This window comes from Ensifer sp. 4252, assembly GCF_050434565.1.
Classification (GTDB): domain Bacteria; phylum Pseudomonadota; class Alphaproteobacteria; order Rhizobiales; family Rhizobiaceae; genus Ensifer.
The window spans coordinates 1-44,202 of sequence record NZ_JBNDIU010000037.1; the positions used below are offsets into that span (position 1 = coordinate 1).

At 59.6% G+C, this 44,202-nt stretch carries 41 protein-coding genes and 2 pseudogenes; 27 read left to right on the top strand and 16 right to left on the bottom strand.

Annotation, left to right across the window (positions count from 1 at the left end; all coding sequences use genetic code 11):
• Together ABIE33_RS33605 and ABIE33_RS33610 are read right to left on the bottom strand one after the other, a co-directional pair.
• On the bottom strand, positions 1 to 494 hold a 494-nt coding region (locus ABIE33_RS33605), incomplete at its 3' end, for an aldehyde dehydrogenase family protein (protein WP_429133115.1).
• Positions 495 to 613: 119 nt separating this feature from the next.
• Complete coding sequence (locus ABIE33_RS33610; protein WP_429133117.1) at positions 614 to 1,096, bottom strand: Lrp/AsnC family transcriptional regulator; 483 nt, start codon at positions 1,094 to 1,096, stop codon at positions 614 to 616.
• 67 nt (positions 1,097 to 1,163) lie between these two features.
• Between ABIE33_RS33610 and ABIE33_RS33615 the strand changes: the two are divergent.
• From ABIE33_RS33615 to doeB, 10 genes and pseudogenes are all read left to right on the top strand, one after another.
• Positions 1,164 to 2,584: pseudogene (locus ABIE33_RS33615) on the top strand (PLP-dependent aminotransferase family protein).
• A gap of 123 nt (positions 2,585 to 2,707) precedes the next feature.
• On the top strand, positions 2,708 to 3,493 hold the full coding sequence (gene ehuA / locus ABIE33_RS33620) for an ectoine/hydroxyectoine ABC transporter ATP-binding protein EhuA (RefSeq protein WP_429133119.1): 786 nt from the start codon (positions 2,708 to 2,710) through the stop codon (positions 3,491 to 3,493).
• A gap of 62 nt (positions 3,494 to 3,555) precedes the next feature.
• Positions 3,556 to 4,407: an ectoine/hydroxyectoine ABC transporter substrate-binding protein EhuB gene (gene ehuB / locus ABIE33_RS33625; RefSeq protein WP_429133121.1), complete on the top strand. Its 852-nt coding sequence runs from the start codon at positions 3,556 to 3,558 to the stop codon at positions 4,405 to 4,407.
• Between the two features lie 78 nt (positions 4,408 to 4,485).
• On the top strand, positions 4,486 to 5,145 hold the full coding sequence (gene ehuC / locus ABIE33_RS33630; RefSeq protein WP_429133123.1) for an ectoine/hydroxyectoine ABC transporter permease subunit EhuC: 660 nt from the start codon (positions 4,486 to 4,488) through the stop codon (positions 5,143 to 5,145).
• Between the two features lie 3 nt (positions 5,146 to 5,148).
• Complete coding sequence (ehuD, locus tag ABIE33_RS33635) at positions 5,149 to 5,811, top strand: ectoine/hydroxyectoine ABC transporter permease subunit EhuD (protein ID WP_429133125.1); 663 nt, start codon at positions 5,149 to 5,151, stop codon at positions 5,809 to 5,811.
• Positions 5,811 to 6,596: an ectoine utilization protein EutA gene (eutA, locus tag ABIE33_RS33640; RefSeq protein ID WP_429133127.1), complete on the top strand. Its 786-nt coding sequence runs from the start codon at positions 5,811 to 5,813 to the stop codon at positions 6,594 to 6,596. The genes ehuD and eutA overlap by 1 nt, the downstream gene beginning before the upstream one ends.
• Positions 6,593 to 7,600: a hydroxyectoine utilization dehydratase EutB gene (eutB, locus tag ABIE33_RS33645; RefSeq protein WP_429133130.1), complete on the top strand. Its 1,008-nt coding sequence runs from the start codon at positions 6,593 to 6,595 to the stop codon at positions 7,598 to 7,600. Before eutA ends, eutB begins: the two co-directional genes overlap by 4 nt.
• Positions 7,597 to 8,589: an ectoine utilization protein EutC gene (gene eutC, locus ABIE33_RS33650; RefSeq protein WP_429133132.1), complete on the top strand. Its 993-nt coding sequence runs from the start codon at positions 7,597 to 7,599 to the stop codon at positions 8,587 to 8,589. Before eutB ends, eutC begins: the two co-directional genes overlap by 4 nt.
• A 32-nt stretch (positions 8,590 to 8,621) precedes the next feature.
• Entirely contained in the window at positions 8,622 to 9,803 is a 1,182-nt protein-coding gene (gene doeA / locus ABIE33_RS33655; RefSeq protein WP_429133134.1) for an ectoine hydrolase DoeA, read from the top strand.
• Between the two features lie 2 nt (positions 9,804 to 9,805).
• Positions 9,806 to 10,816, top strand: a complete 1,011-nt coding sequence (doeB, locus tag ABIE33_RS33660; RefSeq protein ID WP_429133136.1) for a N(2)-acetyl-L-2,4-diaminobutanoate deacetylase DoeB — start codon at positions 9,806 to 9,808, stop codon at positions 10,814 to 10,816.
• A gap of 259 nt (positions 10,817 to 11,075) precedes the next feature.
• Here doeB and ABIE33_RS33665 read toward each other — a convergent pair whose 3' ends face one another.
• From ABIE33_RS33665 to ABIE33_RS33675, 3 genes are read right to left on the bottom strand one after another with little or no spacing between them, the layout of a single operon-like run.
• Entirely contained in the window at positions 11,076 to 14,342 is a 3,267-nt protein-coding gene (locus ABIE33_RS33665; RefSeq protein WP_429133138.1) for an error-prone DNA polymerase, read from the bottom strand.
• Complete coding sequence (locus tag ABIE33_RS33670) at positions 14,339 to 15,856, bottom strand: Y-family DNA polymerase (RefSeq protein WP_429133140.1); 1,518 nt, start codon at positions 15,854 to 15,856, stop codon at positions 14,339 to 14,341. The genes ABIE33_RS33665 and ABIE33_RS33670 overlap by 4 nt, the downstream gene beginning before the upstream one ends.
• The gene (locus ABIE33_RS33675; RefSeq protein WP_429133142.1) at positions 15,771 to 16,529 is read right to left on the bottom strand and encodes an ImuA family protein; all 759 of its coding nucleotides are present in this window, start codon (positions 16,527 to 16,529) and stop codon (positions 15,771 to 15,773) included. The genes ABIE33_RS33670 and ABIE33_RS33675 overlap by 86 nt, the downstream gene beginning before the upstream one ends.
• Before the next feature lie 291 nt (positions 16,530 to 16,820).
• Here ABIE33_RS33675 and ABIE33_RS33680 point away from each other — a divergent pair, with 291 nt between their 5' ends.
• Positions 16,821 to 17,594 carry an SOS response-associated peptidase gene (locus ABIE33_RS33680; RefSeq protein ID WP_429133145.1) on the top strand — a complete coding sequence of 258 codons (774 nt, stop codon included), beginning with the start codon at positions 16,821 to 16,823 and terminating at the stop codon, positions 17,592 to 17,594.
• Between the two features lie 14 nt (positions 17,595 to 17,608).
• Here ABIE33_RS33680 and xth read toward each other — a convergent pair whose 3' ends face one another.
• Complete coding sequence (xth, locus tag ABIE33_RS33685) at positions 17,609 to 18,379, bottom strand: exodeoxyribonuclease III (protein ID WP_429133148.1); 771 nt, start codon at positions 18,377 to 18,379, stop codon at positions 17,609 to 17,611.
• 245 nt (positions 18,380 to 18,624) lie between these two features.
• On the opposite strand from xth, the gene ABIE33_RS33690 reads away from it, so the two are divergent.
• Positions 18,625 to 19,524 (top strand): Ku protein, encoded by a 900-nt coding sequence (locus ABIE33_RS33690; RefSeq protein WP_429133150.1) that lies wholly within the window; start codon positions 18,625 to 18,627, stop codon positions 19,522 to 19,524.
• Positions 19,525 to 19,539: 15 nt separating this feature from the next.
• Complete coding sequence (locus ABIE33_RS33695; protein ID WP_429133152.1) at positions 19,540 to 20,346, top strand: Ku protein; 807 nt, start codon at positions 19,540 to 19,542, stop codon at positions 20,344 to 20,346.
• A 55-nt stretch (positions 20,347 to 20,401) separates the two neighbouring features.
• Here the strand turns inward: ABIE33_RS33695 and ligD are convergent, their stop codons facing one another.
• From ligD to ABIE33_RS33715, 4 genes and pseudogenes are all read right to left on the bottom strand, one after another.
• Complete coding sequence (gene ligD / locus ABIE33_RS33700) at positions 20,402 to 23,059, bottom strand: DNA ligase D (RefSeq protein WP_429133154.1); 2,658 nt, start codon at positions 23,057 to 23,059, stop codon at positions 20,402 to 20,404.
• A gap of 442 nt (positions 23,060 to 23,501) precedes the next feature.
• Positions 23,502 to 23,885: a hypothetical protein gene (locus ABIE33_RS33705; RefSeq protein ID WP_429133203.1), complete on the bottom strand. Its 384-nt coding sequence runs from the start codon at positions 23,883 to 23,885 to the stop codon at positions 23,502 to 23,504.
• 194 nt (positions 23,886 to 24,079) lie between these two features.
• Positions 24,080 to 24,484 (bottom strand): annotated as a pseudogene (locus ABIE33_RS33710) (adenylate/guanylate cyclase domain-containing protein); the annotation flags it as partial.
• Entirely contained in the window at positions 24,484 to 24,678 is a 195-nt protein-coding gene (locus ABIE33_RS33715; protein ID WP_429133156.1) for a hypothetical protein, read from the bottom strand. The gene ABIE33_RS33715 and the pseudogene ABIE33_RS33710, both read right to left, overlap by 1 nt.
• Positions 24,679 to 24,952: 274 nt before the next feature.
• On the opposite strand from ABIE33_RS33715, the gene ABIE33_RS33720 reads away from it, so the two are divergent.
• The 4 genes from ABIE33_RS33720 (at position 24,953) to ABIE33_RS33735 (ending at position 28,741) form a co-directional block, all read left to right on the top strand.
• Entirely contained in the window at positions 24,953 to 26,329 is a 1,377-nt protein-coding gene (locus ABIE33_RS33720) for a PQQ-dependent sugar dehydrogenase (protein ID WP_429133157.1), read from the top strand.
• Between the two features lie 389 nt (positions 26,330 to 26,718).
• Positions 26,719 to 26,997 carry a sigma factor gene (locus ABIE33_RS33725; protein ID WP_429133198.1) on the top strand — a complete coding sequence of 93 codons (279 nt, stop codon included), beginning with the start codon at positions 26,719 to 26,721 and terminating at the stop codon, positions 26,995 to 26,997.
• Between the two features lie 601 nt (positions 26,998 to 27,598).
• Entirely contained in the window at positions 27,599 to 28,123 is a 525-nt protein-coding gene (locus ABIE33_RS33730; protein WP_429133159.1) for a sigma-70 family RNA polymerase sigma factor, read from the top strand.
• A 402-nt stretch (positions 28,124 to 28,525) separates the two neighbouring features.
• Complete coding sequence (locus ABIE33_RS33735; RefSeq protein ID WP_429133161.1) at positions 28,526 to 28,741, top strand: hypothetical protein; 216 nt, start codon at positions 28,526 to 28,528, stop codon at positions 28,739 to 28,741.
• A gap of 565 nt (positions 28,742 to 29,306) precedes the next feature.
• On the opposite strand, the gene ABIE33_RS33740 is transcribed toward ABIE33_RS33735, so the two are convergent.
• Positions 29,307 to 29,570 (bottom strand): hypothetical protein, encoded by a 264-nt coding sequence (locus ABIE33_RS33740; protein WP_429133163.1) that lies wholly within the window; start codon positions 29,568 to 29,570, stop codon positions 29,307 to 29,309.
• Between the two features lie 698 nt (positions 29,571 to 30,268).
• Here ABIE33_RS33740 and ABIE33_RS33745 point away from each other — a divergent pair.
• The 5 genes from ABIE33_RS33745 (at position 30,269) to ABIE33_RS33765 (ending at position 32,866) form a co-directional block, all read left to right on the top strand.
• On the top strand, positions 30,269 to 30,655 hold the full coding sequence (locus ABIE33_RS33745) for a hypothetical protein (RefSeq protein WP_429133165.1): 387 nt from the start codon (positions 30,269 to 30,271) through the stop codon (positions 30,653 to 30,655).
• Between the two features lie 611 nt (positions 30,656 to 31,266).
• Positions 31,267 to 31,566: a hypothetical protein gene (locus tag ABIE33_RS33750; protein WP_429133167.1), complete on the top strand. Its 300-nt coding sequence runs from the start codon at positions 31,267 to 31,269 to the stop codon at positions 31,564 to 31,566.
• A complete protein-coding gene (locus ABIE33_RS33755) occupies positions 31,563 to 31,967 on the top strand; it encodes a GFA family protein (RefSeq protein ID WP_429133169.1) in 405 nt (134 codons plus the stop codon). The genes ABIE33_RS33750 and ABIE33_RS33755 overlap by 4 nt, the downstream gene beginning before the upstream one ends.
• A 361-nt stretch (positions 31,968 to 32,328) precedes the next feature.
• Positions 32,329 to 32,598 carry a DUF1236 domain-containing protein gene (locus ABIE33_RS33760; RefSeq protein ID WP_429133171.1) on the top strand — a complete coding sequence of 90 codons (270 nt, stop codon included), beginning with the start codon at positions 32,329 to 32,331 and terminating at the stop codon, positions 32,596 to 32,598.
• 4 nt (positions 32,599 to 32,602) lie between these two features.
• Complete coding sequence (locus ABIE33_RS33765; RefSeq protein WP_429133172.1) at positions 32,603 to 32,866, top strand: hypothetical protein; 264 nt, start codon at positions 32,603 to 32,605, stop codon at positions 32,864 to 32,866.
• Between the two features lie 506 nt (positions 32,867 to 33,372).
• Here the strand turns inward: ABIE33_RS33765 and ABIE33_RS33770 are convergent.
• Positions 33,373 to 33,600, bottom strand: a complete 228-nt coding sequence (locus tag ABIE33_RS33770; protein WP_429133174.1) for a hypothetical protein — start codon at positions 33,598 to 33,600, stop codon at positions 33,373 to 33,375.
• 401 nt (positions 33,601 to 34,001) lie between these two features.
• Between ABIE33_RS33770 and ABIE33_RS33775 the strand changes: the two genes are divergently transcribed.
• The 3 genes from ABIE33_RS33775 to fabF all read left to right on the top strand — a co-directional run bounded on the left by ABIE33_RS33775 (position 34,002) and on the right by fabF (position 37,201).
• The gene (locus ABIE33_RS33775) at positions 34,002 to 34,607 is read left to right on the top strand and encodes a TetR/AcrR family transcriptional regulator (protein ID WP_429133176.1); all 606 of its coding nucleotides are present in this window, start codon (positions 34,002 to 34,004) and stop codon (positions 34,605 to 34,607) included.
• A gap of 59 nt (positions 34,608 to 34,666) precedes the next feature.
• The gene (locus tag ABIE33_RS33780; protein ID WP_429133178.1) at positions 34,667 to 35,860 is read left to right on the top strand and encodes an acetyl-CoA C-acyltransferase; all 1,194 of its coding nucleotides are present in this window, start codon (positions 34,667 to 34,669) and stop codon (positions 35,858 to 35,860) included.
• 72 nt (positions 35,861 to 35,932) lie between these two features.
• On the top strand, positions 35,933 to 37,201 hold the full coding sequence (gene fabF, locus ABIE33_RS33785) for a beta-ketoacyl-ACP synthase II (protein WP_429133181.1): 1,269 nt from the start codon (positions 35,933 to 35,935) through the stop codon (positions 37,199 to 37,201).
• Positions 37,202 to 39,070: 1,869 nt separating this feature from the next.
• On the opposite strand, the gene ABIE33_RS33790 is transcribed toward fabF, so the two are convergent.
• Positions 39,071 to 39,250 carry a hypothetical protein gene (locus tag ABIE33_RS33790; RefSeq protein WP_429133183.1) on the bottom strand — a complete coding sequence of 60 codons (180 nt, stop codon included), beginning with the start codon at positions 39,248 to 39,250 and terminating at the stop codon, positions 39,071 to 39,073.
• Positions 39,251 to 40,706: 1,456 nt separating this feature from the next.
• On the opposite strand from ABIE33_RS33790, the gene ABIE33_RS33795 reads away from it, so the two are divergent.
• The gene (locus tag ABIE33_RS33795) at positions 40,707 to 40,907 is read left to right on the top strand and encodes a KTSC domain-containing protein (protein WP_429133201.1); all 201 of its coding nucleotides are present in this window, start codon (positions 40,707 to 40,709) and stop codon (positions 40,905 to 40,907) included.
• A 29-nt stretch (positions 40,908 to 40,936) separates the two neighbouring features.
• Here the strand turns inward: ABIE33_RS33795 and ABIE33_RS33800 are convergent, their stop codons facing one another.
• The 3 genes from ABIE33_RS33800 to ABIE33_RS33810 all read right to left on the bottom strand — a co-directional run bounded on the left by ABIE33_RS33800 (position 40,937) and on the right by ABIE33_RS33810 (position 43,229).
• Positions 40,937 to 41,371 (bottom strand): DUF982 domain-containing protein, encoded by a 435-nt coding sequence (locus ABIE33_RS33800; RefSeq protein ID WP_429133186.1) that lies wholly within the window; start codon positions 41,369 to 41,371, stop codon positions 40,937 to 40,939.
• Positions 41,372 to 41,996: 625 nt separating this feature from the next.
• On the bottom strand, positions 41,997 to 42,491 hold the full coding sequence (locus ABIE33_RS33805) for a ferritin-like domain-containing protein (RefSeq protein WP_429133189.1): 495 nt from the start codon (positions 42,489 to 42,491) through the stop codon (positions 41,997 to 41,999).
• Between the two features lie 117 nt (positions 42,492 to 42,608).
• Positions 42,609 to 43,229, bottom strand: a complete 621-nt coding sequence (locus ABIE33_RS33810) for a transposase (protein ID WP_429133192.1) — start codon at positions 43,227 to 43,229, stop codon at positions 42,609 to 42,611.
• A 772-nt stretch (positions 43,230 to 44,001) separates the two neighbouring features.
• On the opposite strand from ABIE33_RS33810, the gene ABIE33_RS33815 reads away from it, so the two are divergent.
• On the top strand, positions 44,002 to 44,202 hold a 201-nt coding region (locus ABIE33_RS33815; RefSeq protein WP_429133195.1), incomplete at its 3' end, for a hypothetical protein.

The following is a 44,202-nucleotide window of genomic DNA, read 5'->3' on the forward strand; positions in this document are numbered from 1 at the left end:
CCGACGACGCCGAGCGCCTCTCGGCGCACGATCATCTCAGCGCCGGCAAGGTGGCTGGTGACGCTTTCGGCATTCAGCCGTTTGCCTTCTTCGGCATACCAGTCGAAGAAGGACGCAGCGTAGTCGATCTCTCCGCGTGCCTCGGCGATCGGCTTGCCCTGCTCCAGCGTCATGATCAAGGCCAGATCGTCTCTGGCGGCAAGCATCAGTTCGCCCCATTTCCGGAGCAAAGCAGCGCGCTCTTGCGGCAGCAGGTCGCGCCAACCGGCAAAAGCCCGGGTAGCCGCGTCGATCGCTGAGGTCGTCTCATCGCCGTCGAGCGACGCGACCCAGACAAGTGTCGCGCCTGTTGCCGGATCGGTCACCACATAGTTGTTACCCTGGCTCGAAGAGGTCCAACGACCGCCGACATAGGCAAGCTGGCGCAATAGATGGCGATCCGTAAGCTGGTTCAGCGTGCCGTGAAACGGTGTGCGGGCGAAAACGGCGGTCATCGGCAACTCCTCGGCATGTGTTGAGGAGATAGTGACAGCAGGCGAGAGAGAGATTGTCCGTTCAGCTAGCGCTCACAAGATATTTTGTCTGAATTCACGCTGCAAGGCAGAGAAATGGTCTAGGAGGAAGTCGGAAGCAACACGGCGAGTGGGAGAACCGTTTCTTCCTTGACGGTCTTCGTCACGATGTATGTGAAGTAGCGGTCGATTCCGACTTCGCGATCGAGCAGGCCGTCCACCAGCCGCTGGTAGGCGTCGATGTCGGCTGCGACGATCTTCAGGATATAGTCGACGCCACCGCCCACCGACCAACAGGCGGTTATTTCGGGTATGGTCGAGACGGCGCGCTCGAAGCGTTCAAAATCAACCTGTCGGTGATTGCCGAGCGTCACTTCCATCATCACGCTCGCCACCGGGGCCAGGCGGCGCACAGCCACGCGGGCATGGTAGCCGACAATGATGCCGGCCTTCTCCAGTTTGCGAAGCCGCATCCAGCACGGCGTTGGCGACAGGCCCGCCTTTTCAGCAAGCGCCAGCTTGGTGATGCGGCCGTCCTCCTGGACAGCCTCAAGGATGCGCAGGTCGATGGCGTCGAGTTTCATTTCGGGGCTTTCGCGCGTGCTGTTTCATATCAAATCTGGAAAAAGAGATTGGGTGCTGATTTTGGCGTTGTCAATTGACCTGATTTTCAGCAGTGTGAAATCATGACAAATTGGCGCCCCGACCCTGCCCAGCTCCGCCGTCCGGCCTACCTCTCGTTGGCGGAGCAATTCGCGCGCGCCATCCAGGAAGGCAAGCTGACCAACGGGCAGCGCCTTCCGACCCATCGCAATCTCGCCGATGACCTGTCACTATCCGTGCAGACGGTCAGCCGCGCCTACGATGAACTCATCCGCCGGGGGCTCGTGTCCGGTGAGATCGGGCGGGGCAGCTTCGTACAAACTCAGGCGAAGGAACCCGAGCCTCCCTATCTGCCGGAGCGCCTCGGGGAACTGATCGACCTGTCGATCCTCAAGCCCGTTTGCGAACAGCTGCATCTCCAGAAGATGCGCGGCGCGTTTGCCTGGCTTGCGGAGAACCTCCCCTCGAGTTCGGCGCTTTCCTTCCGCCCCAACATGGTCTTCCCGCGCCACCGCAGCGTGGCGGCCGAATGGCTTGGGCGCTGCGGTCTGGAGGTATCGCCGCTCAACATCAGTCTCACCAACGGTGCGACATCGGCGATGACAGTGGCGCTGATGAGCGTTTCGCCTCCCGGATCGACGATTGCGACCGAGGCGGTCAGCCACCATACGCTGGTGCCGCTGTCTACCTATCTTGGCATCCATCTCGAGGGCTTGCCCATCGATCATGACGGCATGATCCCGGAAGCGCTGGAAGTGGCCTGCCGGAAGGGCGTCATTCGGGCAATTTTCCTGCAGCCGTCGGTCATCAATCCGACAGCAACGCTGATGAGCGAGGCGCGTCGCTCGGCACTTGCCGAAGTCGCACGCCGTCATGACATCGCGATCATCGAGAACGATATTCTCGGCCCACTGGTCGATGCGGGTTTGAAGCCGGTTGCAGCCTTTGCGCCGGAAAGGACGCTCTACATCACCAGTTTCACCAAGATCACAGTGCCGGGCCTGCGTATCGGTTATCTGGTCGCGCCAGACCGCTACGTTGCGGCCGTCGCCAACCGGCATCTCGTCTCGAACTGGATGGCAACACCGGCAATCGCCGAGATCGCGACGCATTGGGTGGGTGACGGAACGGCGATCGAGCTTGTGGACTGGCAGCGGCGGGCACTGGCCGTCCGCCACGCGATTGCCGCCGAAGCGTTCGGCAATCTCGAGTATCGCTCGCACCCACAAAGCCTGCATATCTGGCTGCCACTGCCGGAAGGCCATACTGAGGAAGGGTTCGTTTCCCAGGCGCGGCTGCGTGGCGTCGCCATCGCACCCGGCTCTTCGTTCCGCACCGCCGACCTCGGTTGGCGGCCCGCCGTGCGCATATCTCTCGGCTCGACAACCGAGCAGGAACTGCGACAGGGCCTCGGCATCGTCGCGTCGCTTGCGATGGGCAATCCCGAAGCGCTGCTGCTTGCGATTTGAGGCGATCGCCTACTTCACGAGCAGAATCGGAATAATTGTCATGATATTATTATTCCAATTGACATGATTTCGATGGACGATCATCGTTAAGGCATCACCGGTCCCCACCAGGGAAAGACGTGAATGCCCGAACCCATCATCCGCATCGAAAACATCATCAAGCGCTACGGTCCGCTGACCGTGCTCGACGGCTTGTCGATGCAGGTCATGCCGGGCGAAAAGCTCGCGCTCATCGGTCCGTCAGGCTCCGGCAAGACGACGATCCTGCGCATCTTGATGACCCTGGAGACGATCAGCGGCGGGCATATTCAGGTTGATGGCGAGCAGCTCTATCACATGCCCCGGAGCGGCGGCCTTGTCGCCGCCGACGAGCGCTATCTCCAGCGGATGCGCGAGAAGATCGGAATGGTCTTCCAGCACTTCAACCTGTTTCCGCACAAATGTGTTCTCGACAACGTGACGCTCGCGCCGATGCTGACGAAGGGCACGGCAAGACCGGCTGCGGAAAAGCGGGCAATGGAGCTTCTCGACATGGTCGGCATGGCCGACAAGGCCAAGAGCATGCCGGCGCAGCTGTCGGGTGGACAGAAACAGCGGGTCGCGATCGCTCGCGCACTCGCACTGTCGCCAAAGATCATGCTGTTTGACGAAGTCACGTCGGCGCTTGATCCTGAGCTGGTCGAGGAAGTCCTCAACGTCATGCGCAAACTCGCGGCCGAGACCGACATGACGATGCTGCTCGTGACCCATGAGATGGGGTTCGCCCACGATTTTGCCGACCGGATCCTTTTTTTCGACCGCGGCAGGATCGTCGAGGAGGGCAAACCCGACGAGATCTTTCGTCATCCCAAGCAGGAGCGCACGCAAACGTTCCTGCGCAAGATAATCGCGGCAGGGCACCGCGTCTGAGCGCTCGCGCCGGGATGTGCCCCAACCAAAAAGATGAAGAACAGCCAGAGGAGCCGATACCGATGAAAATCACGCATTTCATGACAATGGCCGCAAGCGTTTCGACGTTGATGGTTCTTTTTGCAGCGGCACCGGCACTGGCCGATGACGACAAGCTGCAGCAGCTGAAGGAACAAGGCTTTGCCCGCATCGCGATTGCCAACGAGCCTCCGTTCACAGCGGTAGGCGCCGACGGCAAGGTATCGGGTGCTGCACCGGATGTCGCCCGCGAAATCTTCAAGCGCCTCGGTGTCGCCGATGTCGCCGCGTCGATCTCCGAATATGGCGCGATGATCCCGGGCCTTCAGGCCGGGCGGCATGATGCGATCACCGCAGGTCTCTTCATGAAGCCGGAGCGCTGTGCGGCGGTTGCCTATTCGGAGCCGGTGCTCTGCGACGCGGAAGCCTTCGCGTTGAAGAAGGGTAATCCGCTGAAGCTGATGAGCTACAAGGACATCGCCGACAATCCGGACGTCAAGATCGGTGCGCCTGGCGGCGGCACGGAGGAGAAACTGGCGCTCGAAGCCGGCGTGCCGCGTGATCGCGTCATCGTCGTGCCGGACGGCCAGAGCGGATTGAAGATGCTGCAGGACGGCCGCATCGACGTCTATTCCTTGCCGGTCCTGTCGATCAACGACCTGATGTCGAAGGCCAACGATCCGAACCTGGAAGTTGTCGCTCCCGTCGAGGGCGCACCAGTCTATTGCGACGGAGCCGCCTTCAAGAAGGGGGACGAGGCCCTGCGCGATGCATTCGACGTCGAATTGGCCAAGCTGAAGGAATCCGGCGAATTCGCCAAGATCATCGAGCCTTATGGCTTTTCCGCCAAGGCGGCGATGTCGACGACGCGCGAGAAGCTCTGCGCCGCCAAGTAAAACGTCAGGCTCCCCTTTCCGCGCCTGTGGCCGGGGAGCCGGTCCCAACGGCTCACGATGACTGGAATGTGAACAACGATGATCGACTGGTCCGGCTATATAGGGCTCATATTGCAGGGCGCCCTGGTGACGCTGCAACTGACGGTGCTGGGCTCTGCGCTTGCCGTCGTGATGGCCTTTACTGCAGGTCTTGCCCGCGTCAGCCGGTTCTTCGCGGTGCGGGCGCTGGCGACGACCTATATCGAGTTCTTTCGCGGCACCTCGATTTTCGTGCAGCTCTTCTGGGTGTATTTCGTCCTGCCTTTCGCGGGCATAACGCTGACGCCGCTGCAGGCGGGCGTCCTCGCGCTCGGCCTGAACGTCGGGGCCTATGGCGCCGAGGTGGTGCGCGGTGCGGTCAAGGCGATCGGCCGGGAGCAGCGCGAAGCCTGCATCGCGCTCAACCTGACGCGTCACCAGGCAATGCGGCACATCATCCTGCCCCAGGCCTTGCCGCTGATGTTGCCAACCTTCTGCAACAACGCCATCGAACTCCTCAAGGGAACGGCCGTCGTTTCCTTGATCTCGCTGACGGACATGACGTTTCAGGCACAGGTCGTGCGTGCGCAGACCGGCAATACGCTGATCCCGTTCACCGTGATCCTCGTTCTCTACTTCCTGATGTCCTGGGTCATATCGCGTAGCATGCGGTGGCTCGAACGACGCATGACGCGCGGCCTTGACGGCGTGAGGGCCTGATCGATGGAATGGGACTGGAATTTCGTCTGGCAGATCATGCCGACCCTCATCGAGGGGCTTAAGATCACCATCCTGGCCACTGTTCTGGGAGCAGCCGTCGCCGCCGTCGTCGGCCTCCTCTTCGCGATCCTGAGGCTTTCGGCCCCCAAGCCGATCGCCCGCGTTGTCGGCTTCCTCGTCGAATTCATTCGCGGCACGCCGCTGCTCGTGCAGCTCTATTTCATCTTCTACGTGCTCCCCGATATCGGCATCAGCCTGCCGGCACTCGTCGCCGGCGTAATCGGGCTTGGCATCCACTACGGCACCTATACGGCCGAGGTCTACCGTGCCGGCATCGAGAACGTTCCGCGCGGCCAATGGGAAGCAGCGCGGGCGACCAACCTGACAATGCGTCAGACCTGGTTGCACGTCATCCTACCGCAGGCGATACCGCCGATGATCCCGGCGCTCGCGAACTACCTGATTGCGATGTTCAAGGAGACGCCTCTGTTGTCGGCAATTACCGTTCTCGAATTGATGAATCAGGCGAAAAGCATCGCCAACAGCAATTATCGTTACATCGAGCCAATGACACTCGTCGGCGTGTTCTTCCTGGTCATGAGCCTGATCTCGGTCGTGTTCCTGAGATGGCTGGAAGAACGTTACAGCCGGGGGGAGGAACGTTGATGGAAAAGACCCTCTCTCTGTCACTCGCCTCACGTGCACCGAAGCTTGACGGGCGCCCGCTTGAAAAACGCGTCGGGCTGATCATCCTTGCCACCGATCACACGACCGAGCCGGACTTTCGCCGCATGGTCGCAAGCGAGCGGATCGGCGTCTATGTCGCGCGCATTCATTATGCCAACCCTGTCACGCCGGAGAACCTGCGCGCAATGCAGCCATCGCTGACGACAGCCGCCGGTCTTATCTTGCCCGACGAGCAGCTGGACGTCGTCATGTATTCCTGCACCTCGGCCTCGGTCGTCATCGGCGACGATGAGGTGACGGCGGCAATCCATGCAGCAAAGCCCGGAGTGCCGGTCGTCACACCGACTGCTGCGGCCGTCGAAGGACTACGCACGCTAGGAGCCAGCCGAATTTCGGTTCTGACGCCCTATACTCTCGAGACCAGCCGACCCATGGCGGATTATTTCGCCGAAAGTGGTTTCGCGATCGATCGGTTTACCTGCCTTGGCCTGACGGACGACCGGGAAATGGCGCGCATCGGCCTCGACGAACTCGTCACCTTCGCGCGTGAGGCGATGGCGCCCCAATCCGAGGCCTTGTTCATCTCCTGTACGGCGGTGCGCGCGGCCGCCGTCGCCGCACGGATCGAGGATGCGATCGGCAAGCCCGTCGTCACCAGCAATCTTGCGACCGCCTGGGCTTGCCTGCGGCTGTGCGGCGACCACGATCACCGTCCTCAGCTCGGCCGGTTGATGACCCTGCCGATGGCCGGAGCTTGCGCATGACCGGATGTCCCCTGCCCGTTGACTACGACGACATCGAAAGGGCGGCCCGCCGAATTTCGGCGCATGTGCTGAGAACCCCCTTCGCTCTTTCGCCATCTCTGTCCGAATTGCTGGATGTGCCCGTCGGCCTCAAGCTCGAACATCATCAGACCACCGGCAGCTTCAAATTGCGCGGCGCCTGCAATGCGCTCCTGTCCCTGTCGCCCGACGAGCGCAAGCGCGGCATTGTGGCTGCCTCGACCGGCAACCATGGCCGGGCTCTCGCCCACGCAGCAAAAGCCGAAGGCACGCTGGCGACGATCTGCATGTCGCACCTCGTTCCCGATAACAAGGTTTCCGAAATTCGCTGCCTTGGCGCCAGGGTCCATATCACGGGCACCTCGCAGGATGACGCACAGCGCGAAGTAGAGAGGCTCGTCGAACAAGATGGGCTTGTGATGGTGCCGCCATTCGACAATCCGGCCGTTGTTGCCGGCCAGGGCACGCTTGGTCTGGAAATTGCCGACAGCATGCCGGAGGTCGGAACGGTGCTTGTCCCGCTTTCAGGCGGTGGACTCGCCTCGGGCGTAGCGCTGGCGGTCAAGACGCGCCATTCGAGCGTACGTGTCATCGGCATCACCATGGAGCGTGGCGCGGCGATGAAAGCGAGCCTCGACGCGGGCCGCCCTGTTGAGGTTTCTGAAGTGCCAAGCCTTGCGGATTCGCTCGGCGGCGGCATCGGCCTTGGCAATCGTGTGACCTTTGCCATGTGTCACGCGCTGCTCGATGATGTCGTCTTGCTCTCCGAAAAGGAGATCGCAGCCGGCATGCGACACGCCTACGCACAAGAGCGCGAGATCGTCGAAGGGGCTGGTGCAGTCGGCATCGCCGCCTTGCTTGCCGGCAAGGTCGACCCGCTTGGCCGCCCGGTTGCGCTTATCCTATCAGGCCGCAACGTCGACATGGGACTACATCGACGCATCATGAATGGTGAGAGTGATCTGTTGCAGGAGGACGCGGCATGACGCGCATGGCCGTTCTTACCGAGGCTGATTTGCGGGCGATCGTGCCGTTGGATCTTGCCGCTATCGATTGCGTCGAAAATGCGTTTCGCGCGCTTGCCACGAAAGCCGTGGTGATGCCACCGATCCTGCGTCTCGACATTCCCGAACATCGTGGCGAAGTCGACGTCAAAACCGCCTATGTGCCAGGTCTCGACGGTTTTGCGATCAAGATCAGCCCCGGCTTCTTCGACAATCCCAATCTCGGCCTGCCGAGCACCAACGGCATGATGGTGCTTTTGTCGGCAACGACAGGTGTCGTCCAAGCGCTGTTGCTCGACAACGGCTATCTGACCGACATCCGCACGGCAGCAGCGGGCGCCGTTGCCGCAAAGCATGTCTCGCGCCCGGATGCCTCTGTCGCAGCCGTTTTCGGCGCAGGCATGCAGGCGATGCTGCAGCTTGAGGCGCTCTGCCTGGTGCGGCCGATCCGGGAAGCGCGGATCTGGGCTCGCGACGGCGAAAAGGCGAAGCTCGCCGCCCGTACCTTGACGCGGAAGCTGGGTTTTCCAGTACGTGCGGAAGGTGATCCGAAAAGGGCTGTCGAAGGCGCCGACGTCATCGTGACGACCACACCGGCAGAAAGCCCAATCCTCAAATCCGCGTGGCTGCAGCCCGGCCAGCATCTGACCGCCATGGGCTCCGACGCCGAACACAAGAACGAGGTCGAACCCGAGGCGATCGCCCGGGCGTCGCTCTATGTCGCCGACAGCCTGAAGCAGACGCGACGTCTCGGTGAGCTGCACCACGCCATCCAGGCAGGCTGCGTTGCCGCCGACGCCGACTTTGCCGAGCTCGGTCAAATCATCGCCGGGCAGCGGCCGGGACGCATCGGCGCCGACCAGGTTACGATCGTCGACCTGACGGGGACCGGCATTCAGGACACCGCCATCGCCACGCTCGCCTTTGCCCGCGCAAGGGAGCGCGGCAAAGGCATGACTTTTGAAAGTTGAGACCGGCAAAAACCGGAGAATGAGGGAGAAACATGACCCAACCCAACCTCAAATTTTCCCTTGGGGAGTATGATGCGCGACTGCAAAAGACGCGCAAGGCGATGGAGGAGAAGGGCGTCGATCTGCTTATCGTCAGCGATCCGACCAACATGGCCTGGCTCACCGGCTATGACGGCTGGTCGTTCTACGTGCATCAGGCCGTGGTGGTGCCGCCGACGGGCGAGCCGATCTGGTACGGACGTGGCCAGGATGCCAATGGCGCAAAGTTTACGGCCTATCTCGGCCACGAAAACATAATCGGCTATCCCGATCACTATGTGCAGTCCACGGAACGCCATCCGATGGACTATCTCGCCGCAAAGCTTGCCGAGCGGGGCCTCGACAAGCTGATCATCGGTGTCGAGATGGACAATTACTGGTTTTCGGCTGCAGCCTATGCGGCCCTGCAGAAACATCTGCCGAACGCCCGCTTCGTCGATACGACCGCGCTGGTCAACTGGCAGCGCGCAGTAAAGAGCCAAACGGAAATCACCTATATGCGCAACGCCGCGCGCATCGTCGAAGGCATGCACCAGCGTATTTTCGACAAGATCGAGGTCGGGATGCGCAAATGCGATCTCGTCGCCGAGATCTACGATGCCGGCACGCGCGGCGTCGACGGCATCGGCGGTGACTATCCAGCAATCGTGCCCTTGCTTCCGTCCGGCGTCGAGGCATCGGCACCGCATCTGACCTGGGACGATCGTCCGATGAAATCGGGGGAAGGCACGTTCTTCGAAATCGCCGGCTGCTACAATCGTTATCATCTGCCGCTGTCGCGCACGGTCTTCCTCGGCAAGCCGACCCAAGCATTTCTCGATGCGGAGAAGGCGACGCTCGAAGGCATGGAAGCGGGTCTTGCCGAGGCGCGGCCGGGCAACACCTGCGAGGATATCGCCAAGGCGTTCTTTGCGGTCCTCAAGAAATACGGCATCGTCAAGGACAACCGCACGGGCTACTCGATCGGCATGTCCTATCCGCCGGATTGGGGCGAGCGCACCATGAGCCTGCGCCCCGGTGACAGGACCGAGTTGAAGCCTGGTATGACGTTCCACTTCATGACTGGTCTATGGCTAGAGGATATGGGTTTCGAGACGACAGAAAGCATCCTGATCACCGAGACGGGGGTCGAATGCCTCGCCAACGTGCCGCGCAAGCTTTTCGTGAAGGACTGACCATGACGGTTTCTGAGCTGCGGCCGTCCGCAATTTCGCCGACGGTGGACTTCTCGATTAACGGCGTCCAGCATGGTTTCCTGCGGCTGCCCTATAGCCGCGACGACTCCGCCTGGGGCTCGGTGATGATCCCCGTCACCGTGGTGAAGAACGGCGATGGGCCAACGGCTCTTTTGACCGGCGGCAACCACGGCGACGAGTATGAGGGGCCGATCGCCCTCTTCGATCTTGCGCGGACGCTGAAGGCAGAAGACGTGGCCGGTCGCGTCATTATTCTGCCTGCCATGAACTATCCGGCCTTCGTATCGGGAACCCGTACATCGCCGATCGACAAGGGCAATATGAACCGCAGCTTCCCGGGCAGGCCCGATGGCACAGTGACGCAGAAGATCGCCGATTATTTCCAGCGCGAACTGTTGCCGCTCGCCGATATCGTCCTGGATTTTCACTCCGGCGGGAAGACGCTCGATTTCCTGCCGTTCTGCGCAGCACATATCCTGCCGGACAAGGAGCAGGAGGCGCGGTCGTTCGAACTTGTGGACGCATTTTGCGCACCCTACTCTATGAAGATGCTCGAGATCGACGCGGTCGGCATGTACGACAGCGCGGCAGAGGAAATGGGCAAGATTTTCATCACGACGGAACTTGGCGGCGGCGGAACCGCGACCGCAAAGAGCGCGGGGATCGCCAAACAAGGTGTGGCCAACGTTCTGCGCAAGGCCGGCATTCTGAAGGGCGAGGACAGGCCGACCGCTGGCCGGACGCAATGGCTGGATATGCCTGACGGCAATTGCTTTTCCTTTGCAGAAGAAGGCGGCTTGATCGAGCCGCTTGTCGATATGGGAGAGGGCGTCGTTGCAGATCAGGTCGTCGCCCGCATCCACCCGATCGGCAAGACCGGCGCCGCGCCTACCGATGTGTGCGCGAAGATGGACGGCATCCTGTGCGCCCGACATTTCCCCGGCCTCGTCAAGGCAGGAGATTGCGTCGCGGTCGTCGCGGTTGCCGTGTAGTTAGGTCAAACCGGTTGCGTGTGAGCCGGCTCCCGTTGTCGCGAGCCGGTTACACCATTGCCCGCCGCCGCCAATGCGCCAGCTTGTCTGCATGTGCCTTCACGAAGCACGGGCGGGAAATAGCGCGCGCGACATAGTTGCGCCAGGCTGGAGCACGCACTTGAACCTGGCCTGCGATCTTTTCTATCGTTAACCGCAGAGGCACATGGAGACCACGTCGTGAGCGAGTGGCGCGCCACAGGTCGTCCCGCGCTGGGCCCTAGTGGAAGTTCCGGCTCCTGACCTTCAAGGTATCGATATGCAGGTCCGGGATGAAAATGTCTCTTGGCCTCACCGACGCGGACCTTTCACGGGAGTCCGGACTACCCGGCGATCCATGCGCAAACTCGTCGCCGCGACCGGTCGGCAGCCTGAATGCTTCGTCTCGATCGGCAAGGGAAGAAAGATCGCCGGTCAGATCGAACAATTGCTGGGCGATGAGATGGACGACCTCCCCTTCACGCTGGATGCGGCCATTGATTGCCATCATGCTCGATCCGAGCACGACACGTCTGCTGCGCTCAAAGAGTTTCGGCCAGACGACCACGTTGGCCGGCCCGGTTTCATCCTCGATGGTCAGGAACATGACGCCTTTGGCAGATCCCGGCTTCTGGCGAACGAGAACAAGCCCCGCCGTCATCAGCCAGCGGCCGTCGCGGGCTGACATCGCTTCCTCGCAGGTCAGAATGCTGCGCGAGGCGAGATCCTTGCGCAGGAAGGCGATTGGATGCTGGCGCAGCGTCAGGCCTGTGTGGCTATAATCCTTGATGACGTTATGGCCGTCGCTCATCTGCCGAAGGGCGACTTCCGGTTCCAGTTGTTCGACAACCGTCCTCATCTCACGCTCGGTCGCAGCCGCAAACAGAGGGAGCGGCTCGTCGCGAAGCGCCTTGATCGCCCAGAGCGCATCACGGCGCAGCAGTTTAAGCGATGGAAGGAACGCATCGGCTTCGGCAAGCTCGACCAGCGATGCCGCAGGCACGTTTGCGCGCCGCCACATGTCGTCGACGCTGTCGAAGGGCTGGTGGGCGCGTGCAGCAACGATGCGCGCCGCGTCACCGGCGGCAAGGTTTCGAACGAGCCGCATGCCGAGACGCACCGCATGGCGTTGCTCATCTTCGTCCAGAGGCTCGAGCGTACAGTCCCATCGCGATCGATTGACGCAGACAGGCCTGATTTCGACCCCGTGCTTTTTCGCGTCGCCGACAATCTGCGCCACCGCATAAAAGCCCATCGGCTGACTGTTCATCAAGGCCGCGCAAAACGCATCGGGGAAATGGCATTTCACGTAACTGGAGGCATAGGCAATGAGCGCGAAACTGGCAGCGTGGCTTTCCGGAAAGCCGTAGGAACCGAAGCCTTCAAGCTGCGAAAAGGTCTTTTCGGCAAACTCCGGCGAGTATCCATTCTTCACCATGCCGCTGACGAGCTTGTCCTTAAATCTCGATACACCACCGGTGAACTTGAATGTGGCCATGGATTTTCGAAGCTGGTCTGCCTCGCCGCCGGTAAATCCGGCGCAGGTCATCGCCACTCGCATCGCGCTTTCCTGAAACAGCGGGACCCCGAGTGTCTTTCCGAGCACCGCCTCCAGCTCAGGGGTGGGATATTCGACCGGCTCTTTGCCTTCACGCCGGCGCAGATAGGGATGGACCATGTCGCCTTGGATCGGTCCGGGACGGACAATCGCGACCTGGATCACCAAATCGTAGAATGTCCTCGGTTTCATCCGCGGTAGCATCGCCATCTGGGCACGCGATTCGATCTGAAACGTTCCAAGCGTGTCTGCCTTGCGGATCATCGCGTAGGTGGAGGGGTCCTCCTGTCTTATGCTGGCAAGATCGAGAGCCTCTCCCTTGTGAACTTCGATGAGCGCGAAAGCCTTCGACATGCAGGTGAGCATGCCGAGCGCCAGCACATCGACCTTCATGAACTTCAGGGCTTCGACGTCGTCCTTGTCCCATTCGATGACCTGGCGATCGGCCATCGACGCCGGCTCGATGGGCACCAGATCATCCAACCGATCATGCGTCAGCACGAAACCGCCGGGGTGCTGGCCGAGATGTCGGGGTGCCCCCATCAGCTGCTGGGCCAGTTTCAAGGTCAGAGCCAGGCGCTGGTCATCGGGATTGAGGTTGAGGTCGCGAAGGTTCCGCTCGGCGACCAGTTCGGCAGACCACGACCACATGCCTGCAGAAAGGGCCTTGATCATGTCCTCCGGCAGGCTGAGCGCCTTGCCGACGTCGCGAATTGCGCCCTTAGCACGATATCTCGTCACGGTCGCGCAGAGGGCCGCCTTCTGATGCGTATAGGTTCTGTAGATCCACTGGATCACTTCCTCGCGCCGCTCATGCTCGAAGTCGACATCGATATCGGGAGGCTCGTCGCGCTCCTGCGACACGAAACGCTCGAACAGCAGATCGTTGGTTTCGGGATCGATGGACGTGATCCCCAGGATGTAGCAGACGGCCGAATTGGCAGCCGACCCCCGCCCCTGGCAGAGAATGCCCTGGCTTCGGGCATAACGCACGATCGAGAACACCGTGAGAAAATAAGGTGCGTATCTCATGGCCCGGATGAGGTTGAGCTCATGACGTACGATTTTTAGAACCTTGGGCGGCATTCCCTCCGGATAGCGCTTGGGAACACACTCGAAGACATAGTGTTCCAATGATGCCTGGGCATCCTTGCCGGGCACGATCGCCTCCTGCGGATACTGATAGGTGAGTTCATCCAGCGAGAAGCGACAGCGCTCGACGATCTCCAGCGTTCGTGCGAGCGCTTGACCGTAGCGCGGAAACAGCCGTTCCATTTCTTCCGGCGGCTTCAGATACCGGTCCGCATGGCGTTCGCGTTCGAAGCCCACATCGTCGATGGTGGTGCCCGTGCGGACACAGGTGATGACGTCCTGCAGCTGCCGGCGTGACGGCTCGTGGAAGAGAACGTCGTTGGTAACGACCGTCTTCACCTTGAAGCAGGTTGCCATATTGGACAGTTCGTGCAGCCGCAATTGGTCGTTCGGACGCCGTCGAAGACAAAGGGAAAGATAGGCCCGGTCACCGAAGATCTCGGCCATCTTTCTAAGCTGAACTGCGCAAGTGTCGTCGGCAAGATCGGGCACGAGAATGCCGATCAATCCATCGGCATAGAGCGCCACATCGTCGAAGGCGAGGATGCAGTTTGCCTTGCCACCCCGTGCCTTGCCGAGGGTCAAAAGCCGTGTCAGGCGCGAATAGGCCGCCCGGTTCGTCGGATAGACGAGGATCGAGGTGCTATCGACCAAATCGAGGCGACAGCCGACGACCAGGCGGATGCCTGTCGCCCGGGAAGCTTCCAGAGCCCGCACGATACCGGCGAGCGAGTTGCGATCAACGACGCCAATCGCCTTGATGCCGAGGACTTTGGCTGCCGCAAAAAGCTCGTCTGCCGAGGATGCTCCGCGCAGGAACGAGAAATGCGTCGTGACCTGGAGTTCGGCGTAACTCATGCGAAGATCCCGTGCATGAACCATTTGTGCGAGCCTGTTGCCGCATCGACGCCGTCGCCGGACCGGAAAATCCAGAAGCGCTCACCGCCATCGTCCTCGATGACGAAGTAGTCGCGCACCGCGTCGAATTCGGAGCTTTTCGTCCACCACTCCCCGAAGATGCGCTCCGGACCGTCGGCACGTCTCACCCGGCGTCGTTTGCCTCGCCAGGTGATCGAGACGGGCGGATGATCGGGCAAAAGGGCAATCACCTCGATCAAATCCGGACGGGCGAGCAGACGCACCGGTCTTGGCCAATGCAAGGTCCACGATCCTCCGGCCGGCGCCGTTGCCACTCCGATCTGCCTGACACTGCGCTCAGGGACGTCGCTCGCAACCGGTGCAACGCGATAGACCCGCTGGCCCCGGTTGCCGATGATGTCGATCAGCGGCGCGATATCGACCACCTCTTCTTCAATAAGCGATGACGTCTTTTGAGCCTCCGCAAGAGGTTCGCTCATGATCGCTGCAAGCGAGAGCCGCTCAATTCCAAAGCCCGGCTCGATCTTCTCGATCCGGTCCTTGAACAGCTTCGTCAGCCAGGCGACGTCACGGGCGGGCTTTGCGGTTCCGGCCCGGATCGCCTGCATCGTGTTGTCGACCTTGTGGACGATCAGGTCGGTGCGGCGGACGCCCAGTCCCTTCTTCTGAAGCGCGTCGCAAAGCTGAACCACCAGCCGCGACACATATTTTGCGATGGTTTCGGGGGCGCCTATCGGTTCTGCAAATGCGCGCGAGACTTCGATCAGTTCGGCCGGCTTTATGGGTTCGATCGGTTCTGGAAGACGAGCGTAAATCTGGTCGAGGCGGCGACCGATCTCGGGCCCGAAGCGCAACGCCAGCGGTGCCCGCGGTGTGGAAGAGAGCTCGCCGATCGTCTGAAACCCGAGCGTGCGCAGGCTTGCAACGACGTCAGGGCTGAGCCGGAGCGAAGAAATCGGCAGCCTCTCGACAAAGCGGACGGTCTCACCGGGCGTAACAAGGACGGTGTCCCGTTTGCCTACCCGCGCCAGCGCGTGGGCGGCTCCCCAGCTGTCGGCGATCGCCACTCTGGCGGTCAGTCCCCTGCCATGGAACCGATTGACGATGCCCGACAGCATCAGCTCTTCGCCGCCCTGCAGATGGTCGGCGCCTTCGGTATCCATGACGATGCCGTCGGGCGCATCCATCGCGACAACAGGGGAATATTGGGTGAGCGCCCAAAGCGCGATGCGTTCGAGTGCCGCCGCATCGCCAACCGGATCGGCATCCACGAACTGCAGCTTGCCTATGATGGCCTGGGCCTGGGCGGCCGGCATACCAACATGAAGACCGGCTTGCCGGGCCTTGCGATCAAGCGCGGTAATCCAGCGCTGCGAACCGCTTTTGGCGATCATGACCAGCGGCAGGTCAGCCGAAAGCCGTCCCTCGCCGTCCGCCCGCCTGATCCTCTCGATCGCCAGATCCGGGAGATAGATGGATACGACCCGTGGCATCGCACGCTCCTACGATAAATTCTGCGCACTCCCCCGCTTTCACCCGCATCAATTCCAGGAGCCATCGCGGCCGCCCGACGCCTGGAACCGGAAGATCCTCCGACGGCATCACGCTGACCCGCCACCTTGTGGCCGATGCGGTCGGCTGGCCAAAGTCGGAGGCCTCGGTCTGACGGCGCCATCGCCTAACGACCAATCCCATCGTGCCTGTCTTTTCTGCCGCAAGCTGAAGCCGTCGCGACGTGGTCATGGGAAGCCGAACGATCTCTCCGACCACAGCTCCCAGACCGCCATAGGAAAGCCCCTCCTCCATACTGGCGAGCACATCTTCCTCCCTGTCGGCCTCGGCAAAAATGAGCCGCTCGGCAGAAAGCCCGGCTTGCGCCAATGCCGGAAAGAAGAGGTCCGGACGCGTCAGACACCACAGGATCGGCCCCTTCGTGCGAGCCGCAATTCCGGCCACGCAAAGAGCAGCCGCCGCGCCATCGACAGTTCCAGCTCCACCTCCGGCAAATTCGTGAAGGGCGCCATAGGACAGCCCCCCTCCCGGCAACGCGCCGTCGATCTCGGGCACGCCAAAGGCAAGACAAGCCGCCTTCCTGGCCGCACTGCCTTCGAGGGCGGCAATGCGGTCGCGCAGATCCGAAATCACCCTGTGGCGGGCAGCAGTCATCGTTCGCGTTCCCTCAAAGGTCGCGTTGAAGGGTCGACATCATGTCGTTCAAATGCAGATGTTCCCTATCTGTTCCCATCTCCCGACAGTGTCAAGCAACCGAAAATAGGAATATTATCCCTCAGTTTTAGGGGGTCGAAAGATTCGCGTTAGGAATCATAGACCTAGATATTTTGAGCCGGCCTGAGCTTGTTGAAAAATCTTGGGAGGAGCAGCGGCTCGACATGCGATTGGCAGCCAGCCGCGGGATCGGTTACGATTGCGCCGAAGTCACGGGGAGCAGTCGCAACAATGTGCAATCTCTACCGCATGGAAGACAAGGATTGGGTCAACAAGTGGGCTCAGGACGCCGAGAGCTTTATCAACCTGATGCCCGCCTACCAGATGAACCCGGACCAGAGGGGTCCGATCGTGCGCAAAACGACGGACGGAAGAAAACAGCTGGTGCACGCGCGCTGGGGCCTGCCTTCCCCGCTGTTCGCCCTGAAGAAGGAGGCGGAAAAAAAGGCCGACAAACTGCGGGCCAAGGGAAAGGAAGTCGATTTCGACACCTTGCTTCGCGAACAGCTGGATGGCGGAACGACGAATGTCCGTAACCTGAACTTTCCCCATTGGAAACGCTGGTACGGCGTCGAGCATCGCTGCCTCGTGCCCGTGACCAGCTTTGCCGAGCCGGACCCCGCCGCCAAGGAAGAAGGCGGAAGGACCCCGAACGCCTGGTTTGCGCGCGACGAAAGCAAGCCGCTGATGTTCTTTGCGGGGCTTCAAGTCCCTCAGTGGACAAGCGTGCGCAAGGTGAGGGATGGCCTGACCACCGACGACCTCTACGGCTTCCTGACGACGGATGCCAATGGCCTGGTAAAGCCCATCCATGAAAAGGCGATGCCTGTCTTGCTTCTGACCCAAGAGGAGACTGATTTGTGGCTGCGCGCACCATGGGAGGAGGCTAAGGCGCTTGCCCGCCCGCTACCCGACGACGCGCTAGTCGTCATTTCGCGCGAACCCTACGGCTCAACGATCGTGACGGCCGCCGGTGAGCCGATCGCCCAGTTGAACATTCTCTAGCCACGGCGAACCGCCTAAATCAACTCGATCCATACTGGCGCGTGATCGCTGGTGTGATCCCAGCTTCTGACCGACTTGTCGACCTTTGCCCGCCTCAAATCGGCAGCAAGTGCCGGGCTCAACAGAAAATGATCAATGCGCAGACCGGCATCGCGGGCAAAGGCATTTCGGAAATACTTCCAGAATGTGTAGATCCGCTCGTTGGGATGGAGGTGTCTGACCGCATCTGTCCAGCCCTGATCAAGCAGGCCGGCATAGGCTGATTTGACTTCCGGCCTGAAGAGCGCATCGTCGCGCCAGCGCTCGGGTTTGTAGACGTCGAGATCGGTCGGCATGACATTGAAATCGCCTACAAGGGCAGCCGGGACCTCGAGATCGATCAGCTCTGCTGCATAATCGTGAAGTCGCTCGAACCATCGCAGCTTGTAGTCGAACCTGGGGCCCGGGGCAGGATTGCCGTTTGGCAGATACAGGCACCCGATAACAATACCGTCGACAGCCGCTTCGATGTAGCGACTATGGCTGTCGTCGGGATCGCCGGGAAGTCCGCGCCGCGTCTCTATCGGATCCTCGCCACGGGCGAGAATCGCCACGCCATTCCAGGACTTTTGCCCGTGCCAGATCGCGCCATAACCGGCCTTCTCGATTTCACGGCGCGGAAACCTGTTATCGGGTGCTTTCAGTTCCTGCAGACATACGACGTCCGGCCCGGCCTCTTCCAGCCACCGCAGCAAAACGTCGAGGCGACTGTTGATGCCGTTGACATTGTACGTGGCAAGTTTCACCGGGTTTGATCCATGCTTTTTGCCGCCCACGACGCCACGGCTAATTGATCGTCTGATCTTCGGCATTGACGCTGGTAAAACGCGCTCAATCGACAAAAGATGCATTGAATCAGGGCGCTAGGTCGAATGTGAAGACAGGCGGGGCAAATCCGTCCAGATTCATGGAAAAAGGTTTCGCACCCACGGGGAACGAATTGCTGCCTCATCGGTTGAATCGGGTTGGTTGCGTCAGGAGAATTGGCTTTATGGCTTCCCCCAGAGCGAATTGGAAAGGCTTCATCAAATTCGGAGAGGTTGCCTGCGCCGTGGCCCTCTACACGGCAGCATCGTCATCCGAACGGATCGCCTTCAACACTCTTAATCGCAAAACGGGAAACCGGGTCAGGCGCGAGTTCGTCGATAGCGAGACAGGCGATCCGGTCGACCGCGACGACGAGGTCAAGGGCTACGAGATCGAGAATGGCCAGTACGTCGTGCTTGAACCCGAAGAAGTGGCCGAAGCGGTTCCCGACAGCGACAAGACCTTGAAGATCGAGGCCTTCATTCCCTGTTCGCAGATCGACACGACCTATTTCGACAAGCCCTATTATCTGGCTCCCGACAAGATGGGGGCCGACGCCTTCCTGCTTCTACGTGACGGCATGAGGAAGGAAAAGGTTGCCGCTCTCGCCCGGACAGTGCTTTTCAGGCGGATGCGCACCGTCCTCATTCGCGCGCACGGCCGCGGATTGATCGCATCCACCCTCAACTTCGACTACGAAGTGCGCTCGGCCGACAAGGCCTTCGAGGACCTCCCTGACCTGAAGATCGAAGGCGAGATGCTCGACCTCGCCGAGCACATCATCGAAAAAAAGGAGGGCAGTTTCGACGCCAGCAAGTTTGATGACCGATATGAGGCCGCGGTTGTGGAACTGGTCAAGGCCAAGCTCGAGGGGCGTTCGCTTCCCAAAAAGAAGGCGCCCGTCGCCTCGAAGCCGGGCGATCTTCTCAAGGCCCTGCGCGAAAGCGCGGGCTCGGGCGCGAAAGCGACCAAGACAAAACGCGCGGCAGCAAATGCCAACAAGGACGCCAACCGCCAAAAGCCTGTCAAACCCGCCGCGACCAAATCGAAATCCGCTCCAGCACAAAAGCGGCGCGCCAGCTAATCGGAGAACGCATCCATGGCAGTTCGTCCCTATTGGAAAGGCTATCTCAAGCTCTCGCTGGTCACCTGCCCGGTGCAGATGATGCCGGCCATCTCCGACAATGAAAAGGTCCGTTTTCATACGCTGAACCGCGAGACTCAGAACCGCGTCATCAGCCACTACGTGGATTCGGTGACCGGCGAGGAAGTCGAGGAGGACGACCAGGTCAAGGGTTATCAGCGTGGAGAAGACGAATACCTGGTGCTGGAGGACGACGAACTGGAAAATGTGGCATTGGACAGCACCAACACGATTGAAATCTCGACGTTCACACCGCGCGACAGCGTCGAATGGATCTGGTTCGATACGCCCTACTATCTCTCTCCCAACGACCCCGTCGGCGAGGAAGCGTTTTCCGTCATCCGCGATGCGATGGAGGCCAAGGAGATGGTCGGGATTTCCCGACTGGTCATCACCCGTCGCGAGCGCGCCGTTTTGCTGGAGCCGCGCGGGAAGGGCATCGTGCTGTGGACTTTGCGCTACGGTGACGAGGTCAGAGACGAGAAAGCCTACTTCTCCGATATAGGCAACGCAAAGGCCGACTCCGACCTGATGCCGCTCGTCCTGCAACTGATCAAAAAGAAGACCACCGACTGGAATCCGAAGCTGGTCGTGGATCCGGTCCAGGACCGGTTGCTCGACATCATCAACGCCAGAAAGAAGCAGCTGAAAAAGCCGAGGAAGGCCAAGACGACGTCAAGCGAGCCGGAGCCCAGCAACGTCATCAACATCATGGACGCATTGCGCAAATCGGTTGCTGCAGAAACCCGATCTAAGAAATAGGGGCACATAAGCGTGCTTGCGCACGACCCGGTTCGCGACCGGTCTGAGGCAATAATCAGGCAGCCGCTTTCCTTGCTCTGGCCAGGCGCTTGATCGCCTGTTCCAGCGATCGCTGGCTGTCGCAGTAGTCCTGCCAAGCCGTGCCCGAATTGATTAGCTTGGGCGCAGTTCGCATGGTAAAACGCTTCGGGTCGAGCCCCGCCTTGACCTGGCTCCAGTTGAGCGGCATCGACACCGTTGCCCCCGGCCGGGCCCGCGGTGACAGGGGGGCGACTGCGGTCGACATCCTGTCGTTGCGCAGGTAGTCGAGGAAGATGCGGCCCTCGCGCTGGTTCTTCGCCATCTTGATCAGGTAGAGATGCGGATTGTCACGAGCCATGCCCTGGCAGACATCGTGGGCGAAACGCTTGGCCTCGTCCCAACTCAGTTTCTTTCCTCGTGACATAGCAAGGGGCGTCACGACGTGAAGTCCCTTTCCACCCGTCGTCTTGCAAAAGCTGACCAACCCAAGTTCCTCAAGCCGGTCGCGGATTTCGCGAGCCGCTTCGATGACTTTCGAAAACTCGACGTCGGGACCCGGATCGAGGTCGAACACAAGGCGGCCGGGCACTTCCGGCTGGCCGGGCTCGCAGTTCCAGGGATGCAGTTCGACACCGCCCATCTGGGCGATTGCGGCGAGACCTTCCACGCGATCGATCTGTAGATAGGGCTTCCTATCGCCAAATACCGTGACGAGTTCCAGAAGGTTCGATGTTCCGGGCATGGCATGGCGCTGGAAGAATTGCTCCCCGCCGATGCCGTCTGGCGAGCGGATGATGGAACAGGGTCGCCCCTTGATGTGGTCGATCAGCCAGTAGCCGACGGCCTCGTAATAGCCGGCAAGATCGACCTTGGTGACCGGCGCTCCATCATCCCCATCAGGCCATAGCGGCTTTTGCGGGCTGGACAGCATGACGCCCATGACCTCAACCTTCCCGCCCTTGCGCAGACGATTAGCAGCGGCCTTTGCTGTTGAGGGTTCCAATACTTCGGTTTTCGAAGGGCTCGCCTGCGGCTCGACTTCCACAACGGCTGCCGGTCTGTCTTCCCGCAGCCCCTTGAAGGCAGCCTGGCGTACCTGACCGTCTGCTGTCCAACCCGCGAACTCAATCTCGGCGACAAGCTCCGGTTTCAGCCAGACGATACTCTGATCCTTCTTCGGCGCACCGATACCGGTGAAGGGCGATCTGACCGTCTCCAGCTTCTGCAGCTTGGGCAGCAGCATTTCAACTGTCCTTGCGCCATAGCCTGTCCCCACCCGGCCCACATAGACGAAATGATCACCGCGATTGACCCCCACAAGGAGAGACCGGAATTTGCCATTTGTCTTGGCGTAGGCGCCAATGACGACTTCATGGCCGCCCCGGCATTTCGATTTCGCCCAGGTGTCGGTGCGCCCGGACTGGTATCGTGCATCCGCCTTCTTCGACACGATGCCCTCGAGCGACAGCCGGCAGGCCGATCGCAACACGGCGTCACCGCCCGTTTCGAAGTGCTCGACGAAGCGCAGACGCGCATCGTCGCCGGTATCCGATAGCATCGTTTCGAGCCGGTCCTTGCGTTCTGTGAGCGCAAGGTCGCGCAAATCCTCGTCACCGGCAAAAAGGAGATCGAACGCAAAGTAGACCAGGGCACCCGTATTGCCCTCGGAAAGTGCTGCCTGCAGTGCCGCAAAATCCGGTGCGCCCCTTTCGTCGAGAGCGCAGATCTCGCCATCGATGATGGCGTCGGCAAGTGCTGCCCCAGACTTGGCGATGGCGGGAAATTTGCCCGTCCAGTCGAGTCCCTTGCGTGTTTTCAGGATTGCCTTGCCATCCTCGATACGCATCTGAATACGATAGCCGTCAAACTTGATCTCATGGATCCAGCCGCCTGCCGTCGGCGGACGCGCCAGCGTTTCGCAAAGCTGCGGCTCGATGAACGCCGGCATGTCGGATTTCTGGCGCTTGGCGGGTGCCTTTTTTTTCCTGGTCCTGGTGGTTCCCGCCTTGCGCTCTTCTGCGGCGAGGCCGTGGTCGCTGTCCCAAATGGCGTCCGCATCGAGCGCGCCATCTTTGACCATGAAAGGCTTCGGCTTCCTGCCCTTTCCCGATGCGATTGCTTCCATGGAGCGCCCCGAGGCGACCGAGGTGTCATTCTCTTCAAGGATTGCCGCGCCATTCCCTTCAACGGAAAAATCGTCGTGATGCTTGATCAGAAGCCAGTTGGTTCGCTTGCCACCATCCCGATCGTGCCGCATACGCACCAGCACGAAACTGCCCTGCAGCCGCGTGCCCTCCAACGTGAATTTGAAGTCTCCCTTGGCGAGCCCCTCTTCCGGGGCTCTGTTGCCCTCGGGCTCCCAAAATCCGCGGTCCCAAAGCATCACGGTGCCGCCGCCATACTGACCTTTCGGAATGGTGCCTTCGAAGTCGCCATAGTCGAGCGGATGGTCCTCTACCTCCACCGCAAGGCGTTTGTCATGAGGATCAAGCGACGGCCCCTTGGTCACGGCCCAGGATTTGAAGACCCCATCGAGTTCGAGACGCAGGTCGTAATGGAGCCGAGAGGCGTCATGTTTCTGGATGACGAAGCGCCGCCGATTGGAAGGATTGAGCTTGGCCGATCCGCTCGGCTCTTTGGTCAGTTTGAAGTCACGCTTTTGCTTGTAGGTCGAGAGTTTATCGCTGGGCATGGGCAGTCCCCGAAGTACGTGCGTCATCCGCACCCATTCTTCGGCGTGGGGGTGCGCGCCGAAGGCCTTCGGCCGCCAATCGGTCCGATCGACACAGCTTGAAGCCTCACGAGACAAAAGCATTTCGGGCGCGTTTGGTTCCCCTTGTGAGGATCGGCGGGTGGTCACCGAAATCAGCAAGCGCCGTTGCCACTTCGCTCGGGACTTCCTAGGCCATGCGATGCCTATTATCGACACTCCGGCCGACCATGCCAGGCGCCACTCGCGCCGGCGTTTTTAGCGAATCTCCGGACAATTCTTCCAGCTCATCGCGTTTCGACGTAAGAAGGAGCGCCGGGCACTGGACTGTCCTTTTCGCCCGGTTGGTGCTTGGGGGCGACAGCGGAACCGTCATCCGCGCTCCAACCCGAGTTCCTGCTTGCGAAGTCGTCGACAGGATTGATTACGCATTTGATTTCGCGCGAATTTCGGCCAACAGGATATTGGCGAGGTCGACGAACTGGCCCCGCGGATATTTCGACAAATACGCTTCGATCATTTCCGCGTTGCCGGTGTCTCTCACAGTTTCCCAGAAGGAAACCTCGATACCGGGATCGAGTTCACCAGATCCGCCTTGTTCGACGCGCGCGGCTGCCAGTTCGGCGAACTGGCCCTCCGGAAACCGCTGCAGATAAAGAAGATACTCGGCGGGATCGTTGCTCTCTTGCACCGATTTCCAGAAGGCGACCTCCACACGGCGCTCCTCGTCATCGGTGTTGGGCCCTTGTGACAGTGACTGTTGGACGGAAGAGCGTCCCTCAGGCGCTTCGAGGGGCGCCAGCTCCATCTCGAGTTTCGGTTCTGCCTGCGGGTCAAACAGGACACGGAAGACCCGGAGCGGGCGGGCAATGTTCTTGACCTGGTGTTCTCCCAGATCCTCGAAGGTGGCCTCGACCCGATCACGCAAATGATCGCGCACCCCCTCGTTACGCAGATACCGCCCACATCGGCGAGGCCTTGCAACCGGGCTGCTATGTTAACGCCGTCTCCAAAGATGTCGCCGTCCTTCACCAGAACATCGCCGACGTTGATCCCGATGCGGAAATTCATCCTCCGATCGTTGGCGAGCGACTGGTTTGCTTGCCAAATGGACTGTTGGATAGCCACGGCGGCATTGAATGCATGGACGATCGAGGGGAATTCGGCCAGGACGCTGTCGCCGGCAGTCCCGAAAATTTGGCCATGGGCTTTTTCGATGAGCCGATCGATGATGGAACGATGCGACGTCAACGTCGCCAGCGTCTGCTCTTCGTCAGCGTTCATTAGTCTAGAATAGCCCTCGACATCGGCTGCGAGGATGGCTGCAAGCTTTCTCTCAAGTGGTGGCGCTTCCATGCGAACGGTCCGAGCCACGCCTTCCGTGTCCCTTGTGCGGTAGATGCTCATCAACCGTTGACAATGCCCGTTTGTTCCGTCGCGGAAGACGGTTGGGAGTCTTTCAAGCCAATGACCAGTTCGGGAATGGCGGGGACTTCGATGCGAATCAGTTTCGCTGTTTTCAGCATGAAGCTCGAAATAACGCGTGGCATGATGCGCCGGTTGGATGCAAGCGTGACATACTGCGTGGCATCAAGAGGCATAAGGCTGGCAAATGACTAAAGCAGTTTCCACACGCGTCAACGCCGACTTGGTGCTGCAGGTTCTGGAACGTCTGCGGGCGCGCACGAAAAAGCAACTTCCCCCCGAAGACACAACGACGCCCGATGCCTTGAACCAATCGACTACGTCGGTATCGATATTGGGCGTTAGTTTCGCCCCTTGGCTCGCGAGGATGCAGGAGGTTCCTCGAAATGCGATGGGCTCGACAAGGATGCTTGACCAACCGACTCAAACAATAGCCCGGAGGGGCACGAAGTGAGGAGGGTCTCGATACCAGCCGCGTCTCTTCTTCTGTTCTTGGCGGGGTGCGAAACAGCGAGCTTGACGGAAGAACAGGGTTATGGCCCTACCCCGCAATTGCCGAAACCAAATCCAACGCTCTTGCCAACAGTCAACGTGGCCGAGGCCTCACGATGGGGCCAAGGAGAAAGACCGACAGCCGCATCGGGTTTTTCCGTCAGTGCATTCGCCACCGGCCTGGAACACCCCCGTTGGCTGTACGTCCTGCCCAATGGCGACGTACTGGTCGCCGAGACGAACAAACCTCCAAAGGAAAACAAGAGCTTCAGTCTTCGCGGCTGGGTAATGGGATTGTTCATGGCACGCGCAGGCGCAGAGGTGCCGAGCGCCAATCGCATTTCGCTTTTGAGGGATCGCGACGGTGATGGCGTTGCAGAGACCCGTTCGGTATTGCTCGAAAACCTCAACTCGCCTTTCGGCATGACCCTTTCGAAAGGCGTTCTTTACGTTGCAAATACCGATGCGATCGTGGCGTTTCCCTATAAGGAGGGTGAAACGAGGATCGCAGCCGACGGGGAGAAAATTGTCGACCTGCCCGCGGGCCCCATCAACCATCACTGGACGAAGGATGTCATCGCGAGCCGCGACGGAAAGAAACTTTACGCGACTGTCGGTTCCAACAGCAACGTCGCGGAGAATGGCATCGAGGCTGAGAGAAACAGGGCAGCGGTGCTTGAAATCGATCTTGCGACCCGGAACCTGCGCGTGTTCGCGTCGGGGCTGCGCAATCCGAACGGGCTATCGTGGCAGCCGCAGTCGGGCGAGCTCTGGGTGGCGGTCAATGAACGCGACGAGATCGGCAGCGACTTGGTTCCGGACTACATGACATCTGTCAAGGACGGCGGCTTCTACGGCTGGCCCTACAGCTATTTCGGCAAACATATCGACACAAGGGTCCGGCCCCAAAGACCGGAACTGGTCGAAAAGGCGATCGTGCCCGACTATGGGCTTGGGCCGCACACGGCGTCGCTCGGTCTCGCCTTCTATACCGGGCGTCTCTTCGGCGCACAGTATCGCAATGGGGCCTTTGTTGGTCAGCACGGGTCCTGGAATCGCCGACCGCGGAGCGGCTATAGGGTCATCTTCGTGCCATTTGCTAACGGCAAGCCAGCGGGCACGCCGAAAGATGTCCTTACCGGCTTTATCGGACCGGATGACAAAGCACGTGGGCGGCCGGTTGGCGTCGCTGTCGATCGGCGGGGTGCGTTGCTTGTTGCAGACGACGTCGGCAATGTGGTCTGGCGGATCACGCCGTCGAATGGAGCTGCAGCCGTTGGTTTGCAATCGCGCTTACAATATCGAACCAGCAGACTGAACTTCGCGCCGCCCTAAATTGCGTGTCTCGCGCGATCGCGCAGGGCATCGATGACCAATGCGGCATCCTTCGACGCGATACGGTCAGAGAAAACCAGACCTCACTCCTGTCTTTCCGTTGGCGCGGGTTCTGGTAGTGCTGAATGTATTCCCTTCGGACGCGCGCTCCAGGATCTCCTGTCGTGTCGCTCCGGCACCAAGGTCATGATGGATCTGCCGACGATTTCGTCAGGCTCCGTTGGCGATCACAGGCTTGGCGAAGCGGTGGACTGGTTTCAGGCGGGCCGCTGCAGGTTGTGGATCCGAACGAGCCGATTATTTTAGGAATACCTTGCGAAAATGATCCGGCGCAACGGAACGAAGGATGTGCAGGCGCGTTGCTTGCAAAATGATGGTCGAGGATGATCATGACGGATCGCGCGGAAAAGGAGTTTGACGTCATTGGGTTGCTTCCTTCGCTGAGGCGATTTGCCAGGTCGCTTGAAGGGGATCCCGAGCGATCCCAGCAGCTCGTTCAAAGGACCTTTCGACGGGCCATCTCGGAGCTGCCTTCTTACCGCACCGGTACAGATGTTCGCCGCTGGCTGTTCCGCTTGATGCTCGAGATAGTGGAGCTGCGGGCATCGCACGGGAAGGTCGTCTCTTTACCCAGACCAGATGGTCCACGACATATTCGCCTCTCGTGATGCCGAGAAGATCCCCGCAATGTCGCTGAAGGTTCGAGGAGATTTGTTGAATGTCTTCGCGGCGGAAAGGCGATCCCACAGGGGCGACACCCAACGCCTCGAAGGTTACAGAGAAAGGAGAAAGGCTCCTGAGCCTAGACTTTTGGCGACGGTCGTGCCCGGTTTGCCATCGCATGGCCTTTTCATTTTCGCCTCCCTTGTTTGCTCTCATCCATAAACAGAAATGCGGCGGCATGTTCCACTCGATCCCGGAGGAACGACGCCGGCGGTCGACGGTTGGGAGGCTTTTTGAACACGATGAATCCATCCGCGACCACCGGTAGATTGTCCCGCGGTTTGCCTTCCCCTAGCGCTCGAGCGCGGGGATGTGGCGATCTCCTACTCGGCGAACGCGAGGACGCCGCGGCGATCAAAGGTCGAAAAGCTGTTCTCATCCCCAAAGACGAAATCCACCGCTTGGCCACACCAGCCATCCTCCTCGGCACCAAGCACCGCGCCTGACGAATTCTTACGCGTGCAGGAACCTAATCGGCAGTGACACATTAAATTCCAGGAACTCCCATTCTGGCAGCCAAGCGGCCTTTGAGCGAAGGGTGGCGTCATGCCGCAATCTTTATGCCCACAGAATCCCCCAATAGAAACGCGGTTGCAGAGGCAGGTTGTCGACCTTATTCCGGCCCTTCGTGCGTTTGCCCGCACATTTACCTCAACGCCGTTCGATGCGGATGATCTGGTTCAGGAGACGCTGTTCCGGGCGCTGCGCAGCATCGACCGTTTCAAACCGGGTACAAACCTGAAATCCTGGCTTTTCACTATCATGCACAATGCGTTCCGCACGCAATACAAGGTGCGCAAACGGGAAGCGCCGGGCACGACCAACTGTGCCGAGTTGCCCTTGCCGACGGCCGCTACACAAGACTGGATTGTGATGGACCGTGAATTGCGTGTCGCGCTTGATACCTTGTCGCCCGAGCACAGGGAGGTGCTTGTTCTCGTTGCTGGATACGGCCTGAGCTACAAAGAGGCTGCCGATCATTGCACGTGCGCAATCGGCACGATCAAGAGCCGCCTCAGTCGCGCACGGGACGAATTGGCCGAGCATATGCACGGCAATCCGTTGCTATGAGACCTTTTGCAACCTCTCAGACGACGACGCTGCCCCTTTTCGCGCGGATCACAGTGTCGAGCAACTCAAGACCGCGCCAATATTTTCCTCCGTCCTGCCCGATGGACCTGACCTGTGAAAGATTGCCCTGAAGATCCGCACGCTTCACCGCGTTACTCATATCCGTCGTGCAGGCACGTTTCACGCGTCACTTGCGCATAATAATGCTCGACAAAGGGCCGCCCCATCTTGTCAATCTGATCGGCATGCACCCTCATGGCGATCTCGTTTGCCCTCTATTTTCTCCTCGGGCCTTAGGCTTCCAGCGCCTGATCCACACGCGGGGCCGTGTTTCTCCATTCCGCCCCCAGGGGAACATTTCTTCGATTCGATGATTGGATGGCCTGCAGCGAGGTTGGTAACATGCCGGAACTCGTCAGGTTCACGATTTTCCATATGTCCTATGGCGCGCTACTCGGCACCGTCACGGTTATCGTCATGATTCTGATCAGTCCCGATGCCCTTGGCCATGGCAGTTGCATCCACCCTCTCGCCCTGCTTCTCCAACTCTATGCCTTCAGCGCGGCATTCGCTCTCGGCAGCCTTGCGACGGCACTCGCCATGCTTGGCGAACCGTAAGCAGCGGCCAAGACTCTGATATTATCGTCGGGCCTGCCAGACGGAACCACGGGCAGCGACGGCTGGGCTTTCTTTCGGGAAGTCCGGCAAGTGCCGTGAACGGAGCTACTGGAAAGCCTCTCGTTGGCGAGGCACAAGACCGACGTCATGGCGGCATTTCATGGCCACTTGCGTGGCACGGCCAACTCGCGCCGACGATCGGGTAGGTCGTCCACGCAGGTCGTTAGTGATAGCCGCAGCGTTCTTTTCGGCAAGCGCTTAGGTCAGTCCGAAAAAGGACAGAATGACCACCACGACGACAACGAGACCGACGAGATAGATGATCTGGTTCATGTGAATCCTCCTTAGTTCTGACAAAGTAACAGCGAGAGAGCAAAGGTGTTCCCCAAAATTTTTTACAGTCCGTTTTTACCCGATCCTTTTCCCGAGCCCTAATGGAGCACTTTCGCCCGAGCCGTTGGAGCCCAACAACGAGAAGCGGGGGCCTGCAGAGGCAAATGCCGGTGTCGCCCTGACTTACTCGCTGCCACGCAATGAGCCGTCGGTGGCCGCTTTCAAATTCTGGCTAGCGCCGGTCGATAAATTTATTGAAACGACTGATCTTTCCATCCGCGGTCTGGTCCTGATGCAAGAACAGGAGTTTGTTGTGGTCGAAGATTTCGAAGAATTCTTCCCACGAGATGGGTTCCAACTCTTCTTCACGCTCCCCGAAATCGATCCGCAACACGCCGCCGCTTGCGGCACCCTTTATCCGCGATGGACGGCCTTTTCTCTTCTCGACCCAGGTCCTGATCGTCTCATGATTGTCTGTTTTCACGGCTTCGCTCATCGGTTCCTCCCATCGTTAGCGATGGTCCAACCAGCCCGTGCGAAGATTGTTCCTTGCAGGATCGGACTAACACAGACGATTTCGGCCGGGAGGCAAGATGCGCGCGGAGCATTTAGGCTGCTACCGCTGTGCTTTCGCTAGTGATCGCGGACGAGGGCAATGACCTCGATGTTGAACCTCGCGATCGCTTTGTCAGCGATAAAGGTCTGTCCGTCGACGCCCGTCCAGTTTGCCCTAGGTGGTGCCCCTGATGGAGCTGCGACTTGGCGTGGAGCGGAATGCTAATTTGGCCCGGAGGGGCTTTTGCGAAAAGGGTCGCGACCAAGACGCGCCTGACGATTTGACATGGCGGCACATCCCTTGTTCGAGGACGCAAAGCTCAATGCTTCTTCACGCGGCTTCCCTTTTTGACGCCCGATCGAACCACGCATGCGTCAAGTGCCTTTTGCAGGCGGGCGGCAAGCACCAACAGCGCGTCAGGCGTATCATCAACCAGTACGGCGGCGGCGCCAAGACTCTCGTCTTCCATGGAGCCCTAGCGCAACAACTCACAACCCCCATCGCTTTTATCTTGTGATGCCACGACAATCGCCCCTGCTCTTGCAGTCGCGCTTCCTGGCGCACCAGCGCATCACAATACGGCTTCACGGTTCACAAACCAAGCGAACTTCCGCCGCCAACCGAACGCCGATCGAATAGTGGTGTTTTACAGTCGACGAAGCTGTATCGATGAATTCGAGGCACAGGAGATCGGGCAGATCTCCGACGGCGCGAAGAAGATCGAGGCTACGAAAGAACTGACCATGCCAAAGGAAGCCATGGCGGCGAATGACTTGGAAAAATGCAAGTCGCATCTGGGCAATGCCGTCAAGGGCAAGGACGCCATGTCGTTGGTGTCGAGGGGCGGGCTCGATCCCTCGCCCCTCGACGTCCCCCATCTTACGAACGCGCTTATCCAACTCTGGCGTTTTTCCCATGCATGCAGAACCGCCATCGCGTTGTGGCGGGCCATCTACAGCCACGGCCAATCATCCTTGACGCGGTCGGGAAGGCGCAGCGCGAATGTCGACAGACGAGGTGCCTAAAGCGCGCGGGTTTCACCCTTCACGTCGAGGAAATCGGCGGTCGTGCGAAGTGTCAGTAGGGTCGAGAATCGATCTGCATGTCGATGCAAAGGTGCACCCAGCTTTGCGTTGACCTCGATATTACCTCCCTGCGTGCCGCCATGCCGACCCGAACCATTCCCGTTCAAACTCACCGCAGTGGTCATCGTTCCCCGGTGGAAGTAAGCAAGTTCCTGAACGAGCACGATAACGTGCCGGCTTGGGAAGAACCCTCCTCGCAGGCATCGCAAGCTGCATTGGGAACTGTCGGGATGTCCCTTCCGAGTTTGGAGTGCGAGGCGAAGTGGCGGTGGAGCGGAACGGCCGGCAAGCGCCATATTTTACCGATCATACCCGCGATCGTGAGGCCCCGTAGCGTTGAGAAGTACGATTTGAGACCGTGGTCACGCAATTTCATGTTGATCTGCTGTGGATATCTCGCGGGTTCATGCCGTGCCCTTTCGATTGCACAAGCGGCGAACCTTGAACTGGCAGGTTGTTCCTACCGCGCGTAGCGGCCAGTTTTGCGTTGACCTGGAACATTGGGCCTCAGTCTCTGTTCCTCATGGGAGCGTGAAACTGGAGGTTTGGACATGCGGCACATAGATACAACGGTCAGTCGTCTATTCGGAATGGTCACTGTTCACTTCATCGGTGAGGACGACGAGCACGTGGAGGTGACCTTGCACGATACCGGTCAGCAGTGCGGTGAAGACCAATTGATAGCGCGCGCCAAGGCGGCGATGATCCAATTGACCGCCTTCGGCACGAGAGACGGTGGAGGCAGCGTCAACACCTACGACGCCCTCAGCAATGGCAATCTGGATGGGGGCGAACCTCTGATGCACGAACCAAGCCCCGCATCGCCGGACGACCCGGGGCCTCGGCAATGATCAACAGGCTCGGAAGCTGCCGTTGTGGGCAGGTGAAATACGAGGTCCGCGGGGCGCCTAAAAGGGTCGGAATTTGTCATTGTAAGGACTGTCGAACGGAGAGCGGTTCGGCCTTCACCTTTTTCGCGATTTGGGCGCTCCGCGAATTCAGCACGACTGGAGAAGCCGTGCTTCATGGAGGGCGCCGGTTTTGCCCCAAGTGTGGCTCAAGAATGTTCAGCTATGATGAGGCGGAAGCTGAGATCAAGCTGGGAACATTGGCGGATGCACCGACACCATATCGTCCAACATACGAGTTATGGGTCAAACGACGCGAGCCATGGCTCGCGCCGATAGAAGGGGCCGAGCAGCATTGGGAGGATCGCCACGTAAGGCGGGTGGATGGCGAGGCGACCGAATGATCGCAACAAGGGGGTAGTCAACGAGACGATCGAACTTGCGATCGGTGAGGCCGGCTTGGCCCCAATCAGTCAAAAGAATCCCGAGCTCGCGACCCTCGAACTTGTCTGGAGCACAACCGCTGAGGTCGTACTCTACAAAGACGGTAGGATCCGCTCGTCACCCAATAGAGCATTCCAACTGGTACAGCGCCGCCCCAAAGACGCGACCAAGGTAGGACGGTTGCAGGTCCATCGGGATGGGCGCTCGATCCTTCCGCGCTAGGGGAACCCAAATCGGCATTAGATGATTTTGCCATGAAAGCGAACGGAACCAAACGTTTTCCAAGTGGTTTGGCAGTCATCGTGAAACAAGGAGAATTCCATGCGCTTTGCGCTTTCGGTACCGTTCGCTTTGCCGGTCTTCGCCCAATCGACCACGACTGTCGTACTCCCGGGGGAAGTTCGTACCTACGTCCTTGAGCAAAGAACGCCCTCAGTTGTCTATGAGGGTCAAGTAGTGGTCGGGCACCCGTTGCCGGACACGATCAAGCTCTATCCGGTGCCGGATCAGGACTACAGCTATGCGATTGTGAATGAACGCAGGGTGATTATTGATCGCAACACCCATGCGGTCGTCGAGATACTGGAGTAGCGACGTGGTTTCCGGATCAACGGGCATTCGCATCGCACCGCCGACCCGGCAACCGGACGATCCGGATTACGGCGTCGAGTGTCAGGCTGCGCTCGATGATCACATTCGCGCCCTATGCGACAATGCCGGCATTGTTGGTTGGGATCAGACGACCGTCCATCGGGCGATCGCGCAGATCATCGAGCGGTTAATACGTGAATATGGCGAGGATCCAGATCCCTCAGAGAGTGCTGTTGAGGTTTCAATCGACCTGTCCGATTTGTCGTGAAGGAATCTGCCAAACGGGGTCTGCAAATGGCGTTGGTCGAACAGGTATACCTGCGATGAGGAGGATAGCGTTCACCTCGATTGCCAGGACTCCACATCGATTTCGGATCTCGCCGCTTGTTATGAGAATTGTGTGATCGGTGGAGATAGGGCCTGCCATCCTTCGTCACGACTTCTGCTCAAACATCTGAGATCGGCATCGACCGCGAACCAATTGTTATGCGCTCACTCGACCAAGACCCTTCAACCTCCTCGGGCGAACGTGAGCACGGGGAGCTTTGAGGCATTTTCGGCGACTGCCCTTCTGATGCCGGGTACTCATGTGAGCGGCGTCATTTACGTTGCCGTAAACCGGGCAACCAGCGTCGCTTGCAGCCTCCACCATGACCGTCGCCTCACCCAATCGAGATCACGATCGGGCCAGTTTGGATTGAAGCTGACCAATCCGAGGATTTCTTCGATGTCCTGAACGACATCGAGGAATACACGTGAGCCTCATGTGCCCTGCTATCCCTGCGCCGCAAGGCTCGTTCTGATTCCGGCCTCTGCAAATCGGGTCAGCTGCATCTGGCTCGCCTCTTCCGTGTAGAGCACGTGCACAGCATGGCCGCTTGTGGTCAGCCTTTCCGCCTCCTTGAAGGCCTGTTCAAAGCTGACGGGAATTGCATCTGAAGGTTTAGTCGGATCATCCTGCTCCAAGACGTAAAACGTCGCGTTTCTAATATCGGTGGTCATCGGCGCGCTCCTTTTCAGCAACAATCGCTGACGAGTGCGATAGTTCCGGCGATGCGGCGACACGATCAACTCTGGCGATTTGCTCGTCGTTGGATCATCGCAGCCAATGCCGCGAGCCGACTTTGGGGCAGCTTGACGATGGAAGTATCCATATCTCTTCCGAAACTCGACCACGCCTTATCGCCGACGAACCCGGCTCGACGAGTCGCGCGGGAACCTTTTGCCGAAACGTGATTTTTGCTGATCAAGCAGCCCAACCACATGCCGCAAAACAACCCATGTCGAGATCGCGCACGATTGCGCATCCATGCATTAAGATTTCGGTCACCATCTATACTTGACTGATAGATGTTGATCACCATATATCTCGCACAACAAATTTTCTCGGACAGGAGTGAGCCGTGAGAGTGAGCCGTGCGCAGGCGGAGGAAAACCGCCGAACAGTGATCGACGTCGCCAGTCGCCTCTTCCGGGAGAAGGGATTTGACGGCATCGGCTTGAACGACCTAATGAAGGGCGCCGGCCTGACGCAGGGCGGCTTTTACAAGCAGTTCGAATCCAAGGACGATCTCATCGTCCAGGCCTCCGACAAGGCGCTCGAGAATGGCGTGGCGAATTGGACGGGTGTCGTGGCGAAGGCCCCTCGAAAGCCGCTTCGAGCACTTGTTCGCTTTTACCTCTCGGATCAGCACATCCAGGAAAAGGCCGAGGGATGCGCCCTGGCCGCACTGGCGCCGGAGGCGGCGCGCCGCGGCCCGGCCCTGCGCCACGCTTTCGAAGCCGGCATCAACAAGCATCTCGACATTCTCGATGAACTTATCTCGACCACGGCAGGTGAAAAGGTCCGCGACCTGTCAATCGCCGCGCTCTCAACGATGGTCGGCGCGCTGGTGCTTTCGCGCGCCGTCGACGACGAGCAACTCTCGAAGCGATTGCTGCGGGCCGCAACCAACAGCCTGCTTCTGAAACAGCTCGACGATGGCGCCCCTCACAGCCCGGCGCAGTAACGGGCGCCAACGGTTTTTCAGGGTCTTTCACGCGTTTCCTCCAGCCGGAAAGGTTCGGAATGTCTAACTCATCTGATCCGATCGTCATCGTTTCGGCCGTGCGCACGCCGCTCGGTCGCTTGCTCGGAAATCTTGCACCGGTCCGGGCGCCGGTACTCGGCGCCCACGTCATCCGCGCAGCACTTGAACGGGCGCAAATCGCTCCTCACCGGGCGAACGAGGTGCTGATGGGCTGCGTACTTCCCGCCGGCCAGGGACAGGCACCGGCGCGGCAGGCGGCCCGTGGCGCCGGCCTGCCCGATAACGTCGGGGCCACGACAATCAACAAGGTTTGCGGTTCCGGCATGAAGGCGACCATGCTGGCGCACGACCTCATCCTCGCCGGGTCGATCGACATCGCCGTTGCCGGCGGCATGGAGTCGATGTCGAACGCGCCCTATCTGCTCGACAAGGCGCGGGCCGGATTTCGCGCCGGGCATGACCGCATCTTCGACCATATGATGCTTGACGGGCTCGAGGATGCCTATCAGCCCGGGCGGCCGATGGGCGATTTCGGCGAGGCGACGGCCGAGACTTACCATTTCACCCGCGCCGACCAGGACGCCTATGCGGTTGAGACGCTGACGCGCGCCCGCACCGCGATCGAAACCGGTGCTTTTGCGCGCGAAATCGCGCCGCTGACGATCGCCGGCAAGGACGGTGATAAGATCGTCGACACCGACGAACATCCGCTGAAGGTGTCGCCCGAGAAGATCCCGAACCTGAAACCCGCCTTTCGCGCCAATGGCACGATCACGGCCGCAAGCGCGTCGGCCAACGCCGACGGTGCGGCAGCGCTCATCCTGGCCCGCCGCTCGATCGCCGAGCGCGAGGGCATGCCGATCCTCGCCGAGATCAGGGCGCACGTGACCCATAGCCAGGAACCCGCCTGGTATACCACCGCCCCTATCCCCGCGATCCGCAAGCTACTGGCAAAGACCGGTTGGGTTGCCAACGACGTCGATCTCTTTGAGATCAACGAAGCCTTCGCAGTGGTGGCGATGGCCGCGGCCAGGGACCTAGGTATTGCCCGTGACCGGCTGAACGTCAACGGCGGCGCCTGCGCACTCGGCCATCCGATCGGCGCCACCGGGGCCCGCCTGATCGTAACGCTCCTCCATGCCTTGGCACGCAGAGGGCTTTCGAAGGGTGTCGCTGCACTCTGCATCGGCGGCGGGGAAGCCACCGCCATTGCAATCGAACGCCTTCGCTGAGAGCCAGTCAGCACCCCTAATGAAGGCGTCTTAGCTCCTATCTACCTAGTCATCACCACGTCAGGAGAACAGATGCGTCGCATCGTCGTAACGGGAATGGGAGCTGTCAGCCCTCTTGCAGCAAGCGTCGAGACAAGCTGGTCACGTCTATTGGGCGGAAACTCCGGCGTTCGACGCTTGCCGGAGGAGACCGTCACCGAGCTCGGCAGCAAGATCGGTGGAACAGTACCCACGCTCGCAGATGACGCAGCAGGTGGTTTCGATGCCGATCGGATTGTTCCGCCGAAGGACCAGCGCAAGATGGACCGCTTCATCCTACTGGCTCTGGCGGCGGCCGACGAAGCGATCGCGCAGTCCGGTTGGAACCCCGCCACCGAACTCGACCAACAGCGTACCGCGACTGTCATTGCCTCCGGTATCGGCGGCTTCCCGGCAATCTCAGAGGCCGTACGAACGGTGGATCAACGTGGCGTGCGAAGGCTCTCGCCGTTCACGGTCCCCTCGTTTCTCGTCAATCTCGCCGCAGGCCAGGTCTCAATTCGCCACGGGTTCAAAGGTCCGATCGGCGCGCCGGTGACCGCCTGCGCCGCGGGCGTTCAGGCGATCGGCGACGCCGCCCGTCTGATCCGGGCGAACGAGGCCGACATTGCGATCTGCGGCGGAACGGAAGCCTGCATCAACACGATAAGTCTGGGCGGCTTCGCGGCGGCTCGCTCGCTCTCGACCGGTTTCAACGACACGCCTCACCGCGCCTCGCGACCTTTCGATGTCGGCCGCGACGGCTTCGTCATGGGCGAAGGCGCCGGCATCATCGTGATAGAGGCGCTGGAGCATGCGCTCGCACGCGGCGCGATACCGATCGCAGAGCTCGTCGGCTATGGCACAACGGCGGATGCCCACCACATCACCTCAGGTCCGGAGGACGGGGCCGGGGCCCGGCGCGCGATGGAGCTCGCCATTACCCAGGCCGGCATCCAGGCGGGCGATATCGGCCATCTCAATGCTCATGCGACTTCGACGCAGGTCGGAGACAAGGGAGAAATAGCAGCGATCAAGTCGGTCTTTGGCCGCAACGGCGAAATCGCCGTCAGCGCAACGAAGTCCGCCATCGGACACCTGCTGGGCGCGGCAGGTGGTCTGGAAGCGATCTTCACGGTCCTTGCCCTACGCGACCAGATTGCGCCGCCGACCCTGAACTTCGAAACGCCCGACCCCGACGCCGATGGCATCGATATCGTGGCGGGCTCGGCGCGGAGTTTGTCGTTCGAGCATGCCATTTCCAACGGATTCGGCTTTGGCGGCGTGAATGCCAGCATTGTCTTCCGTCGCTGGGCGGGGTGATGCGCTGCGTCTTGAGTATGTCTCGTTGGTGATGGGCGCGGGGCTTCCAGGTGGGATAAGCATTCCCCATCCAACCGAAATCCCGAAACGGTCTAACGCTAAGGGCGAGCGAGCAAAACAGTCATGCCAACATCATCCGCGGGCTGATCCGCTTCCAAGCGAACAAGAAAGCTGTTGAGGTCATGGTCGCCGACGGCACGAGCCGCACGCCAGGTGGCAAACTCGCCACCGGCATCGGCGAGATAAGCGGCGCATATGGATCCGCATGCCGCCGGTTCGAATGGTGTTCCCGTGGATGTAGCGGGCATCGTAGGTCATCGACACCAGCGTGGTCGGTAGTCGACCGGCATGCGCCAAGACAAACTTCGGAACCGCGGTCGTTAGGATGCAACTGCATGTATCGACGTTGCGATTTGTGAGAGCTACCCAGAGATAAAGGGCCTGCTTGCGGTGCGCACGAGCCCGAAGCCGTCACAATGGACGACTTCACATCAATGCGAGGCTTCGCCGAGGCGTTCCCGCGCCGCGTATCGCGTCGCGCCTGATACATAACCGGATTCATCCATCTCTCCGGCGGGAGGCAAAGGACGCCACCACCAATGGCGCTGGAACTCAAAGGCGACCAACCTGCCGCATAGACGGCGGTCATTGGGTGGTCGCGTCACGAATTTCTCACATTCTGAGCCTGAAGTGAGTGATGGACAAATCCGGCCTCATCTTCATCGCGCTGCTATGCATCCTCGTGGGGATCGTCCTTGGTATTATGGCGTTTGAACCGGATTTCGGATCAGAGACAGCCCCGACACCACCAATCACCCGTTGAACTAGAACCGCCGAGCCGCCTCTCCGCCGGGCGGCAATCATGGATGCTCCTGCCCCTGGTGGAGGGCCGGTATTTGCAACCAATGCTTTTCCGCACTAAACGGAGCCAACGATGACCCAAGACGACGACGCGCGCCTGATGGCGGAGATTAACGCCCAGGCAAACGCAGCGGAGGAACACCGAACAATCCTTGCGAACCTCAGGGCGATGGCCTCACGCCTTGCAGCCAATTATCCGCATAGATCCGCTGATGAAATCGAAGCCAAGGCGAAAATAGTCTGGCGGGCCCGTCGCTTGCACTGGAAGGAATGAACCTGCGACCGATATCCCATAGGCTGCAATCGCCGCATGGTCGCGCCACTTTCAAGCCACATCTAAAACGCGAGAACGAGCAGCGAACATCCACAGGACATACCGCGCCTTTTTAATCTGGATTAGCTCGTCGGAAGTAGGAACAAATTGAGATTATGAGGCCATGAAAAAAGGCCGGGGCGAAACCGCACCGACCTTCCTCAACATCGCTTACCAACCAGTGCCAGTACATCCGTGGTCAAAAGTCTAAAAACGATGAGGCATTTGCGAGCGGCGAAGCAGCGCTCATAACCAATGCCGATGGCGAGTATATAATGGGCCAATGTGTTCGAAACAAGTTGGTAACCCTGCGAGGTGTCGCGGTCCCGTTGAGCCGTCGAAATACGACACCTGACCGTATGTCGCCGGCTCGAGTCCTAGGCCAAGTCTCTCGCACTCCTTGGCGCGAGGTTCGAACCTAGGAGACTACCAATGAAGATCGTTGTCGCCGCCCTGGCGTCCTTTCGCGACTTCCGCCGTTGCTGCCGTGTCATCGGCGCCTGCCGAAAAGCAGTCCACCGAAAATCGCCAGCCAGATTGACTTGGCGAATGGGGAAGCGCGTCTCGGCCGCAGCTTAAATTCCAAAGATAGCAGGAACACATCCAAAGCCGCGGGCGCTGGCAAAAAAGACGCGTGGGAGTAGTAAAAGCAATGTGATCGGCATTTCCAATGCGAGGGCGGCAGAATGACCGATCTACTCCGCTAGGTGCTTTGGCGGCTTGTCGTTTTCATCCGGGTTCGGGTTGGGAATCTCGTCCGGAAGGACGTCCGGCTCGGGCTCTTCGATCGGTGGCTGCGGCAGGTCCGGCGGCAGCCCTGGCGGCAGATCGGGAGGACCGGGTTTCGGACTCGGTTCACTAGGTATTGTGCTCATGAAATCCTCCTCTTTAAAAAGGCAACTGACACCGCGCCGTGTTTGTTCCACGAGGATTGCAGGAAGCCGATCGAGGCTGTCGGTGCGCGGGCGCGGGGAGACAGGGGATGACGCGGATTGATCGCCTCTACCTGTAACCGCATTGATGATGGAGGGGCGCGATGCGATTCAGCGGACATCGGTGTCACCAACATTCGCGTTGATCATGTCGGCTCAGATCAATCCTATGGAAGTGGAGGCTGGAGTACCGTTAGATGATGGACGCAACATCGACCGCGAGAAATCCCACGTCCAAATGAGAGTTTTGAACCGGTCGTGGCCGATCGATTCATATCTGTCACCGTATGCCATCTCGATCTCCCGTGGGGAAATTCGAGGCTTGAAGCTGAAAATGATCTGCTCCTTCAACCAGGTTGCGGGAGAACGATAATAATATCTATAATTGGTCGCATAGCATAGGTTCCAGAACTCGTGTTGACACGGCCGACGCGGCGTCATCGAAGATTGGTGCACGAACGCCCGCATCGGGAACCTGACGAATACAAGCGGTCGCGACTTCGCTCTTCGCAACTTCAGTCTCGCTAGCCGTCACCCGCGCAACGAAAGAGGTCTGCCTGCTCCCGGGGTAACTTGATGGGAACCATTGCTTTTTCGTGGGGTTTTATCAGTTGGCTACTGGGGTCAGGGATGACGGCGAACTCAGTAATTTAGCCGACGTTCTTGGCGGGATTAGCCGCCTGTACTCATAGCGGGATAGCCGCCCGCAGCGAAGGTATGGAAACTATGTCACTCACCGGAGTCTTGATCGGGGCTGCCCTTGTGATCGGCGGCGTGCTCCAGCTGTTTTGGGGGGCACTCAGGGGTCGGCCCCTCAGCGACGCTCGCCGATCCGCCTCAACTGCAAAGCCGACCTTGGAACCCAGAGCACAGGGATTGGGGTTCTTGGGATTAATGAGGAACTGGGCAGGTGCAAGCATGATTGCGATCGGAATGGCGCTCCTCATCATATATGCGTAGGCTAAACTGACCGAGCGAAAAAAGAGACCGAGCACGGTAATCGTCAGCAGCACCCATAATGGGAAGACGACGAGGTCTGCGCTACCACTCTATCCGCCTTTATTTCCCGCAGCCTCCCGGAAATGTCCTGCCGGAAGGCAGGACCAATTGGATCCCGCGCGAATTCGGGGAACTCCCTCCTGGTCGCTCAAATCAGGATATGCCCGATCCGCTGGCGCCGACTTCATTTGAAGGGTGCTTTATCCTTCGGCGTGAAGTTGGCCATTGCTGTGACCAGCTAGTTCCTCGTCAGCGCGTCGGCCAAAGGCGTTTCTTCCTGGCGCCCGCTTTCGCGCCCGCTTTTCAGTGCCGTTTTCAAACCACCTATGGAACTTAGACAAGGAAAACGGATTTTTCTGAGAAGCCCGTAAACACAGGATGGTAGGCCTTGCCCTCTTCCTTGATTCAAAAGTTCGAATACGATCCGAAACGCCGGATCCTATCGGTTTGGCTACTGCCTTCTGGGCGACGGTATGACTATCATGAGGTTCCGGCCGATACCTTCGAAAATTTCAAGTCGGCATTCGCCAAAGGAAAATTCTTCAATGCCTTCATACGCAATCAGTTCGCATTTAGGATAGGGGATACTAGGGATCCGTAGCATTTTGCGTCAAACAAAGGAGATCAACGTCACCGCAAGAAACCTGCGTCACGCGCCGCTTTCACAAAGGCCCATCGCGCGATGTAACCAGGCACATGGCCGCTCATAGCCTCTAAACATGCTGTTACGGCAGCTTGATATACTGAGCCGGACTTGGGTGCGGGCCAGTTGTCTTTCAAAACTGATGCCGCTTGGCTAGCCGACCCAACCACCACATCATGTTCTGCATTAGGTGGACGGATTACCACAGCCTCGTTCCAGGGCGCCAGTTGCTTGCCCTTTGGTTTGCCGCCGTCGGGCCCGTGGCGTTCCTCGCGTTCCCACCGATCCTCTGCCATGGTCATATCTCCTTGTCGAATGATACCAAACAGCCGAAGCGGGCAGCTTGTTCCCTGACGGATCTGGGGGAACGAATTCAGCGCACGAGGGGTTGTGCCACGTGAACATCCGATCAGAAGGAACATGAAAAATGACCTTAACCCATCAAATCTCGGCGCCACGTCGCGAGGGTCCGTACGAAGGGCGGGAGGCCGACTGTGTTGCCGCTATGAGGCCGGGCGTGGCGGAATTTTTCACCACGCAACCTGACGAGCTGGCATCAGCGCTTCAAGGTGAAATCCGTGAACATTTAGCTCCCTTGGCTCGTCGGGCCGAAGCCGCCGGATGGGGTGTCGAGGAGGTTCGTACCGCGCTCTCCCGGCTGGCACGCGAATATGAAGGAGCAAAGGGCGCAATATTCGACTAGCGAGAAGCTATTGTCCGTTCCGCAATCCGAAGCGGCGATGCGGAAGCGCCTGTTTCTACATGGGCGAGAAGGCGGCCCGCTCACCTGCAAGCCGCCAACGACGCATCAGACGGTTGGAAGTTCGCAGGCTGACCAACTGCTTTCACCTGGCTAGTTTGCCTCGTAAGGCGTTTCGCAAGGTGGGTAGTATTGCGCGCATAGATGCCATGTAGAACGAAACGCGGGCGACCCATGTATCGACTATGTTTAGCTCGAAGGGTCTAGTTTCAGCGTCGATTTCCAATCGAAGGCCAGACCGCAAGGTCGGCATTACCAAACCTTGCGGTCTGCATGCAATTGGTGCGTTAGGCCGCTTTCGCCTTTATGTTAGCGGCTGCAACCGACAATTGGCTAAGCGCCTTATCTGTAGCGCCCTCCTCCTGGAGCGTGGCATCCAGCAACGGGACTGCTTCCTTCAGACCGAGTTGCTGCGCCCACGTCTTGAGCGTTCCGTACCGCGCGATTTCGTAATGCTCCACCGCTTGCGCGGCGGAGATCAGCCCCGCATCGATCGCCGGGGAACCCTTGAACTCGTCAATGATTTCTTCGCCCTCGGCGATTATGCCTTGTATCGCTTCGCAGGTCTTGCCTTGAGCACGCTTGCCTAGGATTTCAAATACCTGGGTTAGTCTCTCAACATGTCCTTCGGTCTCATCACGGTGCTTTTCGAAAGCCGCTTTGGTTTCCGCGGACTGTGCGGCGCGAGCCATCTTCGGCAATGCCTTCAGAATTTGCCGCTCCGCAAAGTAGATGTCTTTCAACGTATCATGAAAGAGTTTTTCGAGATTTGCTTCTGCCATGGTTCGCCTCCTTGTTAGCCCGACATAACCACGCTCATCAGCAAAGGTTCCGAACCTCGCAAAGCGCTCAAGGGCCTGCAAACTTTTGGGTGGCACGCTCTAGCCTAGGCTCCAGACTCAACACCAGATGACGATGCCGGCGATGTGGACGGCCGCCTTTGTTGCGAGTTTGTCATTGCGCGTTGCGATCCGCCGCCCATCCTTGAGACGGCCGAACATCCGCTCGATGACATTGCGGTTGCGATAGACCCTTGCATCGAAGGGATGGTGGCGCTTTCTTGTTGTGTTGTTGGGAATGACCGGAATGGTTCCGCGCTCGGCCAGATACTGGCGCAGAGTATCCCTGTCGTAAGCGGTGTCGGCAGCCAGGAAGTCGGCGGGCGGTAATGGCTGTAACAATGGCATGGCGGCGGGCGAGATTTGCGGCCGAGCGGACGACCGCGCCCGTCTACGACGGCGTGGATTTTCGTCGTCCAGCCGCCGCGGGAGCGACCGATTGCTTTCGTCTGCGCCCCCTTTTCCGCCGGCCTCCGAGCGATGGGCTTTCGCGGTCGTGCTGTCGATCACCTGCATGTCATACGGATCGGCCGCGACCAGGGCCGAAAAAACAGCTTCTGCCACAGGCCGAGACCGGCCCAGCCATTGAAGCGATTGTAAATTGTGGTCGGTGGGCCATAGACGGCCGGGCAATCCGATCGATGCGGCCAGGATGATCCATGGCGGCACGAAAGGCGACATAGCTGCCGCGGCATCCCTTTGACACTGGGCGACAAACTCATCCGACAGCCCGCGTTGAGTGTGAGCGACAACGCCGCTCAGCCGGCCCATTGGCGCCAGCGTTCGGGGACCTGCTCTGGACATAGAAAAAGCGGCCCTCCTCTGTGGAATTGAAACGGGAAGACCGCAATATCAGCAATGCCTAAATATACACTTCAATATGGTGACTGGCGAGAGCCATTGCGATGTTGGCAAGTGACGCCAGCCAATTTTATTCCCTTCCAGAAAAGCGTACCTCGGTCGTTTGTAAGTGGTACGACGTCCCGTGCCCAGTGTTCGGTATGAACGATTGGCCGCGCTGTCTGCGAGTGCCATGGGACGGGAGGCAAAGCAGTCAAGCGCGGAAACAGAACACAGACATAACCGCACTTCCGCATGAGGCGACAAGAAACTGTTTGGCGTCAACGCGTGACGATCTTGAGACGTTCGGATCTTTCAGCCGTGTCCCCGTGGGGTTCGGCACACCCGCTAACGCGTTCTGCCATTGGCCGGTTACCTAGTGCGGTCCCCGGCATTACAGTTAGGCCTCACCGCCACGCAGGCCAGATCGCTCAGCCGCCCGCTAGCAGAAGCTGCTGACAAACAAGATCCACCCCACTGACCCAATCCATCGGGCGGAAGCTGGTGAAATACGTAATACCCCGGGGATACGCATACTACGCAACGGCGCCGAGCGGCCGGTTGTGGTTAAGGAAATACTTGTTCGATTGAAGCAGAAGCCGGCGTTGAATCGTTGAACCCGAAGGGCGCGATCAAGTACACACAGACATTGGGTGCCGATCTTATCACGGCACTCAACAGCGAAGGATGGCGCTTGCGACTGTCATTGCCGGACGAGCTGTCATCGGGCGATGAATATTCCGCAAAAAGGGGCAACGAAAATTCCCTAGTTGACGCCGTCGCCGCCAATGCCGGGACGCGTCCCGGCATTGGC

What these genes read in the sequence shown, in the direction of transcription:
- ABIE33_RS33730 (WP_429133159.1), top strand. Translation starts at nt 27,599, where the DNA reads ATGCCGCAATCTTTATGCCCACAGAATCCCCCAATAGAAACGCGGTTG.
- ehuC (WP_429133123.1), top strand. Translation starts at nt 4,486, where the DNA reads ATGATCGACTGGTCCGGCTATATAGGGCTCATATTGCAGGGCGCCCTG.
- ABIE33_RS33680 (WP_429133145.1), top strand. Translation starts at nt 16,821, where the DNA reads ATGTGCAATCTCTACCGCATGGAAGACAAGGATTGGGTCAACAAGTGG.
- ABIE33_RS33750 (WP_429133167.1), top strand. Translation starts at nt 31,267, where the DNA reads ATGCGGCACATAGATACAACGGTCAGTCGTCTATTCGGAATGGTCACT.
- eutC (WP_429133132.1), top strand. Translation starts at nt 7,597, where the DNA reads ATGACGCGCATGGCCGTTCTTACCGAGGCTGATTTGCGGGCGATCGTG.
- ABIE33_RS33810 (WP_429133192.1), bottom strand. Translation starts at nt 43,229, where the DNA reads ATGTCGCCTTTCGTGCCGCCATGGATCATCCTGGCCGCATCGATCGGA.
- ABIE33_RS33715 (WP_429133156.1), bottom strand. Translation starts at nt 24,678, where the DNA reads ATGCCTCTTGATGCCACGCAGTATGTCACGCTTGCATCCAACCGGCGC.
- ABIE33_RS33805 (WP_429133189.1), bottom strand. Translation starts at nt 42,491, where the DNA reads ATGGCAGAAGCAAATCTCGAAAAACTCTTTCATGATACGTTGAAAGAC.
- ABIE33_RS33670 (WP_429133140.1), bottom strand. Translation starts at nt 15,856, where the DNA reads ATGCCACGGGTCGTATCCATCTATCTCCCGGATCTGGCGATCGAGAGG.
- ABIE33_RS33800 (WP_429133186.1), bottom strand. Translation starts at nt 41,371, where the DNA reads ATGTTCCTTCTGATCGGATGTTCACGTGGCACAACCCCTCGTGCGCTG.
- ehuB (WP_429133121.1), top strand. Translation starts at nt 3,556, where the DNA reads ATGAAAATCACGCATTTCATGACAATGGCCGCAAGCGTTTCGACGTTG.
- ABIE33_RS33665 (WP_429133138.1), bottom strand. Translation starts at nt 14,342, where the DNA reads ATGAGTTACGCCGAACTCCAGGTCACGACGCATTTCTCGTTCCTGCGC.
- ABIE33_RS33690 (WP_429133150.1), top strand. Translation starts at nt 18,625, where the DNA reads ATGGCTTCCCCCAGAGCGAATTGGAAAGGCTTCATCAAATTCGGAGAG.
- ehuA (WP_429133119.1), top strand. Translation starts at nt 2,708, where the DNA reads ATGCCCGAACCCATCATCCGCATCGAAAACATCATCAAGCGCTACGGT.
- ABIE33_RS33780 (WP_429133178.1), top strand. Translation starts at nt 34,667, where the DNA reads ATGTCTAACTCATCTGATCCGATCGTCATCGTTTCGGCCGTGCGCACG.
- ABIE33_RS33760 (WP_429133171.1), top strand. Translation starts at nt 32,329, where the DNA reads ATGCGCTTTGCGCTTTCGGTACCGTTCGCTTTGCCGGTCTTCGCCCAA.
- ABIE33_RS33755 (WP_429133169.1), top strand. Translation starts at nt 31,563, where the DNA reads ATGATCAACAGGCTCGGAAGCTGCCGTTGTGGGCAGGTGAAATACGAG.
- ABIE33_RS33740 (WP_429133163.1), bottom strand. Translation starts at nt 29,570, where the DNA reads ATGAGCGAAGCCGTGAAAACAGACAATCATGAGACGATCAGGACCTGG.
- doeA (WP_429133134.1), top strand. Translation starts at nt 8,622, where the DNA reads ATGACCCAACCCAACCTCAAATTTTCCCTTGGGGAGTATGATGCGCGA.
- ABIE33_RS33695 (WP_429133152.1), top strand. Translation starts at nt 19,540, where the DNA reads ATGGCAGTTCGTCCCTATTGGAAAGGCTATCTCAAGCTCTCGCTGGTC.
- doeB (WP_429133136.1), top strand. Translation starts at nt 9,806, where the DNA reads ATGACGGTTTCTGAGCTGCGGCCGTCCGCAATTTCGCCGACGGTGGAC.
- ABIE33_RS33790 (WP_429133183.1), bottom strand. Translation starts at nt 39,250, where the DNA reads ATGAGCACAATACCTAGTGAACCGAGTCCGAAACCCGGTCCTCCCGAT.
- eutB (WP_429133130.1), top strand. Translation starts at nt 6,593, where the DNA reads ATGACCGGATGTCCCCTGCCCGTTGACTACGACGACATCGAAAGGGCG.
- eutA (WP_429133127.1), top strand. Translation starts at nt 5,811, where the DNA reads ATGGAAAAGACCCTCTCTCTGTCACTCGCCTCACGTGCACCGAAGCTT.
- ABIE33_RS33675 (WP_429133142.1), bottom strand. Translation starts at nt 16,529, where the DNA reads ATGACTGCTGCCCGCCACAGGGTGATTTCGGATCTGCGCGACCGCATT.
- ABIE33_RS33735 (WP_429133161.1), top strand. Translation starts at nt 28,526, where the DNA reads ATGCCGGAACTCGTCAGGTTCACGATTTTCCATATGTCCTATGGCGCG.
- ABIE33_RS33770 (WP_429133174.1), bottom strand. Translation starts at nt 33,600, where the DNA reads ATGACCACCGATATTAGAAACGCGACGTTTTACGTCTTGGAGCAGGAT.
- fabF (WP_429133181.1), top strand. Translation starts at nt 35,933, where the DNA reads ATGCGTCGCATCGTCGTAACGGGAATGGGAGCTGTCAGCCCTCTTGCA.
- ehuD (WP_429133125.1), top strand. Translation starts at nt 5,149, where the DNA reads ATGGAATGGGACTGGAATTTCGTCTGGCAGATCATGCCGACCCTCATC.
- ABIE33_RS33725 (WP_429133198.1), top strand. Translation starts at nt 26,719, where the DNA reads ATGACGGATCGCGCGGAAAAGGAGTTTGACGTCATTGGGTTGCTTCCT.
- ligD (WP_429133154.1), bottom strand. Translation starts at nt 23,059, where the DNA reads ATGCCCAGCGATAAACTCTCGACCTACAAGCAAAAGCGTGACTTCAAA.
- ABIE33_RS33705 (WP_429133203.1), bottom strand. Translation starts at nt 23,885, where the DNA reads ATGGAGCTGGCGCCCCTCGAAGCGCCTGAGGGACGCTCTTCCGTCCAA.
- ABIE33_RS33610 (WP_429133117.1), bottom strand. Translation starts at nt 1,096, where the DNA reads ATGAAACTCGACGCCATCGACCTGCGCATCCTTGAGGCTGTCCAGGAG.